This is a genomic window from Sphingosinicella sp. YJ22 (assembly GCF_011320075.1).
GTDB lineage: Bacteria > Pseudomonadota > Alphaproteobacteria > Sphingomonadales > Sphingomonadaceae > Allosphingosinicella.
In genome coordinates this window covers 1-55,391 of record NZ_JAANPA010000009.1, presented here as the reverse complement: position 1 = coordinate 55,391, position 55,391 = coordinate 1, and the positions used below count along the sequence as shown (strand labels likewise).

Sequence of the window (55,391 nt, the reverse complement as noted above, 5' to 3'; positions counted from 1 at the left end):
GATCGGACACGTCGGCGGTGGCGCTCGCGGCGGCGATGAAGGCCGACCGCTGCGACATCTATACCGACGTCGACGGAGTCTACACGACCGACCCGCGCATCGTGCCCAAGGCGCGCAAGCTCGACCTCGTCACCTATGAGGAGATGCTTGAGCTGGCCTCGGTCGGCGCCAAGGTGCTTCAGACCCGCTCGGTCGGCCTCGCCATGCGCTACGGAATGCCGCTCCAGGTCCTGTCCTCGTTCGAGGACCGGCCGGGAACCTTGATCGTGGGCGACGACGCCCTTGAGGACAGCCCCATGGAAAGAAACGTCATCACCGGCATCGCCCATGACAAGAACGAGGCGATGGTCACACTGACCGGGCTGGCGGATTCGCCGGGCACCGTGGCGGGAATCTTCGCGCCGCTCGCCGCCGCCAACATCAATGTCGACATGATCGTGCAGAGCGTTCCGCGCCGCGGTGAGAAGAGCGTTCTCACCTTCACGGTGCCGCGCGCCTCGCTCGCCCACACCACCGCCGAGCTCGAGAAGGTTCAGGCCGAGGTCGGCTTCGACGAGATCGTCACCAACACCGAGGTGGTCAAGGTAAGCGCGGTCGGAGTCGGCATGCGCTCCAACGCGGGCATCGCCGCGCAGATGTTCCAGACGCTCGCCGACCGCGGGATCAACATCCTCGCCATCACCACGTCGGAGATCAAAGTCTCGGTGCTGATCCCCGAGGAATATACCGAGCTCGCCGTGCGCGTGCTCCACACCGCCTACGGGCTCGACTCAGAGGATTCCGAATGAACTTCACGCCGGACAGCATCGGCCACGACCGGCTGAAGCGCCAGATGCAGCGCGGCGCCGACTTCCTTGGCTGCGAGGTCGCGATCCTAGGCGGCGCGATGAGCTGGATCTCCGAGCGCAACCTCGTCTCCGCTTTGTCCAATGCCGGCGCGTTCGGAGTCATCGCCTGCGGCGCGATGACTCCCGAGCTTCTCGACACCGAGATCGCCGAGACCAAGGCGCGCACGTCGAAGCCGTTCGGCGTCAACCTCATCACCATGCACCCGCAGCTCAATGAGCTGATCGAGGTCTGCGCCAAGCATGAGGTCGGCCATGTCGTCCTCGCCGGCGGCCTTCCGCCGCCCGGCGCGATCGAGCGGATCAAGGGCAGCGGCGCCAAGCTGATCTGCTTCGCCCCGGCGCTGAGCCTCGCCAAGAAGCTGATCCGCTCCAGAGTCGACGCCCTGGTCATTGAGGGCATGGAGGCGGGCGGCCATATCGGGCCGGTCTCGACCTCGGTACTCGCCCAGGAGATATTGCCGCCGCTGTCGGCCGAGGTGCCGATCTTCGTCGCCGGCGGCATCGGCCATGGCGGGCTCTTGGCGGGCTTCCTCGAGATGGGCGCGGCCGGCTGCCAACTCGGCACCCGCTTCGTGTGCAGCCACGAATGCATCGCCCACCCGAACTTCAAGAAGGCGTTCATCCGCGCCTCCGCCCGCGACGCGATCACCAGCGTGCAGATCGACCCGCGCCTCCCGGTCATCCCCGTCCGCGCACTCAAGAATCGCGAGATGGAGAGCTTCGCCGCCAAGCAGCGCGAGGTCGCCCAATTGCTCGACGAGGAGAAGGTCGAGATGGCCGAGGCCCAGCTCCAGATCGAGCATTACTGGGCCGGCGCGCTTCGCCGAGCGGTGATCGACGGCGACGTCGAGACCGGCTCGGTGATGGCCGGCCAGTCGGTCGGAATGGTCAAGTCCGAGCAGAGCATCCCCGAGATCCTGAAGCAGCTCGTCGACGAAGCCGCCCACGCCCTCGAGCGCCGTTCGGGCTGAAATATCCTCCCCGGCCGGAGCCGGGGAGGAAAGTCACTTAGTGATTGCCGTACACCCGGCCCGACTGGGCGAGGCGCTGGCGGGCGGTGTTGCCGGGCGTCGCGACATGGGTCGCCGGGTCATATTCCCGGCCGACCGCGGGGCTGCCCTGCTCCACCCAGATCTGCACCAAAGTGTGGCTGTAGCCCTGCGGGATGTAGCGGATGTAGTAACCGTCCGGGTGGAGGCTCCAGCGCCCCGACGGCACGCCCTGGCTGCCCGCGCCCATCGGCGCCATTCCGGCGAGCACCGCGACCCGCTCCATGTCAGCGAAGCTCGCCCCCGGCGTGGTCAGCATCTGCCTCAATTGCGCCTCGGCCTGGGCGATGGCGCGCAGCGGCGCCGGCACGCCGCCGATCGCGCGCTCGAGCAGCGGGCCGGTCAGAACGTCAAGCGCGCTCCGGTTGAGGCTGACGAGCTGGCGCGGAGTCAGCAGCCGCGCCGCGACCGCCTTGTGCTCGGCCGACAGGTCCTCGAACTTGGCGCGGGCAAGGATCGCCCAGATCAAGGTCTGGATGCTGCGCTGCTCGATCTCCGGGTGGTTCACCGAGCCGCGCAGGATCGTCATGATCGCATCCTCGGCCGGGCCCTTGACCGGCGCGTAGAGATAGCCGTCGCCGCCGCCCGGCCCATGCGTTCCGGCGTGGAGGCAGTAGCTCTGCGTGTGCATCTCGTAATAGCCGGGCTGCAGAACGAAGCCGCCATTGGGCGTGCGCTGAAGCTCCATCAGCGGGCGGACCCGCTCGCGCGGCGTGAAATTGTCGAGCTCGGGCTGGCCCCAGCGCGCGTCGGCGATGCTGGTGGTGACCGGCGCGTTGCCGCCGAGCGGGTTGCGGATGCCGATGCGGTTGGCCAGCCCCCCAAGGCCGCCCAGCTGCGCCTCGGCGGGCGCGTGGCCGAACAGGAGCGCCGCCGCCAGGGCGACGCTGAACAGGATTCTCATCTTCTGGTTCTTTCACTCGTGAGGAAACAAGCGGCCGGACCCCCTGCCGCAATGTCCGGCTAGCCGAGCGATTTGGACTGGCAGCCATCCCACGACGAAAACGCCATTTCGTTCGACCGGCGGACCGCTTCTGTCGCGCCTGCACTCAGTAAATCCGCGGTGGCCGCTGTCTTGTTCATCGCAGGGCAAGGCAGCTTCGTCCCGCCGCTCTTCACCTTTGCACGGCGTTATTGCATGGTGCTTCGATGGACATTGCGCTCTCGGCGACGCCGGACTTCTCCCCCGATCGCGACTGCCCCAAGGTGCTGCGCCAGCAACTGGCTCCGCCGGCGCCGGTCGAAACCGCGTCCGGGGCGGCGCTGCCGCTGCCGAGCGCCACCAACCAGGCCCGCTGGCCGGAGGCGATCGCTCTGACCGTGTCGCTGTGGCTGTTCGTGCTGCTGCTGTTCCTTCCGATCATCATCGCGCGCTACGAGGGCGCCAACTGGACCAGCGTCGCGCTCGACTGCTCGACCGTGCCGGTGTCGATCATGCTCGCTTTGTCGATGTTCGCGGTGTTCCGCCGAACCGTCGACCAGCCGCTGCGCCAGCGCGTGATCGTGATGGTGGTGACGGTGATCGTCACCGCGACGATCAACACCGCCTTCGACCTCACCTTCCAGACCATGATCGCGAGCCGCCTCGACCACCTGTTCGCGCAGCTGCCGTCGGACATGGCCCGCGCCTATCCGTCGCTTCTCAACTATATCCTCGTGTTCGGCGTGAACATGGCGCTGTTCCAGGTCGGCTTCGCCCGCCGCGCGGCCTTGAAGCAGGAACTGGCGCTCAGCCAGGCGCTGGCCAACGCCCAGCACGCCCAGCTCGCGGCGCTGCGCTACCAGCTGAACCCGCACTTCCTGTTCAATGCGCTGAACTCGATCTCCGCCCTGATCGTCACCCAGCGCAACGAGGATGCCGAGCGCATGACCGACAAATTGTCGAGCTTCCTCAGGTCCTCGCTCAACGCCGATCCCGGCGAGCTCATCCCGCTCGAGGAGGAGCTCGCGCTGACCGAGGAATATCTCGACATCGAGAGCGTCCGCTTCGGCGAGCGACTCGACGTCGAGGTCGATTGCAGCCCCGCCGCCTGCGAGGCGCTGATCCCGAGCTTCCTGGTCCAGCCGCTCGTCGAGAATGCGATCAAGCACGGCGTCGCCCGCACCCGCGGCCCGACCAAGATCACCATCACCGGCGACGTCGAGGATTGCGACCTCAAGATCACCGTCGCCAATTGCGTTTCGGCGGAACAGACCGGACCGGCCCACGCCTCCAGCGGCGTCGGCCTGATCAACGTCCGCCAGCGCCTCGCGGCCGTCTACGGCAGGGCGGGCAGGCTCGAGGCGGGCGCGAAGGACGACCGTTACGAGGCGACCATCACCCTTCCGGTCTGCCGCAACCCACAAGAGGCTTGACGCCCGGGCGGTTTGCTCGCCACTCACATCCATTGGGGAAGTGGGAGAGTGGCCGCATGCGCGTGTTGCTGGTCGATGACGAGTCTCTGGCGATCGATCGCCTGAAGACCTTCTTCGCCGACATCGAGGGAGTCGAGCTGGTCGGCCAGGCCGGCGACGGCGACGAGGCGCTGGAGAAGATCCAGCAGCTCACGCCCGATCTCGTCATCCTCGACGTGCAGATGCCGGGCAAGAACGGCCTTCGCGCCGCCGCCGACATCGACATCGAGCCTCGGCCCGAGATCGTCTTCGTCACCGCCCACGAACATTATGCGCCCGACGCGTTCGACGTCGACGCCGCCGACTATCTGCTGAAGCCGGTCCGCTTCGACCGCCTGCGCCAGGCCGTCGACCGCGCCCGCCGGCGCAGGGCGCTGCGCGCCGCCGAGACCCGTGCCGGCCAGCTCGAGGAGGAAGTCGCGGCGCTGAAGTCCGGCGCCGCGCCGCGCGCCCATGACGATGACGGCTTCTGGGTGCCCGAGCGCCACGGCCAGCGCCGCGTGCCGATCGATACGATCGACTGGATCGAGGCGGCGCGCGACTATGTGCTGCTCCACACCAGCATGCGCAGCCACCTGCTGCGCATCACCATGGCCGCGCTCGAGGAGCGGCTCGCCCATTCGCCGCTGCTTCGGGTCCACCGCTCCGCGTTCGTTCGGCCGGACAAGGTGACGGAAGTGAAGCGGTCGGGGCGCTCCTTGTGCCTGGTGCTCCAGGGCGGCGCCGAGGTGCAGGTCGGGCCGAGCTACGTGTCGGCGGTCAAGGGCGCGCTCAACTTCGACTAGAGCGGCCGCGGGCAGCAGCGCCGCTGCCGCTCGCCTGGCCCGCGATTATCTATGCTCCGCTCAGACCAGCGGAACGGTAGTGGCGGCCGACAGCAGCATCGTGCTGAGGAACAATGCAGCGGCAAAGGTCGACCAGGTCCGGAAGGATTCCGCAGACATTTCGCCTCTCCTCGTGGCAGCGACGGCGCGCCACGGCGCCGCCGATCCCCTGCTAGGACGGGCGGGCGGGAGAGGCAGGGCCGATGCGACGACGGCGCGCGCGGGATCGACGTGCGGGACCGCGCGTCGACAAAGAAGGAAGCCGCGCCGACGAATGCGGCGCGCGGAGGGTCAGTCGCCCTCGAGCGGCTGGACCGGCGGATCGCCCGCCGGCGGGCCGCTCGGGTCGTTCAGCAGGCGCGCGATATGCGCCAGCAATTCGCGCTCGATGAACGGTTTGCCGAGCGTCGGCACGTCCTCGTAGTCCGGATGGACCACCTGGCTTTCATGATAGCCGGTGAGGAACAGGAACGGCACGCCGCGGTCCTTGAGGACGGCCGCGACCGGCCACACCAGCCGGCCCTCGACATTGAGGTCCAGCACCGCGGCGTGGATTTCCTCGTTGCCGGCCGTGCTCAGCGCGGTTTCCATCTGGTCGACCGGGCCGACCACTTCCCAGCCGCGCGACTGGACCGCCGTCTCGATCGAATGGGCGGTCAGGATCTCGTCATCCACGATCAGGATGCGAGGCGTCACATGTTCCGGACCAGGCTCCAAGGATGTCTCCGAATGCCGATACCCGCAGAAGACGAACGGACCGGAACTTCGATCCGCCCGACCGGGGTCGGCGGCAGGATAGCGGAGCCGCCCTCGCCGGCCAAGCGTCGCGACCCTGCTCCACGTTAAGCACCGCGGATAGCCGCGCGATCCGGGCGACAGTTGGAAGCTGGCGCGGCATCTGTTAGCCGGACTTATGCCCGAGGCCTCAATCGCTTCCGCCCGCGAGATTTTGACGGGCCTTCACGAGGTGATGGCCTCGCGCATCGGACCGCAAGCAAAGCTCAACAAGGTCGTGAAGATCGTCGCCGAGGCGATGGTGAGCGAGGTCTGCTCGATCTATCTGCTGCGCGACGGGGTGCTCGAGCTCTACGCCACGGTCGGGCTCAACCAGAGCGCGGTCCACGTCACCAAGCTGGCCAATGGCGAGGGCCTGGTCGGCACCATCGCCAAGAATGTCGAGGTGCTCAATCTCGCCGAGGCGGCGAGCCATCCCGAATTCGCCTATCGTCCCGAAACCGGCGAGGAGACCTTCCACAGCTTCGCCGGCGTCCCGATCATCCGCCAGGAGCGCGCCGTCGGAGTCCTCGCCGTCCAGCATGCCGAGCCGCGCGCCTATGACGATCTCGAGATCGAGGCGCTGCAGACCGTCGCGATGGTACTGTCGGAGTTGATCGCCAATGCCGGCCTGATCGACCGCCGCGCCAAGGCCGGCGAAGCCGACCGCGAGGCGGGCATGGCGCGCATCAAGGGACTGAAGCTCGTCGTCGGCATGGCCCGCGGCACCGCCGTTTATCACCAGCCCCGAATCCTCATCGAGCACACCGTCGCCGAGGATATCGAAGCCGAGCGCCACCGCGTCTACTCCGCCTTCCGCAAGATGCGCGAGCAGATCGACACGATGACCACCCAGGCCGAATTCGGCACGGCCGGCGAGCATTACGAGGTCCTCGAGACCTACAAGATGTTCGCTTATGACGAGGGCTGGTCGCGCCGCATCAACGAGTCGATCGACCAGGGACTGACCGCCGAGGCGGCGATCGAGCGGGTTCGCCAGCGCATGAAGCGGCGCATGGCCGAGATCGACGATCCGCTGCTCGCCGAGCGAATGCACGACCTCGACGACCTGTCGAACCGGCTGCTGCGCATCGTGTCCGGCCAGCTTGGCACGGCGGCGCAGGCCGGCCTGCCGCACGACGCCATCCTCATCGCGCGCAATCTCGGCCCGGCCGAGCTGCTCGAATATGACCGGCGCAAGTTGAAGGGCGTGATCCTCCAGGAAGGGTCGCTCACCGCCCATGTCATCATCGTCGCGCGGGCGATGGGCGTGCCGGTGATCGGCCGCGTCGCCGACGCCCGCCAGGCGATCTCCGAAGGCGACACCGTGCTCATCGACGGCGACGAGGCGGTCGCGTTCGTGCGCCCGACGCCGGCGATCGAGGAGGCGTTCAACGCCAAGCTGGAGGCGGGCCAGAAGCGCCGCGCCGCCTTCGCCGCTTTGCGCGACGTGCCGCCGGTGACCAGCGACGGCACGCGCATCACCGTGATGGTCAATGCCGGCCTGCGCGACGACGCCGCCGCCCTGGGCGCGGTCGGCGCCGACGGCATCGGCCTGTTCCGCACCGAGTTCCAGTTCCTCGTATCGGCGACCTTGCCGCGCCGCGAGAGCCAGCAGCGCCTCTACCGCTCGGTGCTCGACGCCGCCGACGGAAAGCCGGTCGTGTTCCGAACCGTCGATGTCGGCGGCGACAAGCAGCTCCCCTATCTCCACGGGCTCGAGGAAGGCGAGGAGAACCCGGCGCTCGGCTGGCGCGCGCTTCGCCTCGCGCTCGACCGCTCGACCTTGATGCGCGCCCAGTCGCGCGCCTTGCTCGAGGCCGCTGCGGGCCGCGAGCTGCACGTCATGTTCCCGATGATCTCGGAGCCCTGGGAGTTCGACGAGGCCAAGCGCCTGGTCGAGGAGCAGCGCGCCTGGCTCGCCGCGCGCGGCAAGAAGCTGCCGACCGCGATCCGCTACGGCGCGATGATGGAGGTTCCGGCGCTCGCCGAGGCGCTCGACATCCTCCTGCCCAAGATCGATTTCCTGTCGATCGGAACCAACGATCTCACCCAGTTCCTGTTCGCTGCCGACCGCTCCAATCCCAAGCTCGCCGAGCGCTACGACTGGCTCAGCCCGGCGATCCTTCGCTTCCTCAGGCGCATCGTTCGCGCCTGCGACGAGGCCGAGGTCGCCGTCGGCGTGTGCGGCGAGATGGGCGGGCGCACCCTCGAATGCATGGCGCTGATCGGCATCGGCCTTCGCCGCTTTTCGATCACTCCTGTCGCGGTCGGCCCGATCAAGGCGATGATCCGCTCGCTGAACCTCGCCGCCGCCACCGAGTTGATGGAGCGGATGCTGGAGCGGCCGCCCGACAATATGCGCGCCACGCTGGCCGAATGGGCGGCGAAACAGAATGTCTCGTTGAGTTGATCAAGTCCGGCGCGCTGCTATGACGGCCAGACCGCGACACGACAAAATATAGGTGAGGAGCCGGGTGCCGGATGGCCGAAGCGGAATTTGAACAGGAAGAGGGCGGCAACAGCGTCGGCCAGCGGCTGCGCGAGGCGCGCGAGGCGCGCGGCCTGAGCCTTGAGGAAGTCGCCGCCCAGACGCGCATTCCGATACGCCATCTGCGCAGCATCGAGGACGGCAAGTATGAGGAATTGCCGGCGCTGACCTACACGGTCGGGTTCGGCCGCAATTACGCCAATGCGGTTGGACTCGACGGCGCCGAGATCGGCCGCGAGCTGCGCGACCAGTTGGGCGGCGCCCAGCGCGGCTCGACCATCTCGACCGAATATTATGCGCCGCCCGATCCCGCCCGCGTCCCGTCGCGCCCGCTCGCCTGGATCGCCGGCCTGCTCGCCTTGGTGCTGATCGCCGGCTATCTGATCTGGCGCTCGCAGCTCGGCAGCGAGGAGGAGGCGCAGCCCGCCCCCGTCGAGCAGCAGCCCGTCCAGCAGCAGCAGGCCCAGCCCGCCGCCCAGCCGCAGCCCCAGGCCGCGGCCGGCCAGCCGGTCACCCTGACCGCGACCGGCCAGGTCTGGCTGCGAGTCTACGAGGCCGGCGGAGCGACCATCGTCGAGCGCACGCTGCAGGCCGGCGAGACCTACCAGGTTCCCGCCACCGCGACCCGCCCGATGCTTCGCGTCGGCGCGCCCGAGGCGCTAAGAGTCACGGTCGGCCAGACCGCGATCCCGCAGCTCGGGCCGTCGGGCCAGCCGGTCGGCGACGTCAGCCTCCGTTCGGAGGATCTGGCCGCTCGTGCGCAGGGCCAGGCGCAGCCGGCGCCGTCGCGGCCCTAGAGCGATTGCGAGGCAGGTGGTATCACCTGCCGGCCCGGCAATCGCGACCGACCTCCCCCGCAAAAGTGCGGGCTTCCGCCTCCGCGCCGGCCATGCTTAAGGCTGGCGACAGGCTTTAACCTTCAATAACATGGCCGCGAGGCGGATCGTCAGCGGGGACGGGGTGAATGCGTAAGATTTTGATTGCCATGCTGCTGCTCGGCGCGGCCACGCCGGCACTGGCGCAGCCGACTGTCGAGCGGCGGGTCGACCGCCTCGAGCAGGAAATGCGCGCGATTCAGCGCCGGGTCTTCCCCGGCGGCGCCGGCGCCACCGTCGACCCGGAGCTTCGCCCGGCGACTCCGACCCGGCCGACCGTCGACACCGGCGACGCCCTCTCGACCCTCAACGCGCGAGTCGACGCGATCGAGGCGCAGCTCGCCCGCATCACCGGCCAGGCCGAGGAAAACGGCTACCGCATGCGCCAGCTCGAGGAGCAGCTCAACCAGCTGCGCACCGACACCCAGACCCGCCTCGGCCGAATCGAGCAGACCTCGGCGCCCGCCCCCGAGCCGACCACGACTCCAGCGACCACGATGCCGACCATGGAGCCGATCGTCGAGCGTCCCTCGACCCCGGCGACTCAGCCGGCCACCGCGACCGACCCGGCCGAGGCCGCCTACAATGCCGGCTTCCGCCTGTGGGAGGCGCGCAATTACGCGCAGGCGCAGACCGCCCTCACCGCGGTCGCCGAGCGCTATCCGCGCAGCCGCTGGGCGAGCTGGGCGCGCAACCTCGCCGGCCGCGCCTATCTCGACGACGGCAAGCCGGCGACCGCGGCGCGAGTCTTCCTCGGCAATTATCAGGACGACCCGCGCGGCGAGCGCGCCGCCGACAGCTTGTTCTTCCTCGGCGAGGCGCTGGTCCGCCTCGACCGGCGCAGCGAGGCGTGCCCGGTCTATGACGAGCTCGAGCAGAATTATCCGAACATGCGCGATTTCCTGCGCACCCGCCTGCCCGCGGCGCGCCGCGCGGCGCGCTGCAGCTGACCCCAGGGGCAGGGCCGGGCGATGGCGCCTGATCCTGCCCTCGTCGCAAGGTTCAAGGTCGACCTCCAGGGGCTGACGCAAGGGCGGCCGGAAAAGCTCGGGGTCGCCGTCTCCGGCGGCCCGGACAGCCTCGCTCTGCTCCTCCTCGCCGCCGCGGCCTATCCCGGCGCCGTTGTCGCCGCGACGGTGGATCACGGCCTGCGCGAGGAAAGCGCGGGAGAAGCGCGCTTCGTCGCCCGCATCTGCGACGATCTCGGCGTTCCCCACGCCGTCCTCGCCCCGGGCTGGTCGGAGGCGCCCGCGAGCAACGTCCCGGCCCTCGCTCGCCGAGCGCGCTACGAAGCGCTGAGGGCCTGGTCGGGCCGCGCCGGCTGCGAATGGATTGCGACCGCCCACCATGTCGACGACCAGGCCGAGACCTTGCTGATGCGCCTCGCGCGCGGCTCGGGCGTCGCCGGCCTCGCAGGAGTGCGAGCGGTCAACGCCTGGCCCGCCACGAAGTCCGACGTCGTCGTCCGGCCGCTTCTCGGCTGGAGGAAGGCCGAGCTGGTCGCGATCGTCGAGGCTGCGGGCCTGCAGGCCGTCGTCGACCCGACCAACGACGACGACCGCCTCGACCGCACCCATGCCCGCCGGCTCCTCGACTCGGCGCCCTGGCTGAACCCTGTCCGCATCGCTGCATCGGCGACGAACCTGCTCGACGCGGAGGAGGCCCTTGCCTGGACGACCGAGCGCGTCGTGGAGGCGAGGCTTCGGCGCGCCGAGGACCAGGCCTGCGTCACCATCGATGCGCGCGACCTCCCGCGTGAGCTCCAGCGCCGCCTGCTGCGTTGCGCGCTCGCCAATTTCACCGATGAGACCGCGGTCCCCGGTCCCAAGCTCATGACCCTGCTCGATACGTTGCTCGACGGCCGCCCCGCCACCCTTGCCGGAGTCAAGGCCGAGCCCGGCGACACCTGGCGCCTCACCCTCGCCCCGCCGCGCCGCACCTGAGCGGTTGTCGCCGCGCCGCCCCGTCATGCTAAGGGCCACGCATGCACGTCACCCTCCTCACCCCGGACTCGAGCTACAACCAGTTCCGCGATGTGTGGGAGGCGCGCATCGCGATGTACGCGCAATTGCTCGCGCCGCACGGCATCACGCTCGAGCCGGTCGCGTGGCCCAATGCGCGGCCCGTCCGCCCGGCCTGGGCGCAGCTCGCCTGGGGCTATCACCTCCAGCCGGCGCGCTGGGAAACCCTGCTCGCCGCCTGGCCCGATGACGTGCCGCTGCTCAACGCACCGGGCCTGCTGCGCTGGAACAGCGACAAGCGCTATCTCGACGATCTCCAGGCCGCCGGCGTCCCGGTCGTTCCGACCCGCTTCGTCGGCCTCGCCAACGACGCCGAGCTCGCCGCCGCCCGCGCCGCCTTCGGCGCCGACGAGCTGGTGGTGAAGCCGCGGATCTCGGCCTCGGCCTCCTACACCAGCCGGGTCGGCCCGGCCGATCCCGCCCCGAACCTCGCCGACGCGATGATCCAGCCGTTCATGCCGGCGGTGCTGGACCAGGGCGAGCTGTCGATCTTCTTCTTCGCCGGCGCCCCGGCCCATGCCGTGCGCAAGGTCGCCGCCCCCGGCGATTTCCGCGTCCAGCGCGAATATGGCGGCGCCTTCACCCTGGTCGAGCCGAGCGACGAGGAGATGCAGCTCGCCCGCGCCGCCATCGCCGCGTCGCCCGAGCCGCCCTTCTACGCCCGGGTCGACATGGTCCCCGATTCCGACGGCCGCCCCCGCGTGATGGAATTGGAGCTGATCGAGCCCGACCTCTATCTCGACCTCGCGCCCGACCGCGGCGCCGGCTTCGCCGCCCTGCTCGCCGAGCGGCTTCGGCAGGGATGACCGATTAGCGGATCAACGCAGCAGAAAAATGCGGGATCGCTCCCGCGGCGGCGTCTCTCCGGCACAGGCCAGGGAGGCGAGGTCGTGGAAGGTCGGCTGGTATTCGGAATGGTGGGCGTGGCGGTGGCGACCCTCGCTTTGCTCATCGCCCAGGTCCTCTAGCGCGGCGCGGCCGGATCGGCACCGCGGCGGCTTGTGCTCGGCCGCTTTCGCCCGCTACGCTCCGCGCGCTGGTTGGGGGTGAAGCGGAATGGCGAAGGAACATCATCACGAGTCGACATCGGTGGGCATCGGCTGCCTGCTGCTCGTGCCCGGCTTCTTCGTCGGCCTCGACGCTCTCACCGACATGACCGCCGCGGCGCCGCAGAGCTGGCGCCTGTTCGCCGAGATCCTCGGCTGGCTCGCCCTCTACGTCTATGCCGCCCGCACCCTTGGCATCTACCTCCTCCGCGGCGTCCGCCGAAGGCGCAACGACCAGATCGTCATCGGAATCGCCATCGCCGCCGCGATGACTCTTCTGCCGGTGGTCATCATGGCCCCGTGGCTGCCGCCCGTGCTGCGCATGGGGATCGGGATCATCCTCCAGCTGATCGGGGTCACCGTGCTCGTCGGCTTCGTCGTCGCGGGCGTCATGTACTTGAGGACCGCGATCGACCCGAAGCGCGACCGCCGCCGGCTCCGCCGCCGCCTCGAGAAGCTCGGCATTCTCAAGCACCGCTCGCGCCGGCACCACTGAGCGGTCGCGAGGCAGGTCACCGGCCGGCCCGGCAACCGCGACCGACAGGAAACCCGCGGAGCCGTCTCACCGGCCCGCGCGGGCGATCACCTCGACGTCCAGCGCGTCGAGCGCCGGGACGAGGTCGGCCAGCGCACACAGGTCGGCGACCGGACAGTTCGGATCCAGCTTCGCGGCGGCGCGGTCGTAGACGGCGACACAGTCGTCATTGGTGATCCTCGACGCATAGATGATGCCGTCGAGCGACGACTCGCGATACAGCCTCGCGCTGAAGCTGCGGCCCGGACGTTGCGACTTTCCGCGCACCACGTCGGTGGAGACGCCCAGCCGGTTGGTGCCGGAACCACGAAGATCGAGCAGTCGGAGCTTCGTGGTGCACACGAGGCTCGCGATCGCCCGCTGGTCGAGTTCCTCCTCCATCAGCTGGCGTTTCCTTCGCCGTTCGAATCGGTCGCGAACAATCGTCTCGGCGATCGCAGTCGCGAGGTCGCGCGCGGCATAGAGGAGCTTGAAGCTGTCGTCGGGGCTCGCGAAGCGCGTCTTGCCATCGCCCATGCCGGTCGGGGTTGCGCGGTAATCGTCCCAGATGATGCGCAGATAGCCGGTGGCGTCGAACGGAAGCGTCAGCGCGGAGAGCGTGTCCGCGTTGAGCTTCATTGGCCGTCGAACGCCTCCCGCGCCGCTTCGACGACCTCGTCGGCCCGGTCCTCCCTGAGGAGGTCGATCGGCGGGCGGTCGGCGAGATTTGGGTTTGGCGTGACCAGCCAAAGCCAGGCGACCCGCGGCGACCGCGCGATCGCCAGGATCGGGCCGATGCCCTTCAGCGGCCGGCCATCGATGAACTGCGCCGTCGGAAACACATGGTTGCGCGTGCCGCGAAGGAGTCCGACAACCTCGCCCCTGCGCTGCCATTCATGGAGCGTCGAACGCTGGATGCCCAAGTCGCGCTGAAGCTGCGTCGAGCCGGCAACCTCTCCGGCCCACTCCTCGATGGGCAGGGTTACGGCGCGGGCGGCAAGGCGCTTGCGGCCTTCCGCCCGAGCTATGAGCGGGCCGAAGCCGGTCCCGCTTCCCACCGTCGCGGACTTCGCCTCTCCCAGCAGGCGGGCCAGGTCATGGACAAAGTCGGCGCTGTCCCGCTGGCTCGCCAGATGTCGGCGCTCGGAAACCGGAAGCTCGACGAGGGCGGAGGTCACGAGGCCGACGATCCGGGCAAGCTCGCCGGCGACGAGACCCAATTCCCCCGCATAGCGGGCGACGATCCCCTCGACATCCTTCGCGACCTTCCTCGCGATCGGGCGCTCGAGCTCGGTGGCGGACATCGTGACTCCTATTGCGTCGGGTGGATATAGGTCATCCTGCTCTATTTGTCCAGTATGTACACTTTGTCCGAATTGTTCGCCTACTCGCCCGTAAGCCCCCATTCACTTCGCGCGGCTACATTGCGCCGGCCCGCCGAATGCCTATCTTGAGCGCGCACCCCCAACAGGGACGACCGATGAGCGACGACAACAACAAGGATCCGCAGGGCTCCGCCAATCCGTGGATGAAGAGCCTGCTGATCTGGGCCGGCATCCTCCTGGGGCTGGTCCTGTTCGTGCAGATGATCGACGGCGGCCGCGGCGCCGCGCGCGACTCGATGACCTATTCCGAATTCCTCAACAAGATCGAGGACGGCTCGGTGAAGAGCGTCATCATCGGCAAGGATTCGATCCGCGGCCGGCTCGGCGACGACCAGCAGTTCGCGACCAACTCGACGCTCGGCGCCGACCCGGAACTGGTCAAGCGGCTTCGCGACAACAACGTCACCTTCGCGATGGAAGCGGAGGCGCAGACCAGCATCTGGATGCTTCTGCTCTACCAATCGCTGCCCTTCCTTCTGATCCTCGGCGTCGCCTTCTTCGTGATGCGCCAGATGCAGAAGAATGCCGGCTCGGGCGCGATGGGCTTCGGCCGGTCCAAGGCCAAATTGCTCACCGAGAAGCATGGCAAGGTCACCTTCGACGACGTCGCCGGGATCGACGAGGCGCGCGAGGAATTGCAGGAGATCGTCGAGTTCTTGAAGGACCCGACCAAGTTCGCCCGCCTCGGCGGCAAGATCCCCAAGGGCGCCCTGCTCGTCGGCTCGCCCGGCACCGGCAAGACGCTTCTCGCCCGCGCCATCGCGGGTGAGGCCAACGTGCCCTTCTTCACCATCTCGGGCTCCGACTTCGTCGAGATGTTCGTCGGCGTCGGCGCGAGCCGCGTGCGCGACATGTTCGAGCAGGCGAAGAAGAACGCGCCGTGCATCGTCTTCATCGACGAGATCGACGCGGTCGGCCGCCATCGCGGCGCCGGCCTCGGCAACGGCAATGACGAGCGCGAGCAGACCCTCAACCAGCTGCTCGTCGAGATGGACGGCTTCGAGGCGAACGAAGGCATCATCATCATCGCCGCGACCAACCGTCCCGACGTTCTCGATCCGGCGCTCCTCCGCCCGGGCCGCTTCGACCGCCAGGTCGTGGTGCCGCGCCCGGACATCGAGGGCCGCGAGAAGATTTTGGCGGTTCACATGAAGAAGGTGCCGCTCGCCCCCGACGTCGATTCGCGCACCATCGCCCGCGGGACCCCCGGCTTCTCCGGCGCCGACCTCGCCAACCTGGTCAACGAGGCCGCCCTCCTCGCCGCGCGCAAGGGCAAGCGCCTCGTCGCGATGAAGGAGTTCGAGGAAGCCAAAGACAAAGTCATGATGGGCGCCGAACGCAAGTCCATGGTCATGACCGACGAGGAGAAGAAGGCGACCGCCTATCATGAGGCCGGCCACGCCCTCGTCTCGCTCCACGTCGACGGCTGCGACCCGCTCCACAAGGTCACGATCATACCGCGCGGCCGTGCGCTGGGCGTGACCTGGAACCTGCCGGAACGCGACCGCTACTCGATGAGCATGAAGCAGATGAAGGCGCGCCTCGCGCTCTGCTTCGGCGGCCGCATCGCCGAGCAGCTCATCTATGGCGAGGACAGCCTCAACACCGGCGCGTCCAACGACATCCAGCAGGCCACCGACATGGCCCAGGCGATGGTCATGGAATATGGCATGAGCGAGAAGCTCGGCTGGCTGCGCTATCGCGCCAACCAGGAAGAGGTGTTCCTTGGCCACAGCGTCGCGCGTAGCCAGAGCGTCTCGGAAGAGACGTCGCGCCTGATCGATCAGGAGGTTCGCCGCCTCGTTGAGGAAGGCGAGGCCGAGGCCCGCCGGGTGCTCACCGAGAATCTCGACGAGCTTCACCGCCTTGCCGGCGCCTTGCTCGAGTTCGAGACCCTGACCGGCGAGGAGTCGAAGCGCGCGATCAGGGGCGAGGATATCGGCCGCGAGGACCCGCTGTCCAAGCCGCCGCTGATCCCCGCCTCGGGCGCGTCGATCCCGAGCACCCGCCGCCCCCGCGGCGGCGGCGGCGGCGGGATCGGCGACCCGGCACCGCAGGGCGCCTGAACCGACCGGCCTTTGAACGAACCAGCGGCGGGCCTTCGGGTCCGCCGCTTTTCGTTTGCGGTCTTTCAAAATGGCGCCCGGCCTGCCACGCCTGCGGCATGCGCTTTTGGTCGCCCGGAGCCCCGGCTTGATCCTCACCGGCCTTCTCGGCGGCTCGTTCAATCCTGCCCATCGCGGCCACCGCCACATCAGCCTCGCGGCGATCGATGCGCTCGGGCTCGACGACATGTGGTGGCTGGTGTCGCCCGGCAATCCGCTGAAGCCCCGCGAAGGCATGGCGCCGCTGCCGGCCCGCTTCGCCTCGGCGGTGCGCGCCGCCGAGGGCACCGCGATCAAGGTCACCGCGATCGAGCAGGAGCTCGGCACGCGCTACACGCTCGAGACATTGCACGCGCTCATCGACCGCTTCCCGGACCGCCAGTTCCTGTGGCTGATGGGTGCGGACAATTTGTCACAGTTCCACCTCTGGAAGCAGTGGCAGGACATTGCGCAAACGGTGCCGATTGCCGTTGCCGGCCGCCCCGGTTATGATGGCGAGGCCCATCAGGCACCTGCCATGGGCTGGCTGCGGCGCTTCGTCCTATCCGCGGACCAGGTTCGGAACCGGACGATGGGGAGTTTGCCGGCGCTCGTGCTGCTTCAATTGCCGCCCGACCCGACGTCAGCCACCGCCATCCGCGCAGCCCGTCCCGATTGGCACGAATCCGACGACTATTCGTTCAACCCGAAGAGCTTGCGTGACCAGGTCACGCAGCGGCTCGTGACATAAGGAGGCCGTTTGCCCGTACCCGCTCCCGCTTCCACGGAAGCCCACGCCCAGGCCGAGGCGCTTCACAACCTCGTCCTCCGTTCCCTCGATGACGATCAGGCGGTCGAGGTGGTGTCGATCCCGCTTTCCGGGAAATCCAACATCGCCGACTATATGGTCGTGGCCAGCGGCCGCTCGAGCCGCCAGGTCTCGTCCATGGCTCAGAAGCTGTCCGAGCGGATCAAGCAGGAGCTCGGCCGCAACGTGCGAGTCGAGGGTCTGCCGGTCGCCGACTGGGTGCTGATCGACGCCGACGACGTCATCGTGCACCTGTTCCGGCCCGAGGTTCGCAGCTTCTACAATCTGGAACGCATGTGGGCTTTCGAGGAAGGCGCCCGCCCCGCCGCGGCGGGGGCGTGATCGGTTCCTCCCCGGCTTGCGCCGGGGACGGATAAGCGATGCTCCTCCACATCGTGGCCCGCGGCAAGATCGGGCGCTCGCCGGAGGCGGAGCTGGTCGAACGCTATCTCGGCCGCCTCTCCTGGGCGACCAAAGTCACTGAATTGCCCGAGAGCGGCGGCAAGGTGCCGCCGCGTCCCGCGTCAGGCGCGCTGATCCTGCTCGACGAGAAAGGCGACAATCTCTCCTCGATGGAGCTCGCCGGACGCCTCGAGCGATGGCGCGACGGCGGCGCGCGCGAGGCGCAGTTCCGGATCGGCGGCGCCGACGGCTTCGGCGACGCCGAGCGCGCCGAGGCCGACCTCATCATCTCCTTCGGCCGCGCGACCTGGCCGCACCTCATGGCCCGCGCCATGCTTGCCGAACAGCTCTGGCGCGCGGCCAGCATCCTTGCGAACCACCCCTATCATCGGGAAGGATGAGGCGGTGCGTGCCGGAATCGCGATCCTGGCCCTGAGCCTCACCGGCGGCAGCCTCGCCGTCGCCGCGCCGCGCGTCGACCCGGCGAGCTTCCGCGCCGCCATCAACGAGGCCCGCGAGGCGCAGCAGCGCGCCGACCAGCTGGAGCGCCAGGCGGCCGAGGCCACCGACGACGCCGCGCGCGCCCGTGCGGAGGCCGAGAGCCTCGTCGCCCGAATCGAGGCGGCCGAGGCCGAGATCACCGCCGCCGAGGGACGAAGCGCCTTCATCGCCGCGCAGCTGAGGATTCAGCGCGCCCGCCTCGCCGAACGCCAGGGTCCGCTCATCCGCCTCACCGCCGCGCTCCAGAATCTTTCGCGACGGCCGCCCGCGCTCGCGCTCGTCCAGCCCGGCAGCCTCGATGACGCGATGCGCGTGCGCGCCGTCCTCGCCGCGGCCTTGCCGCAGATCCGCGCCCGCACCGCCGGCCTGCGCGCCGAGATCGACCGCGCCAACGCCCTGCTCGCCCAGGAGGAGATGGCGCGCCAAGCGCTGGTCGCCAGCCGCAGCGAGCTCGGCGCCCGCCGCACCGCGCTGGCCGAACTGGAGGCCCGCCAGCGTGCCCGCTCCGAAGGCCTCGCCGACCTCGCGCTGCGCGAATCCGACCGCGCGCTTGCGCTCGGCGAGGAAGCCCGGGGCCTCGAGGAGGTGGTCCGCGACCGCGCTTTCCAGCGCCGGCTGGCGACTCGCCTGGCCGAGCTCGACGGCCCGGCGCCGCGTCCCGGCGGCAACGCGGCGGCGGCGGCGCGCGGCAATTTCCTGCTTCCGGTGCGGGGGCGAGTGCTCACCGGCACTGGCGAATTGTCGGAAGCCGGAGTTCATGCCCGCGGCCTCACCCTCGAGGTCGAGCCCCAGGCGGTGGTGCGCGCGCCGTCGAACGGCCGAGTCGCTTTCTCGGGGCCGTTCCGTTCCTACGGGTCGGTCGTCATCCTCGACCATGGCGGCGGCTGGACGTCTCTCGTCACCAACCTCGCGGGCATCGGCGTGTCGCCCGGCCAGCGCGTCCAGCGCGGCGCCGTCGTTGGCCGCGCCCGCGGCGGCGGCGAGCCGGTGACGATCGAGCTTCGCCACAACGGCCGCCCGGTTCCGGTCACCGCCGCCCTGGCCGGGTGATCCGTTCATCCAGCGTTGCTTTCTTAAGGCCTAGAAAGCCTGTAAAGGCCTCAGTCGACCCTCCATATGGGACTCATATGAACAGCAATCTCTTCCGCTCGCTGGCCTTGGTCGGAGCTGTCGCCCTCGTCCCCGCCACCACTGCCGCGCTCGCCCAGGTCGAGGTCGACACCTATCAGAATCTCGACGAGTTCGTCAGCGTTCTCAACCGTGTACGCTCCGAATATGTCGACCAGGTCGACGACGAGCGGCTGATCCGCGGCGCCATCGACGGCATGCTCGCCAGCCTCGACCCGCACTCCTCCTATCTCGACGCGAGTGACTTCGAGAATCTGATGAGCACCACCGACGGCAATTATGGTGGTCTCGGCCTCACCGTCACGATGGAGGACGGAGCCGTGAAGGTGATCGCGGCGACGCGCGGCACCCCGGCCGATCGCGCCGGCATCAAGGCGGGCGACTTCATCACCCATATCGACGGCCAGCTGTTCTTCGGCGGCACGCTGGACGAGGCGGTCGAGCGGATGCGCGGCGACCCCGGCACGTCGGTGCGCCTGCGGGTCGTCCGCGCCGGCCGCGATCAGCCGCTCGAGCTCACCGTCACCCGCGCGATCATCGACATCCCGGCAGTGCGCTCGGAAGTGCGCGACCGCGTCGGGATCATCACCGTCACCACCTTCAACCGCAACACCACCGACATGGCGCGCCGCGCCATCGCCGAGATGGAGCGCAACCCGAACACCGCGCCGCTCGGCTATGTGCTCGACCTGCGCTCCAACCCCGGCGGCCTGCTCGACCAGGCGATCGGCCTGTCCGACCTGTTCCTCGAGCGCGGCGAGGTGGTGTCGCAGCGCGGCCGCCGCCGCACCGACATCGAGCGTTTCTATGCCGAGCCCGGCGACGTCACCAACGGCAAGCCGATCGTGGTTCTGGTCGATGCCGGCAGCGCCTCGGCCGCCGAGATCGTCGCCGCCGCCCTGCAGGACCATCGCCGCGGCCTCGTGATGGGCGAGCGCACCTTCGGCAAGGGCTCGGTCCAGACCCTCGTCCCGCTCGGCAACAGCAATACCGCGCTCAGGCTCACCACCGCCCGCTACTACACGCCGTCGGGCCGTTCGGTGCAGGAAGGCGGCGTCAATCCGGACATCGCCGTGCCGCAACTGAGCGATCCCGATTACCGCTCGCGCAGCCGAATCCGCGAATCCGACCTTCGCCGTCATCTCATCAACGAGACCGCGGTTCAGGAGGACGTGATCCAGGACGACGGCCGGCCGGATCCGCGCTTCGCCGCCACGCCGGCGCAGCTCGAGCAGCGCGGGATCGAGGACTACCAGCTCCATTATGCGCTTCAGACGATCTCGCGGCTCGGCCGCGTCCAGCAGGCGGGAACCGGCGGTGACGCCCGGCCGACGTCCCGTCGCTGATCGGACCGGTTGACCATGACTGAAGTGAAAAGCGCCGGCTTCGACGCGCTGAGCGCCACCAAGGCGATCGCCTTCGGCGTGCCCGCGGCCCTGCTCGCCGGCGCCTATGGCTCGCAATATCTCGGCGGCCTCGCGCCGTGCGAGATGTGCTACTGGCAGCGTTACGCGCATTGGGCCGGCCTCGCCTTCGCGATCGGCGCCTATCTGCTCGCGCGCATGCCGGACCGCGGCCGCTCCTTCGTGTGGCTGGCGGCGTTCGCCATCCTCACCAGCGGCGCCATCGGCGGCTACCATGCCGGGGTCGAGGCGGGCCTGTTCGAAGGCGCGACCCAATGCACGTCGATGGTCACCGGCGCCTCGACCGAGGACCTGCTGCGTTCGGTGATGAACGCGCCGATGGTCCGCTGCGACGAGATTCAGTTCGAGTTCCTCGGCATCTCGATGGCCGGGTGGAACGCGATCCTTTCGATCGCTGCCGCGTTGGTGATTCTATGGCTGAGCTTCAAACGGCCCAAGGACCTGGCGCTGGCATGACCGCCGCGGCGCGCCCGACCTGGCGTCCCGGGGACCAGCGCCCCGACACCGACTCCATGCTGCGCGTCGACCAGGCCGGCGAATATGGCGCGACCCGGATCTATGCCGGCCAGCTTGCAGTGTTTGGCACCCGCCATCCCACGGCGCGGATCGTCGCCCACATGGCCAACCAGGAAGAGCGCCACCTCTCCCATTTCGACCGGATGATGGTCGAGCGCGGTGTTCGGCCGACCGTCCTCCAGCCCTTCTGGCACGCCGCCGGTCATGCGCTCGGCGCTGCCACCGCGTTGATGAGCCCGAGCGCGGCGATGGCCTGCACCGCCGCGGTCGAGGACGAGATCGACGCCCATTATGGCGAGCAGCTGCGCGCGCTCGGCGACGGCGATCCCGCCTTGTCGTCCGCCATCGAGGAATTCCAGGCCGAGGAGGTCGAGCACCGCGACACCGCCCTCGCCCACGGCGCCGAGAGCGCCTTCGCCTATCCCCTGCTCTATTCCGCCATCCGCGCCGGCTGCCGCGCAGCCATATTCCTGTCCAAGAGGATTTGACTCATGCGTGCCCTGCTCTTCCTTCTCGCCGCCTGCTCAGCCACCGCCGCCGCGGCGCAGAGCGGGCAGCCCGGCGTTCCCAACCCGGAGGCGGCGCGCGCGCTCGGCACCACGCCGGTGCCGGCCGAGCCGACCGTCGAGGACGTCGCCAACATGCAGGTCAACCAGATCTACATCTTCGGTGACGACGCCTGCCCGCCGAGCACCGATCCCGACACGATCAACGTCTGCGCGCGCCTGCCCAACAGCGACCGCTTCCGGATCCCGGAGAATCTGCGGGGCAACCCCGACGCGCCCGAGAACCAGGCCTGGACCAACCGCGCGATCGAGCTTTCCTATGTCGGCCGCGGCGGCATCGGCAGCTGCACCCCGGTCGGCCCGGGCGGCTGGACCGGCTGCAACCAGCAGCTGATCAACCAGGCGGTGGCCGAGCGCCGCGGCCGGCCCGAGGTCAATTGGGCGCGCCTGATCGAGGAAGCGCGCCAGCAGCGCCTCGCCGGAATCAACCAGGCGTCGTCCGAGGCCGAGCTCAGCGCCGGCGGCAACCGCCGAGTCCAGGCCCTTCAGATCGAGCCGGGCCAGCTGTGCCCGCCGAGCACCGAGATGGTGATCATCACCTGCACCTATCCGGACGGCACGCCCGCGCCGACCCAGCCGGCCGGCGAGCCGGTCATCCCGATCGGCGGCCGGGTCGTGCCCGCCAATTCGCCCCAGGCCCAGCAGCAGCAGCAGCAGCCGGACGAATAAATCCTCTTGGCGGGGATCAACAGCGGCGCGGCGGAAGGCGCGGCGGAGGCCGGGGACGGCCTGCGCCGCGACATCGGCTTCACCGGCTCCGCCTTTCTGTCGTTCAACGGGGTGATCGGGGCGAGCATCTTCGCTCTGCCGGCCAGTCTTTATGCGGATTTCGGCGCGTTCAGCCCCTGGCTGTTTCCGCTGTTCGGCCTGCTCGTGCTGGTGGTGGCCATCCCGTTCGCCAAGGTCGCCGGCCACTTTTCCGAGTCCGGCGGGCCGGTCGCCTATGGCGCGGTGTTCGGCCCGCTCGCCTCCTTCCAGCTCGGCTGGATCTACTATGTCGCGCGCACCACCGCGCTCGCCGCCAACGCCAACGTCTTCGTCACCTATGTCGCCGCCTTCGCGCCGTGGCTGAAGGACGGGCTTCCGCGGGCGCTCGCGATCGTGGCGCTGGTCGCGCTGCTCACTTTCGCCAACATCGTCGGGGTGAAGCGCGCCATCCGGCTGCTCGACGCCCTCACCATCCTCAAGGCCACTCCGCTGCTGCTGATGGCCCTGTGGGGACTGACCACGGCGGGGGCGTTCGAAATGCCCACCGCGCTGCCGGCGCTCGGCGAGGTCGAGGTCGCGGCGCTTCTCGTCCTCTATGCCTTCGTCGGGTTCGAGAACAGCGTCGTCCCCGCCGGCGAGACCGCCGACCCGAAGCGCACCATTCCCCGCGCCCTGCTCGCAACCATCGTCGCGACCGCGGGCCTCTATTTCATCGTCCAGCTGGCCTACGTGTCGGTGATGGCGCCGGGCGAAGGCGGCGACGCGCCGCTGGTCGAATTCGGTCGCACTGTCGCGGGGCCGCTAGGCGCCGCGATCCTGACCGCCGCAGCCCTCTTCTCGCTCGGCGGCAACCTCAGCGGCAACATGACGGCCACGCCGCGCGCGACCTATGCGCTCGCCCGCGACGGCCTCCTGCCCGGCTGGTTCGGCCGGATCAGCCCGCGCTTCAGCACGCCGGCGAACTCGATCCTGTTCCTTGGTGTGCTGGCGGCAGTGCTTGCGATCAGCTCCAGCTTCGTCTGGTTGGCGGTGGCGAGCACGCTTGCCCGCCTCGTCGTCTATTCGTCGAGCATCGCCGCCCTCCCGCGCCTGCGCCGCCGCGCCGGCGAGCCGATGCGGGCTGGCGTCTGGGCGCTGGTGGCTGCCGCTATCGCGGTCTGCCTATGGGCGGCGCTCCAGTCGCAATGGGCGTCCTGGCTGACCCTGCTCGCCCTTGTCGCGGGCGGGTCAGTCCTGTTCGCGCTGGCCCGCCGTCAAGCGGCCTCGAGCTCCGCGGCCACGGTTTCCTCGATCCAGCCGCCGCCGAGCAAGCGGTCGCCGTCATAGATCACCGCCGCCTGGCCGGGCGCCACTCCATATTCGGGCGTTTCGAACGTCACCGTCGCGCCTGACTCGGCCACTTCGATCCGCGCTGGAGCGGGCCGCGCCAGCGACCGCACCTTGGCGGTGAGACCGTGGCTCTGGTCCTCGCCGAGCCAGTTGAGGCCGCTGAGCTGTGCAGCCCTCACCGCCAGCGCGCGCTTCGGCCCGGCGACGACGCGCTGGGTCTCCGGCTCGAGGCGAACGACGTAGAGCGGCTCGGGCTGGCCGCCGATCTCGAGACCGCGGCGCTGGCCGACGGTGAAATGGATGAGACCGCCATGGCGGCCGAGCACGCGCCCTTGGAGGTCGACGATCTCGCCCGGCACCGCCGCCTCCGGCCGCACCTTCTTCACCACCGAGGCATAGTCGCCATTGGGGACGAAGCAGATGTCCTGGCTGTCGGGCTTGTCGGCGACCAGCAGGTCCAGCTCGCGCGCCAGCTCGCGCACCGCCGGCTTGGGCAAGCCGCCCAACGGGAACCTGAGGTCGGCGAGCTGGTCGCGGGTCGTCGCGAACAGGAAATAGCTCTGGTCGCGCGCCGGATCTGCGGCGCGGTGGAGCTGCGGCCCGTCCGGAGTCTCCACGCGGCGCACATAATGGCCGGTGGCGAGGCAGTCGGCGCCGAGGTCGCGGGCGATTCCAAGCAGGTCGCGGAACTTCACACCCTGGTTGCACTGGACGCAAGGGATCGGCGTGCGCCCGCGGGCATAGTCGTCGGCGAACTTCTCGATCACGCCCTCGCGGAACTGCGAGGCGAAATCGAACACATAATGGGCGATGCCGAGCTTATCGGCGACCGTGCGCGCGTCATAGATGTCGCGCCCGGCGCAGCAGCTCTTGGCGCGGCCGACCGCCTCGCCATGGTCGTAGAGCTGCAGGGTCACGCCGATCACCTCGGCGCCGCTCTTGGCGGCGAGCGCGGCCACGACCGAGCTGTCGACGCCGCCCGACATGGCGACGACGATTCGCGAGTCCGCGAGCGGCTTGGCGAGCTGGAAGTCGGCGATCATCGCCGCCCACATAGGGTGGCGGGCGCGATCCGCCCACCCTTCGGCGCTCTTTACCTCACCTTCAAGACTCGCCGGCTATGTGGCGGGCCATGGACCAGGCCTTTCTCCTGCGCGCCCAGCGCCTGCTCGAACAAGGTCCGTCCGCTCATCCTCATTATGCGGAATTCGCGGCGCTCGCCGTCGCCCGGCAGGATTCGACCCCGACGGCGCGGGCGCATGGCCGCTGCACGTCCGGTCTGAAAAGCCAGTCGAGTTCCGGAACGCTGGCCGCCCTGCTCCTCGGCGAGGAGGGCTGGAACGAGGCCGCGGCGGGACAGTCCTGTTTCAGCCGTGCCATGGCGATACGCCGGATAAACCCCGGCTAAACCGCCATGACCGGTATTTTTACCACCCGGCTTTAGCCTTCCTTCAACCACCTCTGATTACATCGGCTGCGGGGGACGAGACGTAAGATCGATGCGTATCGCTGTTTTGAGGTAGTAATGATCGAAAACCAAAAATTCCGTCCCGCGCAGGTGATCGGTCCTCTCGGGGAGCCGCTCACCATCGAAAGCCTGCCGCCGCCGGGCACGACTCGTTGGGTCGTGCGCCGCAAGGCGGAGGTTGTCGCCGCGGTGAATGGCGGGCTCCTCACGGTGGACGAAGCGTGCGATCGCTACGGTCTCAGCCTCGAGGAATTCGCGAGCTGGCAGCGCGCGGTGGACCGGTCGGGCATGCCCGGCCTGCGCGTCACCCGCATCCAGCATTACAAGTCGCTGTACGAGCGCCAGCAGCGCTACTGACGGCACCAACACCGAAAAGTCGCGGCGGCCGCCCTCCCCGGGCGCGCCGCCGCGATTCGTTTGCGTTAACCACTTCTCACCCCGCCCGACAGGAACAACCGTCGCCCTAGAGCGTCTTTGGATCGGACCGCGTTCGAAACCAAATTCAACGCACCGGTTTCAAGGAGGCAAGGCTCATGATCGGTATCATCGTCTGGCTTATCGTTGGCGGCGTCGTGGGCTGGCTCGCCAGCATCGTGATGCGCACCAACGCGCAGCAGGGCATTCTTCTCAACATCGTCGTCGGCATCGTCGGCGCCTTCCTCGCCGGCCTGGTGGTTGGCGGCGGCAGCATCAATCAGGGCATCACCCTGACCTCGTTCCTGGTGTCGCTGGTCGGCGCGATCGTGCTGCTCGCGATCGTCAACCTGTTCCGCCGCGGCGCGGTGCGCTAAGCACCCAGCCCGAACGGACAATGAAAATGCCGCGCCGGGACCTCCCCGGCGCGGCATTTCTTTTGCCTCGCGAAGACGCGGTCAGCGGCTCGGCGGCGGATCGAGCTCGAAGGTGACGTTGACCGTGGTGCCGACCACCTGCTCGCCGGGAACGATCTGGGTCGACGCGTCGCCTGCCTGGGCCGCCATCCTCGCTTCGCCCATGATGACCCCCGGCTGGCCCGTCTCGCTGATCGCGATGATCCGGCGCACCCGCGTCCCGAGCGTGCGGGCGTAGAGGTCGGCGCGGGCGCGCGCCACGGCGATCGCCCGAGTGCGCGCCTCGTCGACCGCGCTGTCGCGATTTGCGAGGCCGAACATCGGCCCCTGCACGTTGTTGACGCCTTCGGCGACGAGCGCGTCGATGATTCGGCCGGCATTGGCGACGTCGCGGAAGCGGATGTTGAGCTGATTGCTCGCGACATAGCCGCTCGGTCGGCCGCCCTCCGGCGTCCGCTCGTAATCCTGGTGCAGCGAGATGGTGCCGGTCTGGATGTCGCGGTCGGCGATGCCCAGCCTGCGCAGGGCGGCGCGAACCCGCTCCATCTGCGTGGCATTGTCGCGGAGCGCGGCCTGGGCCTGCGGCGCGCGGCTGGTGACCCCGGCGCTGATGGTGACCTGGTCGGGCACCCGCGTGACCTCGCCGGTGACGACGACGTCGAGGCGGACGCCGCTGATCGGCGTGGTGAGCGGCGGCGGCACCGTCGGCTGCGCCAGGGCGGGCGTGGCGGCGCAGGCCGCCAGCGATGCGAGGATGAGACGCTTCATACCGTTACTCCCTTACTGTCCGTGCCAATCGGATAGCGCGGAGCCACCGGCTCGAAGATGAACGAGCCGGTACCGTAACGGGTGGAACGGGGTTCGGTTCAAAGACGCGGGCGGCGCACCCCCATGATCATGCGATAGACCACGAGAATGATGAGGGCGCCGACGATGGCGGCGATGAACCCGGCCCCGGCGTCGTCCGCGTCGTACCAGCCGAGCTGCCGGCCGAGGAAGCCCGCGAGCAGGGCGCCGGCGACTCCGAGCAGGATGGTGACGACGCACCCGCCCGGGTCCTTGCCCGGCATGATCAGCTTGGCGATCGCGCCTGCCAGGCCGCCGATGATGATCCATCCGACGATGCCATAGTCGGCCATCAACTGTTCCATATCTGCTCTCCTCCCGCCGATATTTGCGCCTCTACTGGCGCGCGCCGCCATATTCATGCGTGGCCAAGCTGTAACAAGACTAGTAAAAAGCGGTTCCGGCCACCAGTTAATCAACGAATGGCGTCAGGTGGTGAATCACCTTGCCGGGGGTGATCTAGTCAGCTAATACAGCAATGGGACGTCGGGCTAGGGCCCGGGCGGGCACGTGTGGGCAGGGGACAATGAAGGTTATGAACGTCGAGACGACCAGCTGGCGCCGCGATGGCATCGAGGAATCTCCGGTCGACGAGACCGTCGTCGTCGTGAGGCGGCGCCGGCGGCGCAACATCATCATCGCCGTCGTGGCGGTGGTCGTGCTTCTGCTCGCGGCCATGTTCATGTTCGGCGGCTCGGCCGAGGAGCCCGCCAAGGCCCCGCCCAAGGGCGCGCAGGGCGGCCAGGCGCCGGTGGTCAGCGTGATCGTCCCCGGCCGCCAGCAGGTCGGCCGCACCATCACCGCGACCGGCTCGCTCGCCGCGATCCGCGACCTTCCGGTCGGGGTCCCCGGCGAAGGCGGCCAGGTCGCGCGCGTGCTGGTCGATGCCGGCCAGTGGGTCCGCGCCGGCCAGGTGCTCGCCGTCATCGACCGCTCGGTCCAGGCCCAGGAAGCCGCCCAGCTCTCCGCCCAGGTCGGGGTCGCCCAGGCGGACCTGCGCCTCGCCCAGTCCAATCTCGACCGCGCCCAGCGGCTGCTGCCGCGCGGCTTCGTGTCGCGCGCCGACATCGATCGCCTGACCGCGACCCGCGACGCCGCCGCCGCGCGGGTCCGAGTCGCCCAGGCGCAGGTCGCCGGCACCCGCGCACGAATCCAGCGGCTCGACGTCCGCGCTCCGGCGGCGGGCCTCGTGCTCGACCGCAATGTCGAGGCCGGCCAGGTGGTCGGCGGCGGCTCCGGCGCTCTGTTCCGGATCGCGCAGGGCGGCCAGATGGAGCTCGTCGCCCGGCTTCCGCAGGACGAGCTCGCGCGGCTCCAGGTCGGCATGCCGGCGGTCGTCACCCCGGTCGGCTCCGAGCAGACCTATCAGGGCCAGATCCGCCTGGTATCGCCGATCGTCGATCCGCAGACCCGTCAGGGCGAGGCGCGCATCGCCGTCCCCTATAACCGCGAGCTGCGCCCGGGTGGCTTCGCCCAGGCGACGCTCGACACTGGCAGCGTCACCGCGCCGCTGCTCCCCGAATCCGCCGTTCAGAGCGATGCCCAAGGCAGCTTCGTTCTGATCGTCGGCAACGACAACAAGGTCGTTCGCCGCAACGTGCGGATCGGCGAGGTGAGCGACCGCGGCATGTCGATCGTCGAGGGCCTCAACGGCAACGAGCGTATCGTGCTTTCCGCCGGCGCCTTCCTCACCCCGGGCCAGACGGTCCGGCCCGAGCGGGCGCGCAACTAACCAAGTCTGGATCGGACTCGCCATGGGCCTTCGCAACATCTCCGCCTGGTCGATCCGGAACCCGGTTCCGTCGATCGTCCTGTTCGTCGCCTTGACGGTTGCCGGCATCGTCAGCTTCATGACGATGCAGGTCCAGAACGAGCCCGACATCGACTTCCCCATCGTGATCGTCTCGATCTCGCAGCCGGGTGCCGCTCCGGCCGAGCTCGAGAACCAGATCACCACCCGCGTCGAGGCGGCGGTCCGCTCGATCACCGGCATCGAGGAGATCACCTCGACGGTCAGCGAGGGCAATTCGCAGACGGTCGTCCAGCTCGCCATCGGCACCCAGGTCGATCGTGCGCTCGATGACGTCCGCAACGCGATCCAGCAGATCCGCAGCGATCTGCCCGATGGCATCATCGAGCCCCAGGTCTTCCGGGTCGACACCAGCGATCAGGGACTGGCGAGCTTCACCGCGCTTACCACCAACATGTCGCTCGAGCGGCTGAGCTGGTATGTCGACAACACGGTCAGCCAGGAGCTTTTGTCGGTTCCCGGCCTTGCCGGAGTCGAGCGCACCGGCGGAGTCAACCGCGAGATCCGGGTCATGCTCGATCCCGCGCGGATGCAGGCCTACGGGATCACTGCCAGCCAGGTGAACGCACAGCTTCGCCAGACCAACATGAACGCGGCCGGCGGGCGTGCCGAGATCGCCGGCTCCGAGCAGTCGCTGCGGGTCCTCGGCAACGCCACCGACGCCTACCGCCTCGGCCAGACCCAGATCGCGATCGGCGGCGGCCGCACGGTCAAGCTCGCCGACATCGCCACCGTACGCGACCTCTATGCCGAGCAGCGCGCCTTCGCGACTCGCGACGGCCAGCAGGTCCTGTCGTTCGAGATCAAGCGCGCCCGCGGCGAATCCGACCTCAGCGTCTATGACGGCGCCGTCGCCAAGCTGCGCGAGCTCGAGCAGCGCAATCCCGAGGTCCGCTTCGTCGAGCTGACCAGCGACATCGAATATACCCGCGCGCAATATCACTCCGCGATGGAATCGCTGATCGAGGGCGCCGCGCTGGCGGTGCTCGTCGTGTTCCTGTTCCTTCGCGACTGGCGCGCGACGGCGATCTCTGCCGTCGCCATCCCGCTCTCGGCGATCCCGACCTTCTGGTTCATCTCGTTGATGGGCTTCTCGCTCAACACGATGACTCTGATGGCGCTCGGCCTGGTCGCCGGCGTGCTGGTCGACGACGCGATCGTGGAGATCGAGAACATCGTCCGCCATATGCGCATGGGCAAGAGCGCCTATCAGGCATCGATCGAGGCCGCCGACGAGATCGGCCTCGCCGTCGTCGCGACCACTTTCTCGATCGTCGCGGTGTTCATGCCCGTGGGCTTCATGCCCGGCGTCGCCGGCCAGTATTTCAAGAATTTCGGCTTCACCGTGGTCGTGGCGGTGCTGATCAGCCTCGCTGTGGCACGACTCATAACGCCCATGATGGCCGCCTATCTGCTCAAGCCTCACGGCAAGCAGTCGCACGGCGAAGGCTGGCTGATGGACCGCTACATGGGCCTCCTGCGCTGGACTCTGAAGCACCGCTGGACGACCGTCGTCGGCGGCGTCCTCTCGCTCGCCGCGACCGTGGCCGGCTTCATGATGATCCCGCAGACCTTCCAGCCGACGGTCAACCTCGACCGCAGCGCCGCCTCGATCGAGATGGCTCCGGGCAGCACGCTCGAGCAGACCGCCGCCGTCGTCCGCCGCACCGAGGAGATCCTCAAGGCGCGGCCCGAGGTCGAGGCCGTCTTCTCCCGCACCCGCGTCGGCAGCGGATCGGTGGTCGCCCAGCTCCGCGAGGAGCGCGAGATGACCAGCACCGAGTTCGAGCGTTCGGTCGCTCCGCAGCTCGCGGCGATCCCCGACGCCCGCGTCTCGTTCCGCTCGCAATTCGGCGGCATGCGCGATCTCACCATCACGCTCGGATCGAGCGATCCGGTGCTTCTGAACCGGATTTCGAACCAGCTGGTCCAGGAAATGGCGACGATCCCCGAGCTGGTCGCTCCGCGAGTCGCCGGCGACCTTCAGCGCCCGGAAATCACCATCCGTCCGCGCGCCGACCTCGCTGCCGAGCTCGGCGTGACCACCGCCGCGCTCAGCAACGCGATCCGGATCGCGACCCTCGGCGACATCGACCAGAACAGCGCCCGCTTCTCGCTGTCCGACCGCCAAATCCCGATCCGGGTGGCGTTCGAGGAAGATGCCCGCGCCAAGCTGGCGAACATCCAGAACCTGCCGGTCCAGACCTCCAATGGCGGCTCGGTGCCGCTTCGTCTGGTCGCCGACATCGGCTTCGGCGCCGGCCCGACGCGCATCGACCGGATCAACCAGATCCGCCGAGTGAACATCGGCGCCGACCTCGCCCCCGGCCAGGTCAGCGGCCCGGTCTATGAGAAGATCCGCGCCCTGCCGGTGATGCAGAACCTGCCGATCGGCGTCCGCGAGGTCGTGACGGGCATGAACCGCTGGCAGGCGGAGATGATCTCGAACTTCTTCCTTGCGGTGATCGCGGGCATATTCCTCGTGCTGGCGGTGCTGGTGCTGCTCTACAAGCGCGTGCTGCCGCCGCTGGTGAACCTGGGCTCGCTGTTCCTCGCGCCGCTCGGCGGTCTCATCGCGCTGATCATCACCGGCCACGCCATCTCGCTGCCGGTCTATATCGGCCTGCTGATGCTGCTCGGCATCGTCGCGAAGAACTCGATTCTTCTGATCGACTTCGCGCTCGAGGAGATGGACAAGGGCGTCGACAAGTTCACCGCGATCATGGACGCCGGCCACAAGCGCGCCCAGCCGATCGTGATGACCACCGTCGCGATGTCGGCCGGCATGCTGCCGACCGCGCTGGCGCTCAGCGGCGACGCCGCCTGGCGCGCGCCGATGGGCATCGTCGTGATGGGCGGCCTCATCCTGTCGACGGTGCTGACCCTGGTGCTGGTGCCCGGCACGTTCAGCCTGGCGCTCGGCATCGAGGAGCGGCTCGGGCCGAAGCTCAAGCGCTGGCTCACCAATGGCGGCAAGGATGCGCCGGCCCCGGAGCGCGAGCACGGTCAGCAGCCCGCCGAATGAGGGTCCGGCCGGGGCGCCCGATCTGCGCCCCGGTTGAACCCAAATCGCCGCCGTCTATTGATGGGCCATGATCCCGCTGCCCGTCCGCTACCCTCCGCCTGACAGCGGCCGCCGAATGCGGGTCGTCGCGACGGCGATGCTGGCGGCGATGGCGGCCGTGTTCATCGCCGTTTCGGGCCTCGAGCGCGCGCATCCCGCCTGGGGCTTCGTCAAGGCGTTCGCGGAAGCGGCGATGGTCGGCGGAATCGCCGACTGGTTCGCGGTGACCGCCCTGTTCCGCCACCCGCTCGGCCTGCCGATCCCGCACACCGCGATCATCCCGCGCAACAAGGACCGCATCGGCGACACGCTCGCCTTGTTCCTGCGCGACAATTTCCTCACGCCGTCGGTCGTCGCCCGCCGAATGCAACGGGTCGACGTCGCCGGCGCCGCGGGCCGCTTCCTCGCCGAGCCGCCGCAGCAGGGCCGGCTGTGGCGTGGCGCCGCTCGAATGCTCGAGAATATGCTGGAAGCGCTCGATCCCGAACGCTTCGGCACCATGGTGAAGGGAGTCCTCGCCGACCGGCTGCGCAGCTTCGACGCCGCGCCGCTGATCGGCGAGGCGCTCGACGCCGCGATCGCCGAGGACCGCCACGTCCCCCTGCTCGACGAGCTGGTCATCGCCATCGCGCGCCTCGTCAACAACAACGAGGACCTGATCCGCCAGATGGTCCACGACCGCTCCGGCTCGATCCTGCGCTGGACCGGTCTCGACTCCACCGTCGCCGACAAGATCATCGACGGCATCGACCGGCTGCTGACCGAGCTCGCCGCCGATCCCGCCCATCCGCTGCGCAAGAAGATCGAGGAGCAACTGCGCGATCTCGCCGAGAAGCTGCGCAGCGATCCGGAAATGCGCCAGCGCGTCATGGACCTCAAGTCGGGCCTGCTCGACAATCCCGCGGTCGAGCAATGGTGGCTGGGCGTGTGGGAGCGGATGCGCACCGGCCTCATCCGTCGGGTCCGCGATCCCGAAGGCGCGCTCGCCGGCGAGGTCGGAACCATGCTGCGCGAGCTCGGCGAGGCGCTGGAGCATAACAACCGCTTCCGCCAGGGCATCAACCGCTTCGCCCGGCGGGCGATCGTCGGAGTCGCCGCCGATTATGGCGACGGCATCGTCCGGCTCGTCTCCGACACGGTCAAGCGCTGGGACGCCGGCACGATCACCGCCCGCCTCGAATCCGCGGTCGGCAAGGACCTCCAATATATCCGGATCAACGGCACCGTCGTCGGAGGCCTGGTGGGCCTCCTCATCCACACGATCGAGGTCGCCTTTTGACCGGGCCGAGCATCCGCGAGGCGGAGACGCGCGACATTCCGACCCTGGTGACCCTGATCCGCGCCCTCGGCTACGAGGTCGACGAGGACGGGCTCGGCGCACGGCTCCACGATCTTACCGAGCAGGGCCGCCCGACCCTGATCGCCGAGACCGACCGGATCGTCGGCTGCATCACCCTGGGTATAACGCCCGTGCTTCACCGTCCGCGCCCGGTCGGCCGGATCACGATGCTGGTCGTCGCGGAGGAGGCGCGCGGCCAAGGGTTGGGACGGCTGCTCGTGGAGGCCGCGGAGCGCCACCTGCGCGCGGCGGGCTGCGGCCTGATCGAGGTCACCAGCAACCTTCGCCGAGCCGACGCCCACGCCTTCTACGAGCGCCTCGGCTACGAACGAAGCAGCTACCGCTTCTACCGAGCGCTGACCGGCTGAAATGGTCAATCATCGTTCGGGCCGGCGTCGACCGCCGGCAAAGCTCGCTCCATAGCGGACGAGAACCGGTCCGTTTCGGATCGGACCCTCATTTCCTCAATGAATAGGCGGTTCTAGCCTTCCTTGCCGAATCGTTAAGGCCAAGGGGAAAGGCCATGGGGGGCTCCAAAGCCGAGCAGGTCAATCGATACCGGTCGATGCAGGTCCTGCTGTTCGTCTTCTCGCTGATCTTCTTCGCGATCATCGCCTACGGATACTTCAATCTGTTCCTGCGCTCCAGGATTTTCCTGGCGATGGTGGGGGCCGCGGTGGTCGCGATCTTCGCTTGGTATCTCGCCCAAGTCGTCGGTAACAATGGCGGGATTAGGAAGCACCCGGTCCTGTTCTCCGCCCTCCTCGTGGTCAGCGCCGCCGGCGTCTACAACAGCCTGATGCTCTATCTGGAGGGCGGTCGTATCCTGACTGACGCCGCCGGCGAGGCGCAGGGGCGGTTCGCGCGATTGAGGGGCGTCGCCGAACAGGAACTGGAGAGCAGCGGCGCCACTGAGCGCGGCAACCAGGTCCGGACGGCCAGCGAGGCCTTTTTCAGCGAGATCCGCAACCCGCTCAACTGCGGCCAGGGCCAGGAAGCGCGCCGCCGAATCGCCGAGCTGCAGCGCCTCCTCCCCGGCTTCACTCCGCTCAGCAACACCGGACGGAATTGCGAACGCAACGAGGAGGTCATCGCCGACTACCGGGAGCGCATCGACACGCTGCTCAGCCGGGCCGCCTGGAACAATCCGGATCTTGGGAACGCCATTGCGGAGGCCAATGGCGCGGAGGAGACGCTCGGCAATCTGCGGTCCGAGTTGTCGGCCGGGTACAGCCCGCTCATGCTGCCGCGGGTGCTCCCGCAATTCGAAGCGCAGGATTCGCGCTATCGCGCCCTTCGCCAGCGTCTGTCGCGCCACGCGGAGGTGCGGGATGTGCCCGACGGGTTGCACATCTCCGAGGTGCAGAGTCTCGGCAACGCCTTCAAATTGCCCGCGCTCTTCCTCGAGCGGATCGATCAACCGGTGACCTGGGTCTACCTGCTGATCGCCTTTAGCTTCGACTATTTCATGGTCCACTGCTTCATGCTGGTCGCCGCGCATGGCGGCCGCCGTAGGGCGACCGAGAGCAAGCTGGCGGGAGCGTGGTGATGGCGGACGAAGCGCCGAAACCCTATGACGCCGAAGCGCAACCCGCGCTCGTCCCGCCTCCACTGTCCTCCAGGGCGAGGCGTCGGATGAGCGCGGCGAACGAAGAGGAGGCCGAGGCACCGCCGCGATTTCCTTCCTATAGCGGCGCGGAGGAAGCGGGCGCCTCCTCTCTCGTCCCTTCTAGCCCATCCGCTCCTCCGGATGACGCTCGTGACGGAGGGCGGCGCCTCGGTCTTCAGCTTGCCCGCGCCCTCGAGAGCGGCGGCTATCATCCGGTGGTGCTGTTCGGCACGGCCTTCAGCGGCAAGACGTCGCTACTTCTGTCGCTCTTCGCCACTCTGGTGTCGGAGCCGCGGCTCGAAACCGGCATCCTGTTGTGCGACCCGATCCTCGGTTCCGTCGACGGGGTCGGCCGCAAGCTGCACGAAGATGCGCGGCGGCTGTTCGACGTCGGCACGCAGGCGTTCATTGCCGGTGAGCCGACACCCAAGACCAATGTCAGCTTGCCTTTCTTCATTCCGGTCGAGGTGCGCCCGACGGGTCGTCCGCCGCAGCGTTTCGCGTTTCTGGAGAGCAATGGCGAATGGTACCGCCCGCTCAAGAAGCGGGATCAGCGCTATTCCGATCTGGAGCGCACCGCCCCCGAGCTCCAAGCCGCTGTCGAAAGCTTCATCGCCAGCTACCAAGGCGGGATCAGCTTCCTCTACCTCACGCCTTACACCCAGCGCTTCGTCTATGGGAACGAGGACGCGAACGAGGACAGCCACGAGATCGAAGGCGCCTCGCTGGCGATCTCGAACGTGCTGGACGCCTATGATCGCAGCCGCGCCACCCACCGCATGAGCGACCGGCACCTGATGTTGGTCACCAAGTGGGACGCTCACTCGGCGCGCGAGAGCGATCGCGCCGAAAGCGTCGAGGAGGACCGGCCCGCTTTGCTCGACTTCTGCTACGGCAATTACGCGCAGGCACTGGCCGCCTTCCAGAGACTCGACGTCGATCCTGACCAACGGCAGTTGAACGCCTATGTCTCGGGCATCATCAACAAGGATGGGCGGTTACAGCTGAAAAACGACTCTGATCTTCAGGGAGTCGTGAAGAGCTATCCGCCGCGCCTGTGGACCTACCTCTATCGCAACGCCTTGCAGGCCGCAGGCGAGGTGCCGCTGTCACTCTTTCCCGAACCGCCCCGGAAGCCCGCGCTGGTCCGGGCCTTCCACAAGCTCCTCGACTTCGTCTCCGGGCGATGACTCGGCTGAAGGAGGCCGACAAGCCCGCGGCAGAGCAACGCGCGCAGGACGACTTCGTCCTGGAGAGTCACTCTTATTCTGGCGGGCTCCGGGTGCAGGTACTCGGCGGGACCGCCGCCCGGCCCGACTGGGTGCCCCCGAGCGATTATGTCGGGTTCCGCAACGAGCTGAGCCTTCTGCCCGGCGATTATGTCGTGGAATTCGCGCGGTTCAACTATCGTTCGCGCAGTGTCACCTGGATCGCGGTCTTCGGACATGCGGTCGACGAAGTTTACGGGGACCGGCAAAACCATGCGGGGGTCGGCGTGTGGTTGCTGAACCATGACCTTCTCTATGCCGAGCCGCTGCTGAAATCCCTACGCACGTTCGCCGATGTCGCCCGTAAAGGCGATGACCTCGACCCGCGCGCCGACGAATTTAGGGCGCGCTTTCTTCCCGGCTTCCTGCAGCCGTCGCCGAACCTTCCTTCCGTGCTGGGCGGGTGGACTTTCGTGGCGACACCGGCCGCGGACACGGCGATTTTCCTGGCGACGAGCAAGGACGAGACTGACGGTTGGAAGCTGGCGGCGGACCAGCTCCTGCGTGCTACGCTGCTTCCCCCGCCGACGCCCAACCATGCACGAATCCTCGTTCTTGTGCCTCATGCCGGTCAGGCCGACGGCGTGCCTGAAGCCGCAAGTCCCATTGTCCCGCTTTCCGCACCCGAGATCGTCAAGGTCCTGCCGCGGGCCTTCGCAGCGACGATCGATGAGAACCGCTCGACTAAAACCCAGACAGTCGAGCTGTCGGAACGCTGCCGCGCGCTAGAGGGCGAGCTCGCCTCCGAGCGTAGCCGGACCGCAGAATGGGCCGATCAGGCTGCCGGCCTGCGGGCGAAAGTCGAGGAGCAGCAGGCCGAGTTGGACGGAAGCGACCAGTACCGCCAGTGGGCCGCGATCAAAGGGCAGATGCGCGACGTCGCCGACCAAGTCACCCGCAACGGCAAACTCATCGAGCTGGCGCATCGTGAGATTCTGCAGCGCGTCTCGGCGCTTCCCACGGCTGCGGCAAACATCCATGTTGACCATTCCGGACAGAAGCCGGTGGCGCAGAAGGACCAGCCGGTCACCACCGATGCCGACGAATCCTGGAGCCTTGGCGAGCGCATCCTTTTTGGGATCCTCATCGCTTTGGCCACTGCGCTGTTCCTTACGATGGGTTACGTTCTCTATTCGCAGGCCAGCGGTCCGGCGGTGTAGGATGAGCCTGGGCCGCGTTCGAGGTGGCACTTCCTCCCTGACCGGACCGCTTGCGAAATAGGATTTCGCCTGATCTAGTAGCCCGCGATCATGCCGCCCGACGCGTTCGGCGCGGCATGGCTCGACGTCCATGGGCATTGCGAACATTCGGGAACATTCGCCGGGCCTCAACAGGGGATTGAGATGAGAATCGCGCTATTTCTGGCCGCTGCGGCGGCGCCGATGGCCGTTGCCGCCGGCCTTGCATCCCCCGCTTTCGCCCAACCGGCGCAGGCGCCGGCGCCGCAAAGCGAGCCGGTCACCGCGATCCATGCCGGCACGCTGCTCGCAGTCCCCGGCCAGGCGCCGCGCCGCAACGTCACCATCGTCACCCGCGGCCGTCGCATCGCCGAGATCCGCGACGGCTTCGTCGAGGTCCCCGGCGCCCGCGTCGTGAACCTGCGCGACCACTATGTCCTGCCCGGCCTCATGGACATGCACGTCCACATGCGCGGCCTCGACGACCGCTTCCAGGCGCGGCTCCAGGAGGCGACCCGCGACTATGAGGACGAGGCCTATACCGCCGCCGTCCACGCCCGCAGCACCCTCCAGGCCGGCTTCACCACGGTGCGCGACCTTGGCAACGATCCGCACCTCATCTTCTCGCTCCGCGACGCCATCAACGCCGGCGATTTCGAGGGGCCGACCATCGTCGCGGCGGGCCGCGGGATTTCGGTGTCGGGCGGCCATGGCGACGTCAACGGCCTCAACCGCGACCTCACCCGCATCCGCGAGGCCGACGCGATCAATACCTGCAACGGCGCCGACGACTGCCGCCGCGCGGTACGCGAGCAGATCTCGCGCGGTGCCGAGGTGATCAAATTCTCCGCGACCGGAGGCGTGCTCAGCAACGTCGCCGGCGGCCTCAACCAGCAGATGATGCCCGACGAGATGCGCTCGATCGTCGAGACGGCGCGCATGTTCGGTCGCCGCGTCGCCGCCCACGCCCACGGCGTCGACGGAGTCAACGCGGCGCTCGAGGCCGGAGTCAATTCGATCGAGCACGGCACCTTCACCAACGACCGCACTTTCCAGCTCTACCGCCAGACCGGGGCCTATTACGTCCCCACCCTTCTCGCACCCGCCGCGGCGCTCGCCGACGGCCAGCGCGGGGCGCTCACCGCGGCGCAATATCAAAAGGCGCAGGAGGCCGCCGGCAACGCCGAGCGAAGCTTCGCCCGGGCGCTTCGCGAAGGCGTCAACATCGCCTTCGGCACCGACAGCGGAGTCAGCCCGCACGGCCGCAACGCCGAGGAGTTCGCTTTGATGGTTCGCGCCGGCATGTCGCCGATGGACGCGATCCGCTCGGCGACGGTCAGCGCCGCGACCCTGCTCGGCCGCCAGGACACAGTCGGCACGATCGAGCCCGGCAAGGACGCCGACATCATCGCGGTCGCCGGCGACCCGACCCAGAACGTCCGCCTGCTCGAGAATGTCCAGTTCGTGATGCGCCACGGCCGGGTCCACCGGATGGGCGGCCAGCGCGTTCTGCCCGATGCGGATTGAACCGCACGGCGTTAGCCGTATTGCGGCCTTGCTTGAGCCGGGGCGGCCACCACGACCCCTTTGAGGCCGGGGAAGACCGGGCCTCTCCGCCAACGAGTGAATTTGGCCGCTATTCTTCTGAAGTAGCCAGGAGTGCCGTTTGAACCATCATCGCCCGGCCAAAGCGCCCCCCGGTTCGCGTCAATCAGGCCCCACAGTTCCTGATCCTTTTCATTTCTGAATGCGACGGCACCGGCTGCCACGAGCAGTTTTCGTAGTTCGTTATCCTCGAAGCCAGGCAGGTGGTGCTGAATCGCGCTGAAGGTTCTCATTCGCCAGCGCGTCTGCCTCAGAATCTTATGGATCGTGCGATGGGCAGCTATTTCTAGGCGTCGTTCCGCAATTAGCCTCTCACGAGCGGTGACGAAGCTTACAATTGCGCTGACGATCACGCCGCCCAACGCGATTAATGCAGCTACTGCTTGTGGCGACAGCATGGAGCTTCTCCCTCCGTCTGGAGGAGAGAATAATACCACTGGTCGGGACCACGACCTATTCGTAGCCAGCGATTAGCCGTCGCCGACTCGCTCGATGTCGGCGCCGATGCCCTGGAGCTTCTCCTCGAGCCGCTCATAGCCGCGGTCGAGATGGTAGATCCGGCTGACCTGGGTCTCGCCCTCGGCGGCGAGGCCGGCGATGATCAGGCTCATCGAGGCCCTGAGATCGGTCGCCATCACCGGCGCGCCGACCAGCTTGTCGACTCCGCGCACCACCGCCGAGCGGCCGCGAACCTCGATGTCCGCGCCCATGCGGTTCAATTCCGGAACGTGCATGTAGCGGTTCTCGAAGATCGTCTCGGTCAAGAGGCTGGTGCCCCTGGCCATGGTCAGCATGGCCATGAACTGCGCCTGCATGTCGGTGGCGAAGGCCGGGAACGGCGCGGTCGACAGCGACAGCGGCTTGATCTCCTCATTGGTGAAGACGCGCAGGCCGTCGGCGGTGTCCTCGACATGGATCCCGGCGTCGTGAAGCGCGGCGAGGGTCGCCGCCATGCTGTCCCGCCGCGCGCCGACGAGTTCGATGTCGCCGCCGGTGATCGCCGCCGCGCAGGCATAGCTGCCCGCCTCGATCCGGTCCGCCATGACCGAGTAGCGGGCGCCGTGAAGCCGTTCGACGCCCTCGATGGTGAGCGTGTCGCTGCGGATTCCGTCGATCTTCGCGCCCATCGCAACCAGGCATTCGGCGAGATCGGTGATCTCGGGCTCGCGCGCCGCATTCTCGATCACCGTCGTGCCCTTAGCGAGCACCGCGGCCATCAGCGCATTCTCGGTGGCGCCGACCGACACCACCGGGAAGCTGATCGTTCCGCCGGTGAGGCCGCCCTTGGGCGCCACCGCCTTCACATAGCCGGCGGCGAGCTCGATCTCGGCGCCGAGCGCCTGAAGCGCCTTGAGGTGAAGGTCGATCGGCCGCGTGCCGATCGAGCAGCCGCCCGGCAGCGACACCGTCGCCTCGCCGGTGCGCGCGAGCAGCGGGCCGAGCACCAGGATCGACGCGCGCATCTTGCGGACGATGTCGTAGGGCGCGACGGTCGAGGTGATCTTCGACGCCTTGAAGGTCATCGATCGGCCGAACTCGGCGGGGCTCGTCCCCTTCACCATCGTCGACACGCCGAGCTGGTTCAGAAGGTGCATGAAGCTGTCGACGTCGGCGAGCCGCGGCAGGTTGCGGAGCTCGAGGATCTCGTCGGTGAGCAGAGCGCACGGCATCAGCGTCAAAGCCGCGTTCTTCGCGCCGGAGATGGCAATTCGGCCGTTGAGGCGGCGGCCGCCGCGGATGAGGATTCTGTCCATTTGGCGCTGGGCTATGAAAGCTTTGCTCCCCCCATGCAAGCGGCCCGACGGCGAGCGAAAATCCGCCGCAACCGACGAAACCCTTGATTTCGTTTAAGGGCAGGCGCCTAATCTGGGTCTAGACCGGTGTCTTAGTTCGCAGCGTATGAGTACCGGGGGATCAGGGTCGTTGGGGGGTAGCTGTCTAGCTGAGCGTCTCAGCCATTATATTGCGTTGACCAAGGCCGAGCAGGACATGCTGGACCGGCTCGAGGCCCAGCAGCGTCACTGCCGCCGCGACGCCGTGGTGATCAGCGAGGGCGAACCCGCGCGCGAGCTCTACATCGTCCAGAAGGGCTGGCTGCAGAGCAGCGTGCTGCTCGGCAATGGCGGCCGCCAGATCATGCGCATCAACCTGCCGGGCGACATCGTCGGTCTGTCCGCGCTCGCCTTCGACGATTCTCCGGAGACGGTGACGACGCTGACCGACGCGACGATCTGTCCGTTCGACCGGGAGCGGCTGGCGCTCCTGTTCAGCGAGCATCCCCGGCTGATGGCCCTGGTCTTCGCATTGAACGTCGCCGAGCGCTCGCAGCTCGCCGACCGCCTCGCCTCGATCGGCCGAACCTCGGCGCGGGCGCGGGTCGCGTCCCTGATGTGCGAGATCTTCTCGCGGCTTCGGCTGGTCAACGGCCCGACGTCGGACGTCGCCCATATCCCGCTCACCCAGGAAGAGATCGGCGACGCCACCGGGCTCACCGCGGTCCACGTCAACCGCATGATCCGCAACCTGGTCGAGGACGGCATCATCGACCGCAGCGGCAACAGCTTCCGACTGCTCGACCGAAAGCGGCTCGAGGGCGAGGCGAACTTCACCGACCGCTCGAAGATCGGCACGAGCTGGCTGCCGCCCGCGAGGAATTAGGCGCGCGGGTTTCCGCCGCGCGCGGTCAGCGGGCCTACGCTTTTTCCAGCGTGCACTGGAGCGGGTGCTGGTTCTCGCGGGCGAAGTCGATGACCTGAGCGACCTTGGTCTCGGCCACCTCGTAGGTGAAGATGCCGCACACGCCGACGCCGCGCTGGTGGACGTGGAGCATCACCCGGGTGGCATCGTCGACACCCATCTTGAAGAAGCGCTGCAGGACGTGGACGACGAACTCCATCGGCGTGTAGTCGTCGTTGAGCATCAGCACCTTGTAGGGCGCCGGAGTCTTGGAGCGGGTGCGCGTCCGAGTCGCGACCCCGAGGCCGGTGCCGCCTTCGTCGTCGCCGCCGGTCTGGTCGGACATCGCTTTGATCACAGAGTCGTCGGTACGCATGGTTTGACCAATAATATGCGATTGGTCGGGAAACGGGCAAGGCCCGGACATGGTTTCCGACGTCCGAACCGCCCCAAAAAGGAGAAGGGCGGCCACTCCGTATGCCGGAGGACCGCCCTTCGAACTCGCCTGGCGCCGACTGGGCGCCAGGCATTGTCCGGCGCCAGTTAGGCGGCGAGCGTCTTGATGCGCTCGGCCGCGACCGAATAGCGGCTGGTGATCGGCTCGACGACGTCGCCGGTCATCTTCACGACCGTCTCCGACACGCGGGCGCTCTCGGCGACCAGCTGGTCGAACGCGCTGCGGGCGAACTCGCTCTGCAGGCGGAACAGGTCGGTCGGCGACTTCACCTCGGCGAAGCTCTTCAGGGCGGCCGAAGCGTCCTCGAAGCTGCGGCGGCCGAAGTCGGCGGCGCCCTGGCTCAGCGTCTCGGCATATTTGGCGGCGGTCTTCTGCGAAGCGACCAGCGCCTCGATGTTGCCGCGGGTGAGGTCGGCGAGCTCTTCCGCGACGCGGGCGCTCTTCTCCATGGCGGCCTTCGACTGCTCGTTGGCGCTGCCGATGGCGGTGCGGATCTGCTCGGCGGCCTGTTCGGCGGCTTCGCGGGTCTTGTTGATGGTCTCGGTCATGCTCTTGGCTCCTGTCTCGATCTTCTTGGTCGCGGCCGGAGCGGGCATGGCGGGCTTCGCCTTGGGCTGCTCGGCCTTCTTCTCGGTCTTCGGTACTTCGATCTTCGGCTCTTCCACCTTGGCGGCCGGCTGGACCGGCTGGGCCTTGGCCACCGGAGCCGCCTTCGGCTCCGGCTTCACGACGTCGGCCGGCTTGGCGTCCGGCTTCTGGTTCACGATCGCCGGCTCGACCGGCGCGGCGGTTGCGGCCGCCTTCACGGGAGCCGCCGCAGCGGCGGCAGACTTCGCGCTCGTCTTCGCGGCGGTGCGCTTGGCGGGCGTGGCTTTCTGATCAGCCATGATGCACGACTCCCTTTGTTGCAGTGCAGCATTTAGGGAAGCCGACAGGGGGTTTCAAGGATTATTTTGTGCGGTGCAACATGAAGGCTAACGTGCCCTGACGTAGCTCCCCGGCGCGTCCTCGATCGCCTTGAGCTTCCCCTTACCGGGGACCCGGGCGCCCTTGGCCGCCACCTCGGTGTCGGAGAGACCGCGAATCCACTGGACCCAGTCGGGCCACCAGCTGCCCTTCACTTCCTTCGCACCTGCGATGAAGTCGTCGAGGGCGTCGACCTTATCCTCGTTGATCCAATACTGATATTTCTGGGCCTCGGGCGGGTTCACGACACCGGCGATATGGCCGGAGCCCGCGAGGACGAAGCGCAGCGGTCCCTTGAAGTGGTGGGTGATCTTCCACACGCTCCTGGGCGGCGCGATATGGTCCTCGCGCCCGGCCTGGACATAGGTCGGCACCGTCACCTTGGTGAGGTTGATCGGCACCCCGTCGACCTCGATCCCGCCGGGCTGGACCAGCCTGTTCTCGCGGTAGAGCTGCTGGAGATAGGCGACGTGCCACTTGGCCGGCAGGTTGGTCGTGTCCGAATTCCAGTGGAGCAGGTCGAACGGCGTATAGTCCTGGCCGAGCAGGTAATTGTTGACCACGTAGCTCCAGATGAGGTCGCGGCCGCGCAGCAGGTTGAAGGTCGCCGCCATGTAGCGGCCGTCGAGATAGCCCTTCTCCGCCGAGATCTGGCGGATCATCTCCATCTGCTCGTCGTCGATGAACACCTGGAGGTCGCCGGCCTCGGAGAAGTCGACCTGGGCGGTGAAGAAGGTCGCGCTGGCGACCTTGTCCTGCTCGCCGCGTGCCGCCAGCAGGGCCAGAGTCGCGGCGAGATAGGTGCCGGCGACGCAATAGCCGATGAGGTGCGCGCTCTCGACCCCGAGCAGGTCGCGCACCGCGTCGAGCGCCTCGACCTGCGCCTTGACGTAATCGTCGAGCCCGACCTCGGCGAGGCTCTCGTCGGCCGATTTCCACGACACGACGAACACGGTCAGGCCCTGCTCGACCGCCCAGCGGATGAAGCTCTTCTTCGGATTGAGATCGAGGATGTAGTAGCGGTTGATCCAGGGCGGGAAGATCAGCAGCGGGACTTTGAGCACCTTCTCGGTCGTCGGCTCATATTGGATGAGCTGGTAGAGCGGCGTCTGCTTGACCACCTTGCCGGGCGTCATCGCGATGTTGCGGCCGACCTCGAACGCCTCGGGGTCGGTCTGGGTGAGCTGCCCGTGGCGCATGTCGCGAAGCATGTGCTCGAGGCCCTTGAGCAGATTTTCGCCCTTGGTCTCCAGCGTCTTCTGGATGACCAGCGGATTGGTCGCCGCGAAATTGGACGGCGCCATCGCATCGACGAACTGCCGGGTCTGGAATTTGAGCTTGGCCTTTTGCTTGTCGTCGATCCCCTGAAGCGCGTCGACCGAGCCGAGCAGCCGTTCCGACACCAGCAGGTAGGACTGGCGGATCATGTCGAACATCGGGTGCTCCGCCCATTCGGGCGCGGCGAACCGCTTGTCCTTCTCGGCCTGCTCCTGGAGCTCAGTCTTCCCGCCCGCGCCCTGGCCGAGCACGCGCTGCCAGATGCCCAGCCCCTCGGTCCACAATTGGGTCTGCATCTGCGCCAGCTGCGCGGGGTCCGGGAACATCTCCATGCCCGGCCAGCGCAGTGCCGCCTTGGACGGATCGAACGCCGCCGCGGCGCCTTCCTTCATCTGCTCGGCGACATGCTCCAGCATGAGCTGCTGCGCGCGGCCCATGACGAAGGTCCAGTGCTGCATCTCTTCCAGGCTCGGCAGCGGCGGCATGCCGGGCATGTCGGCCTTGGACTCGGCTTGCTTGCTGTCCTGATCGGCCATGGCGCGCGCCTCCTCTCCCTCGCCTTGCGCTTAGCCAACGCCGCACGCGCGGGGAAGTGTCGCGCGATTCCCTGCTGCGCCGCAGCACAGGCGGCGCTACAGCGACGTCATGACGTCAGATTTCTACCGCATCCGCCGCCTGCCGCCCTATGTCTTCGCGGAGGTCAACGCGATGAAGGCGGCGGCGCGGGCGCGGGGCGAGGACATCATCGATCTCGGCATGGGCAATCCCGACGGCGCGCCGCCGGCCCACGTCATCGAGAAGCTGGCCGAGGTCGCGCGCAATCCCCGCGCCCACCGTTACTCCGCGTCCAAGGGAATCGCCGGCCTGCGCAAGGCCCAGGCCGGCTATTACCAGCGCCGCTTCGGGGTCGAGCTCGATCCGGACAGCGAGGTGATCGTCACGCTCGGGTCGAAGGAAGGCCTCGCCAACCTCGCCCAGGCGATCACCGCGCCCGGCGACGTGGTGCTGGCGCCCAACCCGTCCTACCCGATCCACCAGTTCGGCTTCATCATCGCCGGCGCATCGATCCGCTCGATCCCGGCCGCGCCCGGCCCGGACTTCTTCGACATGCTCGAGCGGGCGGTGCGCTACACCGTGCCGACGCCGAAGGTGCTGGTCATCGGCTATCCGTCCAACCCGACCGCCTATGTCGCCGACCTCCCCTTCTACGAGCAGGTCGTAGCCTTCGCCCGCGAGCACGGCCTGTGGGTGATCAGCGACCTCGCCTACGCCGAAATCTATTTCGGCGATGAGCCGACGCCGTCGATCCTGCAGGTGCCCGGCGCCAGGGGCGTCGCGGTCGAGTTCACGTCGATGTCCAAGACCTATTCGATGGCCGGCTGGCGGATGGGCTTCGCGGTCGGCAACCGCGAGCTGATCGGCGCTCTCACGCGGGTGAAATCCTATCTCGATTACGGCGCCTTCACGCCGATCCAGGCGGCTGCGGTCGCGGCGCTCAACGGGCCGCAGGACATCGTCGAGCACAACCGCAGGCTCTACAAGGCGCGCCGCGACGTGCTCGTCGACTGTTTCGGCCGCGCCGGCTGGGAGATCACGCCGCCCCAGGCGAGCATGTTCGCCTGGACCCCGATCCCCGAGCCGTTCCGCGCAGCCGGATCGATGCACTTCGCCAAGCGCCTCCTCACGGAAGCGGGGGTCGCCGTCGCCCCGGGCGTCGGCTTCGGCGAGGAAGGCGAGGGCTATGTCCGAATTGCGCTCGTCGAGAACGAGCAGCGCCTGCGCCAGGCCGCGCGCGGCGTGAAGAAGTTCCTCAGCAACGCCTAGTTGCAGCGCGGCCGGTCGGGGCGGGACAGTTGCGACGATCGAGGTGATTGAAGGGAGCGCTCCCCGTCGCCACCGGCGACGGGGAGGAATGACTCACTCGGCGACGGCGACGTCGACCTTCTCGACCCAGTCGGGGACGAACATCGGCTCGCGGCTCGACCAGCCCGGCGCGGTCGCCGCGGCTTCGCTGATCGACTGGAGCAAGGTGCGGCGGCGGGTCGGGTGAAGATGCGGGAGCGCCGCCGCGGAGCAGAAGGCGGCCGGCAGCCACGGGCGCACCGACGCGCCGATCAGCCGCTCGTAGAGAAAGCGATAGGAAGCGAAGCAGCTCAGCCGGTCCTGGCCGAGGTCGAACGCGGTCATCGTGACCAGCGGCGCCATCATCGGCTCCATCGTGTCGAGGCCGCAATCGTCCGGGACGTAGGAGCGGATATGCTCGAGGCGCTGATAGACGCGCTCCTGGGCACGGATGCTGGCAGCTTCCGCGATGTCGCGCGACCAGCGCTTGACCGCGTCGCGGCGGCCGAGGCCGACGTCGAGCGAGCGGCGGATGTAGCGCTGCGTGCCCTTCGGGAAGGTTGCAAATTCACGCATCTCCGACAGGGCCAAGGCCCCGTTGGGCTGACGCGGCTGACGCGTATTCGTACTCATGATCCCGCTCCTTATCCCCGCGGAGCATCATGCAACATCTAGGCTTTCCAGCCCGTTAACCCTGGCACCCCGCGTGCCCCGAGGGAGAGAGAATCACGCAATGGAGTCGGCGGCAATGCGAAATCCGCGCCGCCGCCACGGGCCTGTGGAACTGTCACCGGCCTGCAACATATGAGAGCGGGCGCCGGCCGCGGTCGCTCTAGCATCGTTACGCCGCCGGCCGCTTTTACCCCCGCTGACCCGGCGCTCGTGCGATGCTAGCAGGAGGCGGGGGTGGGATGAGCGAATCGGGCGGAGAATCGGCGCGGCGGGGCCGCACATTGGCGAGCGAGGCGGACTCGTCGGGCTATCGGCGGCCGATTCCCGACCGCAGTTCGCCCGCATTTTCGACCAACGCCAGCCCCGCTTCTGCGAACGCCGGGCCGGTGGGCGGCGCTGGCAATCCGCTTCAGTTAGACGGAGGCATGGACCGCGCCCTACCGCGATCGCATGGGCGCTGGCTGCCGGACTGGCCGCTCGCGCTCAAGACGATCCTTGCTTTCTGGCTCTTCTACCTCGTGCAGGCGACTCTGCGCGGGGCGATCGTCGCTTATGAGGGCCAGCTCGAGATGCTCGAGCGGCGCACCTTCGTCATCGTCGCGGGAATGCTGCTCACCGGCATCATGTACGTTCTGCTGCGCCCGTTCAGCGCCGCCGGCATCCGCACCAAGATCATCGCCGCGGCGATCCTCTGCCTTCCCGCCGCCGCCGCCTTCTCGGCGTTCAACCATTATATGTTTTACGTCTACTCGCCGATGGACGCGGTGTGGATCGTCCGCGACAACGCGATGCTGACCGACCGCGAGAAGAGCACGGTCGCGATGCTCGCCGACGGCGCCTTCTCCTGGTACTTCTTCTTCGCCGCCTGGTCGGCGATCTACGTGGCGCTGAGCTACGCCCGCCAGCTTCGCGCCGCCGACCAGCGCGCGGCGGTGCTCGCCCGCGAGGCGCAGGACGCCCAGCTCCGCGCGCTGCGCTATCAGATCAATCCGCACTTCCTGTTCAACACGCTCAATTCGCTGAGCTCGCTCGTCCTCGCCGAGCGCACCGAGACCGCCGAGAAGATGCTGATGAACCTGTCGGCCTTCTTCCGCGCCACCCTCGCCGCCGATCCCGCCGCCGACGTCTCGCTGGCGGAGGAGATCGACCTCCAGAAGCTCTATCTCGAGATCGAGCAGATCCGTTTCCCCGACCGCTTGAAGGTCGAGATCGACGTGCCCGGCCATCTGCTCGACCGCCGCGTGCCGGTGCTGATCCTCCAGCCAGTGGTCGAGAATGCGGTGAAATATGGCGTCGCCCGCTCCCGCCATCCGGTCACCATCAACGTCTCGGCCTATGAGGAAGCCGGGCGGCTTCACATCAAGGTCAAGGACGATGGCGGCGACGCGGCCGAGATCGCGCCGGGCGGCGGCACCGGAGTCGGCCTCGCCAATGTCTGCGACCGTCTGACCGCCCGCTTCGGCGCCGGCGCCGGCTGCCTTCACGGTCCCGATCCGGGCGGCGGCTACACCGTCCACATCTTCATGCCGGTGGTGACCGATGACTGACCTGAAAGTCCTGGCCGTCGACGACGAACCGCTCGCTGTCGAGCGGCTTCAGATCCTGCTGTCGAAGCAGCCGGACGTGGCGCTCGCGGGCACCGCCAATGACGGCGAATCCGCGCTTCAGATGGTCGACGAATTGAAGCCCGATCTCGTCCTGCTCGACATCGCCATGCCCGGCATGGACGGCATCGACGTCGCGCGCGCGCTGAGCGGGCGGCCGCACGTCCCGCTCGTCATCTTCGTCACCGCCTTCGACAATTTCGCGGTCGCGGCGTTCGACGTCGAGGCGGTCGACTATCTGATGAAGCCGGTCCTTCCGGACCGTCTCGCCCGTGCCCTCGAACGCGCCCGCGAGCATCCCCGCCGCGCCCCCGGCCCCGCCGCGCCGGCGCCCCGCTATGTCGAGGAATTCTGGGTGCCGGAGCTTCACGGCCTCGTCCGAATCGGCGCCGACCAGATCGAGCGAATCACCGCCGAGCGCGATTACATGCGCCTCCATGTCGGCAACCGCAGCTGGCTGATCCACCGCACCATTGCCAAGCTCGAGGAGGAGCTGGACCCTGCCCTGTTCGTCCGGGTCCACCGCTCGGTGATCCTTCGCCGCGACACCATCGTCGGCCTCCACCGCGACGAAGCCGGCCACTGGAACGCCCGCCTCCCCGACGGCGCCGAGCAGCGCATTGGCCGGAGCTATGCCGACAATGTCAGGAAGATGACCGGGCGCGGCTAGTCCAGGTCGATCGTCACCGTTCCGCGATCGGTCTCGATGTCCACCTCGCTGACCTCGTCGCAGTAGAAGAAAGTCTTCGTGTAGGTCCGGCCGGGCCCGAGCTGGGCGTTAGGCGTGTCGACGCACTCCGAGCGGCCGGGGCGGTCGTTGGCGACGATCTTGTGGATGGTGAGCGGCTCGTCCTCGGCATTGGTGAGCATCACCACGCGGTTGGCGATGGTCTCGGCCTCGATGTTCGGGCCGCAGGCCGCGCCGGCGGCGCAGCAGGGCAGAATGAGCAAGACCCGCCTGGACATGGCTCCCGTATCGGAGGCCGTGTCAGGCGGGTCTAGGAAAAAATGGCCGGGAAAAAAATGGGAGGCGGCGGGCGTGTCGCCGCCTCCCTGGCCGCCGGAGCGGGAGCTGCGAGGGTGGGCAGACCGTGGCAGCTGGCCGGCGGGCGTCTTGTTATCGGCGGGTGATCGTCTCCCTGACGACCGGCTGGCGCGCGTCGAGCGCGGCGAAATCCAGGTCGCTGTAGGACGGCGCAACCGCCACTTGCCGAGCATCGCTCGAAAGATCCGGACCCGCGGCCGCACTCATCATCGTGCCGGCGGCGGCGACGGCGAGGATCATGGCACCAAGGCGCATATCGTCTCTCCTTCATCACTGCGGCCGGGGAAGTCGGCCTGGTTGACGGGTTGCGGGCCGGGAAGGTGACAGGGGCGTGCTGGCTTCCCGAACCCGCATCGACCTTCTGGCCCAAGCCGCCGCGGGACGCCTCTCCGCTTCGACCGCGGGGGCAGAAGCTTCGGCGAAGCTGCATCGGTACGACGAAAGCGACGGAAGCGACGACCGGCGCACAATTGCGGGCGAGTAACCGGCTCCTGCCAGCCTGTTCCCCGATGGGACGGAGCGGAATCAGCGCGGGCGGACAGGGCCGGCCTGTCGTAGATCACAAGGCGAGCGGACGCGGAGCGACGGCGCGATCATGATTCCAGCGAGGCGCAGGAGTAGGAGGCGGAGACTGCCCGTGCCTCGGCGCGGCCTCGCCGTGACGCTCGCCGTAGCCGCGCTGACCGGCTCCTGCGCGCCGATGGCGATGGACAGCGCCGGGCTCGCCCGGCCGGGCACCCTCATCCCGGTCACCGACACGGCAGCGCTCGATCCGTCGCTGCCACCGATGCTGACCGGCCCGCAAGCGATCGACGCCAACGCCGCCCTGCCCTTCGCAGGCGCCTTCAATCCCGCCGCGGCGTCGCTCGCGTTCAGCAACATGGACGCGCTCGCCGGCATGCGTGCGCTCGATTGCCTCGCCCAGGCCGTCTATTACGAGGCGCGCTCGGAGCCCGAGGACGGCCAGCGCGCGGTCGCCCAGGTGGTGCTCAACCGGGTCCGCCATCCGGCCTGGCCGAACAGCGTGTGCGGAGTCGTCTACCAGGGGCCGGCACGGGCCGGGGGCGGCTGCCAGTTCACCTTCACCTGCGATGGATCGCTGCGCTTTGGCGCCTATGGAGAAGACTGGGGCCGCGCCCGCCGCCTCGCCGCCGAGGCGCTCGCCGGCCGGGTCCATGCGCCGGTCGGGCTGTCGACCTTCTACCATGCCAATTATGTCCTTCCGGCCTGGGCGCCGCGGCTGCTCAAGACCGCGGTGATCGGCAACCACCTCTTCTACCGGCTGCCCGGCGCCGCCGGCACGCCCGCCGCCTTCACCGCCGCTTATGCCGGCGCCGAGCCGATCGCCCGCCCCAACCCCATCACCGTGCGTTACGCGCGGCGCGGCGCGACGGGCGACCTTCCCGCCTGGCTGGCCTCGGCCACGACTCGCGCGCAGACGCCATCTCCCGCTCCGGCCCGCTACGCGACCCAGCCCGCCGAGGACCTGCATGTGCGCCCCGAATTTCGCCAGTCCGGCCAGTGGCGCGACGACGCGCCGGGAGCGTTGACCGGCCGCTAGGCGATCCGGGTCAGCCGCGCCGCGAGCCCGGCCAGCCCCGGCGCAACGCCCATCGCGCCCATGGCCAGGCGCCGCGGCAGCCGAGTCTCCGCCGCCCAGCGTAGCCCCTCCGCCACCCTCAGAGGCCGCGCCGCCCGCGCCGACCAGCCGCGCTGGAAGCGGTCGCCCGTTTCCCCGCGCCGATAGGCGTCGGCCGCCGCCATGCCGCTGGTCAGCGCCATCGCGATGCCGTCACCGGCGAGCGACGCGATCACTGCCGCCTGGTCGCCCACCCGATACAGCTTCGGCACGCATCCCGATGCGCGCCAGCCATAGGGCACGTTGCCGACGCTGATCCACGCCGCGTCGTAAGCCGCCTCAAGCCGTTCGGCGAGAAGCGCGGTCTCCCGCGCCAGGGCCTCCAGCAACTCGCGGACTCCCCCGCTCCGCCGGAGCTTCTCGCTCGACACCGACATGCACAGATTGGCCTGCCCATCCTCCTGCAGCAGCAGGCCGGCATAGCCCCCATCGAACGGATGCAGCTCGATGACCCCGTCGAGCGCGGCGGCGACCTTCGGACCCGGCGCAAAGGCGGCCCTCAGGCCCACGGCGCCCCGCCGCCGCTGGTCGAGCGGCCGCGCCAGGCCGCGCAGCTCATGCTTGCCGGTGGCGAGGAACAGCGCGCCGGCCTGAATCTCGCTGCCATCCTCCATGCGCACGATGAGGCTGGCCGGGTCGCCCCCGCGCGCCGCCAGGCCCCGTCGCACCACCGCGCCGGACTCCTCGGCCGCGTTACGCAGCGCCTCGTCGAGGCGACGACGCGACAACCCAGCCGCCGGCTTCGGCAACCGCGTTTCGACCAGGCGCCGCGCGCTCGCCAGCCGCAGCCGGGCGATCGGCCGCGCGCCCAGGCCGTCGGCGTCCACTCCCAGCCGCCGCAACGCGGCCAGCGCATCCCAGCCGAGGAAGCCGCCGCACACCACGTCATGCGGCCCCGCCTGGCGCTCGATCAGCTCGACCTGGGCCCCGCCGCGCGCCAATGTCATCGCGGTCGCCGAGCCCGCCGGTCCGCCGCCGACCACGAGCGCCTCGACGATCCGGCGCCCGTCGCTCAACTCGCCCGCTCGAAGCGGAACCCTTCCGCCGCCAACCCCGGCCCGAAGGCGATCGCCACGCCGCGCTTCTTTTCCGGGCGGCCGAGCAGGTCGGCGAGCACGAACATCAGGGTCGACGACGACATGTTGCCGAAATCGGCGAGGATTCGCCGCGAGCTGTCGAGCGCGTCCGGCGCGAGCTCCAGCCCGCGCTCGACCGCGTCGAGGATCGAGCGGCCGCCGGCATGGACCGCCCAGGCGTCGACGTCAGACGGCGCCCAGCCGTCGAGCAGCCGCTCACGCACGCGCGGCTCGGTCAGCGCGGCGCCGATCCGTCCCGGCACTTCGCCGGACAAAGTCATCTCGAACCCGGTATCGCCGATCGTCCAGCGGATGAGCGCGTCCGACTCAGGAAGGGTCGCGTTGAACTGCGCGGTCATCTCGAAGCCCTTGGGCTCGGCGGTCACCAGCGCCGCCGCGGCGCCGTCGCCGAACTGCAGGCCGGCGAGAAGCGGCTCCGGCTCGGTCATAAGCCGCAAATGAAGCGAGGACAGCTCGACCGTCACCACCAGCACCCGCGCCGCGGGCTCGGAACGCACGATATGGAAGGCGGTCCGCAGCGCCGCGACCGCGGCGTAGCAGCCCATGAAGCCGACCAGGGTCCGCTCGACGTCGCCGAGCCCGAGCTGCGCCGCGATGACCTGGTCGACGCCGGGTGCGACGAAGCCGGTGCAGCTCGCCACCACGAGATGCGTAATTCCGTCCAGTGCGACCTGCTCACGCAGGCGCCCGATCGCCGCCAGCGCCAGCTCCGGCGCGGCATCGGCATAGAGCTGCATCCGCTCCGCCGTTCCCGGCATTCGGTCGGCGTAGAAGCCGCCGGGATCGACCGGCGATCCGCCGCCCGGCGCCTGCGGCAGGATCGACCAGCGATGCGCGATACCCGACCGTTCCGCCATCCGCTCGAACAGCAGTCTCAGGCGCCGGTCGCCGATCTGCGCCCGTCCCCAATCGATATAGGCCTGGTGGATGTCGTGATCGGGGACCGCTCCGGCGACGGCATTAAGGTACGCGCCTCTACTGCTCATCCGTCATCCTCGGCCGGCACGTTGCCCCGTCATGCGATTGCCGTTTTAACGTCCCAGCCACGGTTTCGGGCGCGCCACGGGGATCGCGCGCCCTTCATGGCATGTCGGCGTTCTGGCGCCCTGCGAAATGGGTGAAGGCGAGCACCGTGATGCCGATGATCAGCGGCACGATCGCCGCGCGAAGCATCTCGCGGCGGTCGGACGCATCGCTGTCGGTGATCGCCAGCAGGGCGATGCCGATCGTGAAGGCGATGAAGATCCAGCCGAGCATCGCGTCGGCCCAGGGCTGGCGCGCCTCCAGCCTCTGGACGAGCATCGGCACGCTGGTCGGATCGCTGCGCATCGCCTCGCGGATCGTGCGGTGGTGCATCGACGTCGCGATCAGCCGGGTGATGAAGCTGATGATGACGGCGAAGGTGATGATGGCCGCGATCGGAATGAAGATCTCAAGCGTGCCCATGGCTTGCCCTCCCTGTCCTCGCGGCTCTGGTGGCCGCGCCCGGAGCATGCGCTTTAAGCGGAAGCGCGTCCAGACCGGGGCCGGAAGCCGGTCGATCCGCCCTTTACGGACGCCCCCCGGCAAGGGCACAGCGCCAGCGATCATGAGCAGAAACTGCCGCAAAGCCGCGCCGCCATGCCAGTCGACGGAGATGCCGTGATGGAGCCGCTCGCCGCATTCCGCGCCTATTTCGCCCAATGCCCGCTGGTCGCGATCATCCGCGGCGTGACTCCGGACGAGGTCGAGGAGATCGGCGAGGCGCTCTACCAGGCGGGCATCCGCATCATCGAGGTTCCGCTGAACTCGCCGGATCCGCTCGCCAGCATCGCCCGCCTGGCGCGCCGGCTCGGCGACCGGGCGCTGATCGGCGCCGGCACCGTGCTCGGCGTCGATCAGGTCGCCGCGGTGAATCAGGCGGGCGGGCGGCTCGTCGTCTCGCCTTGCGCCGACCCGGCGGTCATCGCGGCGACGGCGGCGGCGGGAATGGTGTCCTGCCCGGGCTATTTCACGCCGACCGAGGCGTTCGCGGCGCTCGGCGCCGGCGCCCATGCGCTCAAGCTGTTCCCAGCCGAGGCGGCCTCGCCCGCCATGGTCAAGTCGCAGCGCGCGGTGATCCCGCGCTCGGCCCCGCTGCTCGTCGTCGGCAGCGTCACGCCCGACAAGATGGCGGCCTATCTGGCGGCGGGCGCCGACGGCTTCGGGCTGGGCGGCGCGCTCTACCGGCCGGGGCAGACCGGCGCTCAGGTCGTCGAGCAGGGCCGCGCCTTCATCGACGCGCTGCGCGCGCCAGGCGGCCAGGGCATCGGCTCGTGATGAGGGGGAAAGGGGTCGGAGCGCACGCGCCCCGACCCCTTGGGAAAACCGCCGGCCGCCGTCGGCAGGTGGGAGTGTGCCGTCTTGGGGGAGAGGGAGGCTGGCGGCTTTCCGTTGCCGTTCAACTGCATCATCCCCATGTCCGACGGCGTAGCGCGAAGCATGGAAAAAACGTGGAAAGCGCCCGACGGCCCTGCTAGGCAGCCGCCCACAGGGGCTTGTAACTGACAGAAATTGAATGAACCCCTGGAAATTGAAGCTTCTCGGCGACTGCCTGTTGTCGTCGCCGTCCGGACACCCGACTCGCCTCTCGACCCGCAAGTCTCTCGCGCTGATGGCCTATCTGGCCGTGCAGCCGGACCGGCGTGCGCGCCGCCAGCGCCTCTCCGATCTGCTGTGGGAGGATGCCGACGCCGACCAGGGCCGCCTCCACGTGCGCAAGGCCCTGTGGCTGCTCCGTTCGGAAAGCGCCAAGGCTGACTCCGACGCGCCGGCGCCGGTCGCCGGCGACGGCGAGTGGCTCGCGATTCCCGATGGACTGGTCGCCACCGACGTGGACGACTTCCTCCTCGCGGCCGACGCCGCCGGTGACGATCCGGAGCGGCTCGAAGCCGCCGCGGCCCTTTATGCCGGCGATTTCCTCGGCGGCTTCGCCATCCGCAACGCGCCCGCGTTCGAGGATTGGGTGGAGGTCGAGCGCCAGCGCCTGCGCGAAGCCGCGCTGTCGGTGTTGCGACGCCTGCTCGCCGCTTATGGCGAGCGTCCCGATGCGAGCGAGCCGGCGATGCGCGCGGCGCTGCGCCTGCTCATTCTCGACCCGCTCGAGGAACATGCCCATCGCACGGTGATGCGCGCGCACGCCCGCCAGGGTCGCGCCGCCGCCGCCCTCACCCATTATCACGGCTTGCGCGAGACGCTGACGCGCGAGCTCGGCGTCGACCCCGAGCCGCAGACCCAGGCGCTGTTCCGCGAGATCAGCGCCGGCCGCTGAGGAAGATGCCCCCGCCTGTGCCGGTGAGGCCGGCGAGCAGGCCGAGCGCCGCCCCCGCCGGGAGGGTGACCGCGAGCGACGGCCGCCTGGTCGCGCGCGCTGCGAGCCGCTCCGGTTGCCAG

56 protein-coding genes (1 of these 56 running past the window's edge) are annotated in these 55,391 nt (G+C 68.6%); 38 read left to right on the top strand and 18 right to left on the bottom strand.

Annotated elements, in window-relative coordinates:
• Positions 1 to 788 carry the 3' portion of an aspartate kinase gene (locus tag G7B71_RS05160; protein ID WP_166038557.1) on the top strand. Its footprint begins 451 nt before the window's first position, so only the last 788 of its 1,239 coding nucleotides appear in the window; its start codon lies beyond the left edge, outside the window; the stop codon is at positions 786 to 788.
• Positions 785 to 1,819: a nitronate monooxygenase gene (locus tag G7B71_RS05155; protein ID WP_243406109.1), complete on the top strand. Its 1,035-nt coding sequence runs from the start codon at positions 785 to 787 to the stop codon at positions 1,817 to 1,819. Before G7B71_RS05160 ends, G7B71_RS05155 begins: the two co-directional genes overlap by 4 nt.
• 37 nt (positions 1,820 to 1,856) lie before the next feature.
• Here the strand turns inward: G7B71_RS05155 and G7B71_RS05150 are convergent, their stop codons facing one another.
• On the bottom strand, positions 1,857 to 2,801 hold the full coding sequence (locus G7B71_RS05150) for a hypothetical protein (protein WP_166038555.1): 945 nt from the start codon (positions 2,799 to 2,801) through the stop codon (positions 1,857 to 1,859).
• 245 nt (positions 2,802 to 3,046) lie between these two features.
• On the opposite strand from G7B71_RS05150, the gene G7B71_RS05145 reads away from it, so the two are divergent.
• Together G7B71_RS05145 and G7B71_RS05140 are read left to right on the top strand one after the other, a co-directional pair.
• A complete protein-coding gene (locus G7B71_RS05145; protein WP_166038553.1) occupies positions 3,047 to 4,252 on the top strand; it encodes a histidine kinase in 1,206 nt (401 codons plus the stop codon).
• A 56-nt stretch (positions 4,253 to 4,308) separates the two neighbouring features.
• The gene (locus G7B71_RS05140; protein WP_166038551.1) at positions 4,309 to 5,076 is read left to right on the top strand and encodes a LytTR family DNA-binding domain-containing protein; all 768 of its coding nucleotides are present in this window, start codon (positions 4,309 to 4,311) and stop codon (positions 5,074 to 5,076) included.
• A gap of 330 nt (positions 5,077 to 5,406) precedes the next feature.
• On the opposite strand, the gene G7B71_RS05135 is transcribed toward G7B71_RS05140, so the two are convergent.
• Complete coding sequence (locus G7B71_RS05135) at positions 5,407 to 5,832, bottom strand: response regulator (protein WP_166038549.1); 426 nt, start codon at positions 5,830 to 5,832, stop codon at positions 5,407 to 5,409.
• Positions 5,833 to 6,028: 196 nt separating this feature from the next.
• Between G7B71_RS05135 and ptsP the strand changes: the two genes are divergently transcribed.
• The 6 genes from ptsP (at position 6,029) to G7B71_RS05105 (ending at position 12,818) form a co-directional block, all read left to right on the top strand.
• On the top strand, positions 6,029 to 8,302 hold the full coding sequence (ptsP, locus tag G7B71_RS05130) for a phosphoenolpyruvate--protein phosphotransferase (RefSeq protein ID WP_166038547.1): 2,274 nt from the start codon (positions 6,029 to 6,031) through the stop codon (positions 8,300 to 8,302).
• A 71-nt stretch (positions 8,303 to 8,373) separates the two neighbouring features.
• Positions 8,374 to 9,177 (top strand): helix-turn-helix domain-containing protein, encoded by an 804-nt coding sequence (locus G7B71_RS05125; RefSeq protein WP_166038545.1) that lies wholly within the window; start codon positions 8,374 to 8,376, stop codon positions 9,175 to 9,177.
• Between the two features lie 167 nt (positions 9,178 to 9,344).
• Positions 9,345 to 10,205, top strand: a complete 861-nt coding sequence (locus tag G7B71_RS05120; protein WP_166038543.1) for a tetratricopeptide repeat protein — start codon at positions 9,345 to 9,347, stop codon at positions 10,203 to 10,205.
• Positions 10,206 to 10,226: 21 nt separating this feature from the next.
• Positions 10,227 to 11,198, top strand: a complete 972-nt coding sequence (gene tilS / locus G7B71_RS05115; protein WP_166038540.1) for a tRNA lysidine(34) synthetase TilS — start codon at positions 10,227 to 10,229, stop codon at positions 11,196 to 11,198.
• 41 nt (positions 11,199 to 11,239) lie between these two features.
• A complete protein-coding gene (locus G7B71_RS05110) occupies positions 11,240 to 12,082 on the top strand; it encodes a hypothetical protein (protein WP_166038538.1) in 843 nt (280 codons plus the stop codon).
• A gap of 250 nt (positions 12,083 to 12,332) precedes the next feature.
• Positions 12,333 to 12,818, top strand: a complete 486-nt coding sequence (locus G7B71_RS05105; protein ID WP_166038536.1) for a hypothetical protein — start codon at positions 12,333 to 12,335, stop codon at positions 12,816 to 12,818.
• Positions 12,819 to 12,884: 66 nt separating this feature from the next.
• Here the strand turns inward: G7B71_RS05105 and G7B71_RS05100 are convergent, their stop codons facing one another.
• Positions 12,885 to 13,475: an RES family NAD+ phosphorylase gene (locus G7B71_RS05100; RefSeq protein WP_166038534.1), complete on the bottom strand. Its 591-nt coding sequence runs from the start codon at positions 13,473 to 13,475 to the stop codon at positions 12,885 to 12,887.
• The gene (locus tag G7B71_RS05095) at positions 13,472 to 14,140 is read right to left on the bottom strand and encodes an antitoxin Xre/MbcA/ParS toxin-binding domain-containing protein (protein ID WP_166038531.1); all 669 of its coding nucleotides are present in this window, start codon (positions 14,138 to 14,140) and stop codon (positions 13,472 to 13,474) included. Before G7B71_RS05095 ends, G7B71_RS05100 begins: the two co-directional genes overlap by 4 nt.
• A gap of 176 nt (positions 14,141 to 14,316) precedes the next feature.
• On the opposite strand from G7B71_RS05095, the gene ftsH reads away from it, so the two are divergent.
• From ftsH to G7B71_RS05045, 10 genes are all read left to right on the top strand, one after another.
• Positions 14,317 to 16,287: an ATP-dependent zinc metalloprotease FtsH gene (ftsH, locus tag G7B71_RS05090; protein ID WP_166038528.1), complete on the top strand. Its 1,971-nt coding sequence runs from the start codon at positions 14,317 to 14,319 to the stop codon at positions 16,285 to 16,287.
• A 70-nt stretch (positions 16,288 to 16,357) separates the two neighbouring features.
• Positions 16,358 to 17,056 carry a nicotinate-nucleotide adenylyltransferase gene (locus G7B71_RS05085; protein ID WP_207774717.1) on the top strand — a complete coding sequence of 233 codons (699 nt, stop codon included), beginning with the start codon at positions 16,358 to 16,360 and terminating at the stop codon, positions 17,054 to 17,056.
• Positions 17,057 to 17,065: 9 nt separating this feature from the next.
• On the top strand, positions 17,066 to 17,455 hold the full coding sequence (gene rsfS, locus G7B71_RS05080; RefSeq protein ID WP_166038527.1) for a ribosome silencing factor: 390 nt from the start codon (positions 17,066 to 17,068) through the stop codon (positions 17,453 to 17,455).
• 38 nt (positions 17,456 to 17,493) lie between these two features.
• Positions 17,494 to 17,916, top strand: coding sequence for a 23S rRNA (pseudouridine(1915)-N(3))-methyltransferase RlmH (locus tag G7B71_RS05075; protein ID WP_166038524.1), 423 nt, complete (start codon positions 17,494 to 17,496; stop codon positions 17,914 to 17,916).
• Positions 17,917 to 17,920: 4 nt separating this feature from the next.
• Complete coding sequence (locus tag G7B71_RS05070; protein ID WP_166038522.1) at positions 17,921 to 19,066, top strand: peptidoglycan DD-metalloendopeptidase family protein; 1,146 nt, start codon at positions 17,921 to 17,923, stop codon at positions 19,064 to 19,066.
• Positions 19,067 to 19,143: 77 nt separating this feature from the next.
• The gene (locus tag G7B71_RS05065; RefSeq protein WP_166038520.1) at positions 19,144 to 20,490 is read left to right on the top strand and encodes a S41 family peptidase; all 1,347 of its coding nucleotides are present in this window, start codon (positions 19,144 to 19,146) and stop codon (positions 20,488 to 20,490) included.
• A 15-nt stretch (positions 20,491 to 20,505) separates the two neighbouring features.
• Positions 20,506 to 21,024, top strand: coding sequence for a disulfide bond formation protein B (locus tag G7B71_RS05060; protein WP_166038518.1), 519 nt, complete (start codon positions 20,506 to 20,508; stop codon positions 21,022 to 21,024).
• Positions 21,021 to 21,572, top strand: a complete 552-nt coding sequence (locus tag G7B71_RS05055) for a demethoxyubiquinone hydroxylase family protein (RefSeq protein ID WP_166038516.1) — start codon at positions 21,021 to 21,023, stop codon at positions 21,570 to 21,572. Before G7B71_RS05060 ends, G7B71_RS05055 begins: the two co-directional genes overlap by 4 nt.
• Before the next feature lie 3 nt (positions 21,573 to 21,575).
• Positions 21,576 to 22,319: a hypothetical protein gene (locus tag G7B71_RS05050; protein ID WP_166038514.1), complete on the top strand. Its 744-nt coding sequence runs from the start codon at positions 21,576 to 21,578 to the stop codon at positions 22,317 to 22,319.
• A 6-nt stretch (positions 22,320 to 22,325) separates the two neighbouring features.
• The gene (locus G7B71_RS05045; RefSeq protein ID WP_166038512.1) at positions 22,326 to 23,684 is read left to right on the top strand and encodes an APC family permease; all 1,359 of its coding nucleotides are present in this window, start codon (positions 22,326 to 22,328) and stop codon (positions 23,682 to 23,684) included.
• Here the strand turns inward: G7B71_RS05045 and mnmA are convergent.
• Positions 23,612 to 24,730, bottom strand: a complete 1,119-nt coding sequence (mnmA, locus tag G7B71_RS05040) for a tRNA 2-thiouridine(34) synthase MnmA (RefSeq protein WP_166038510.1) — start codon at positions 24,728 to 24,730, stop codon at positions 23,612 to 23,614. The genes G7B71_RS05045 and mnmA overlap by 73 nt on opposite strands.
• Positions 24,731 to 24,819: 89 nt before the next feature.
• Between mnmA and G7B71_RS05035 the strand changes: the two genes are divergently transcribed.
• From G7B71_RS05035 to G7B71_RS05025, 3 genes are all read left to right on the top strand, one after another.
• Positions 24,820 to 25,095 (top strand): hypothetical protein, encoded by a 276-nt coding sequence (locus tag G7B71_RS05035; protein WP_166038507.1) that lies wholly within the window; start codon positions 24,820 to 24,822, stop codon positions 25,093 to 25,095.
• A gap of 117 nt (positions 25,096 to 25,212) precedes the next feature.
• Complete coding sequence (locus G7B71_RS05030) at positions 25,213 to 25,512, top strand: DUF1153 domain-containing protein (RefSeq protein WP_166038505.1); 300 nt, start codon at positions 25,213 to 25,215, stop codon at positions 25,510 to 25,512.
• Positions 25,513 to 25,691: 179 nt separating this feature from the next.
• The gene (locus G7B71_RS05025) at positions 25,692 to 25,946 is read left to right on the top strand and encodes a GlsB/YeaQ/YmgE family stress response membrane protein (protein ID WP_166038611.1); all 255 of its coding nucleotides are present in this window, start codon (positions 25,692 to 25,694) and stop codon (positions 25,944 to 25,946) included.
• Positions 25,947 to 26,027: 81 nt separating this feature from the next.
• On the opposite strand, the gene G7B71_RS05020 is transcribed toward G7B71_RS05025, so the two are convergent.
• Entirely contained in the window at positions 26,028 to 26,753 is a 726-nt protein-coding gene (locus G7B71_RS05020) for an SIMPL domain-containing protein (RefSeq protein WP_166038503.1), read from the bottom strand.
• A 98-nt stretch (positions 26,754 to 26,851) separates the two neighbouring features.
• Entirely contained in the window at positions 26,852 to 27,136 is a 285-nt protein-coding gene (locus tag G7B71_RS05015) for a GlsB/YeaQ/YmgE family stress response membrane protein (protein ID WP_166038501.1), read from the bottom strand.
• Between the two features lie 221 nt (positions 27,137 to 27,357).
• On the opposite strand from G7B71_RS05015, the gene G7B71_RS05010 reads away from it, so the two are divergent.
• The 8 genes from G7B71_RS05010 (at position 27,358) to G7B71_RS04975 (ending at position 38,626) form a co-directional block, all read left to right on the top strand.
• Positions 27,358 to 28,563, top strand: a complete 1,206-nt coding sequence (locus G7B71_RS05010) for an efflux RND transporter periplasmic adaptor subunit (RefSeq protein ID WP_243406108.1) — start codon at positions 27,358 to 27,360, stop codon at positions 28,561 to 28,563.
• A 22-nt stretch (positions 28,564 to 28,585) separates the two neighbouring features.
• Positions 28,586 to 31,666, top strand: a complete 3,081-nt coding sequence (locus tag G7B71_RS05005) for an efflux RND transporter permease subunit (protein WP_166038499.1) — start codon at positions 28,586 to 28,588, stop codon at positions 31,664 to 31,666.
• A 67-nt stretch (positions 31,667 to 31,733) separates the two neighbouring features.
• Positions 31,734 to 32,984 carry a DUF445 domain-containing protein gene (locus tag G7B71_RS05000; protein WP_243406107.1) on the top strand — a complete coding sequence of 417 codons (1,251 nt, stop codon included), beginning with the start codon at positions 31,734 to 31,736 and terminating at the stop codon, positions 32,982 to 32,984.
• Positions 32,981 to 33,412 (top strand): GNAT family N-acetyltransferase, encoded by a 432-nt coding sequence (locus G7B71_RS04995; RefSeq protein ID WP_166038497.1) that lies wholly within the window; start codon positions 32,981 to 32,983, stop codon positions 33,410 to 33,412. The genes G7B71_RS05000 and G7B71_RS04995 overlap by 4 nt, the downstream gene beginning before the upstream one ends.
• Before the next feature lie 155 nt (positions 33,413 to 33,567).
• The gene (locus G7B71_RS04990) at positions 33,568 to 34,593 is read left to right on the top strand and encodes a hypothetical protein (protein WP_166038495.1); all 1,026 of its coding nucleotides are present in this window, start codon (positions 33,568 to 33,570) and stop codon (positions 34,591 to 34,593) included.
• Complete coding sequence (locus G7B71_RS04985; RefSeq protein ID WP_166038493.1) at positions 34,593 to 35,843, top strand: hypothetical protein; 1,251 nt, start codon at positions 34,593 to 34,595, stop codon at positions 35,841 to 35,843. The genes G7B71_RS04990 and G7B71_RS04985 overlap by 1 nt, the downstream gene beginning before the upstream one ends.
• A complete protein-coding gene (locus G7B71_RS04980) occupies positions 35,840 to 37,081 on the top strand; it encodes a hypothetical protein (protein WP_166038491.1) in 1,242 nt (413 codons plus the stop codon). The genes G7B71_RS04985 and G7B71_RS04980 overlap by 4 nt, the downstream gene beginning before the upstream one ends.
• A 183-nt stretch (positions 37,082 to 37,264) precedes the next feature.
• A complete protein-coding gene (locus G7B71_RS04975) occupies positions 37,265 to 38,626 on the top strand; it encodes an amidohydrolase family protein (RefSeq protein WP_243406106.1) in 1,362 nt (453 codons plus the stop codon).
• 11 nt (positions 38,627 to 38,637) lie between these two features.
• On the opposite strand, the gene G7B71_RS04970 is transcribed toward G7B71_RS04975, so the two are convergent.
• A complete protein-coding gene (locus tag G7B71_RS04970; protein ID WP_166038490.1) occupies positions 38,638 to 39,102 on the bottom strand; it encodes a hypothetical protein in 465 nt (154 codons plus the stop codon).
• 72 nt (positions 39,103 to 39,174) lie between these two features.
• Positions 39,175 to 40,458, bottom strand: a complete 1,284-nt coding sequence (murA, locus tag G7B71_RS04965) for a UDP-N-acetylglucosamine 1-carboxyvinyltransferase (RefSeq protein ID WP_166038488.1) — start codon at positions 40,456 to 40,458, stop codon at positions 39,175 to 39,177.
• A 214-nt stretch (positions 40,459 to 40,672) separates the two neighbouring features.
• On the opposite strand from murA, the gene G7B71_RS04960 reads away from it, so the two are divergent.
• On the top strand, positions 40,673 to 41,362 hold the full coding sequence (locus G7B71_RS04960) for a Crp/Fnr family transcriptional regulator (protein ID WP_166038487.1): 690 nt from the start codon (positions 40,673 to 40,675) through the stop codon (positions 41,360 to 41,362).
• A gap of 34 nt (positions 41,363 to 41,396) precedes the next feature.
• Here G7B71_RS04960 and clpS read toward each other — a convergent pair whose 3' ends face one another.
• The 3 genes from clpS to phaC all read right to left on the bottom strand — a co-directional run bounded on the left by clpS (position 41,397) and on the right by phaC (position 44,575).
• On the bottom strand, positions 41,397 to 41,726 hold the full coding sequence (clpS, locus tag G7B71_RS04955; protein WP_243406112.1) for an ATP-dependent Clp protease adapter ClpS: 330 nt from the start codon (positions 41,724 to 41,726) through the stop codon (positions 41,397 to 41,399).
• Between the two features lie 197 nt (positions 41,727 to 41,923).
• Positions 41,924 to 42,724 (bottom strand): phasin family protein, encoded by an 801-nt coding sequence (gene phaP / locus G7B71_RS04950; RefSeq protein WP_166038483.1) that lies wholly within the window; start codon positions 42,722 to 42,724, stop codon positions 41,924 to 41,926.
• An 87-nt stretch (positions 42,725 to 42,811) separates the two neighbouring features.
• On the bottom strand, positions 42,812 to 44,575 hold the full coding sequence (gene phaC, locus G7B71_RS04945; protein WP_243406111.1) for a class I poly(R)-hydroxyalkanoic acid synthase: 1,764 nt from the start codon (positions 44,573 to 44,575) through the stop codon (positions 42,812 to 42,814).
• 151 nt (positions 44,576 to 44,726) lie between these two features.
• Between phaC and G7B71_RS04940 the strand changes: the two genes are divergently transcribed.
• Positions 44,727 to 45,905 carry an LL-diaminopimelate aminotransferase gene (locus G7B71_RS04940; RefSeq protein ID WP_166038479.1) on the top strand — a complete coding sequence of 393 codons (1,179 nt, stop codon included), beginning with the start codon at positions 44,727 to 44,729 and terminating at the stop codon, positions 45,903 to 45,905.
• Positions 45,906 to 45,998: 93 nt separating this feature from the next.
• Here the strand turns inward: G7B71_RS04940 and G7B71_RS04935 are convergent, their stop codons facing one another.
• Positions 45,999 to 46,556 carry a hypothetical protein gene (locus tag G7B71_RS04935; protein ID WP_166038477.1) on the bottom strand — a complete coding sequence of 186 codons (558 nt, stop codon included), beginning with the start codon at positions 46,554 to 46,556 and terminating at the stop codon, positions 45,999 to 46,001.
• A gap of 464 nt (positions 46,557 to 47,020) precedes the next feature.
• On the opposite strand from G7B71_RS04935, the gene G7B71_RS04930 reads away from it, so the two are divergent.
• Both G7B71_RS04930 and G7B71_RS04925 read left to right on the top strand, forming a co-directional pair.
• A complete protein-coding gene (locus G7B71_RS04930; RefSeq protein ID WP_166038475.1) occupies positions 47,021 to 48,142 on the top strand; it encodes a sensor histidine kinase in 1,122 nt (373 codons plus the stop codon).
• Positions 48,135 to 48,869 (top strand): response regulator transcription factor, encoded by a 735-nt coding sequence (locus G7B71_RS04925; RefSeq protein ID WP_166038473.1) that lies wholly within the window; start codon positions 48,135 to 48,137, stop codon positions 48,867 to 48,869. The genes G7B71_RS04930 and G7B71_RS04925 overlap by 8 nt, the downstream gene beginning before the upstream one ends.
• On the opposite strand, the gene G7B71_RS04920 is transcribed toward G7B71_RS04925, so the two are convergent.
• Both G7B71_RS04920 and G7B71_RS04915 read right to left on the bottom strand, forming a co-directional pair.
• Positions 48,866 to 49,165 (bottom strand): hypothetical protein, encoded by a 300-nt coding sequence (locus tag G7B71_RS04920; RefSeq protein ID WP_166038471.1) that lies wholly within the window; start codon positions 49,163 to 49,165, stop codon positions 48,866 to 48,868. The two genes, G7B71_RS04925 and G7B71_RS04920, sit on opposite strands and share 4 nt — an antisense overlap.
• A 151-nt stretch (positions 49,166 to 49,316) precedes the next feature.
• Entirely contained in the window at positions 49,317 to 49,499 is a 183-nt protein-coding gene (locus G7B71_RS04915) for a hypothetical protein (RefSeq protein ID WP_166038469.1), read from the bottom strand.
• Positions 49,500 to 49,881: 382 nt separating this feature from the next.
• Between G7B71_RS04915 and G7B71_RS04910 the strand changes: the two genes are divergently transcribed.
• A complete protein-coding gene (locus G7B71_RS04910; protein ID WP_243406105.1) occupies positions 49,882 to 50,805 on the top strand; it encodes a cell wall hydrolase in 924 nt (307 codons plus the stop codon).
• Here the strand turns inward: G7B71_RS04910 and G7B71_RS04905 are convergent.
• The 3 genes from G7B71_RS04905 to G7B71_RS04895 form a co-directional block, all read right to left on the bottom strand.
• Positions 50,802 to 51,899, bottom strand: a complete 1,098-nt coding sequence (locus G7B71_RS04905) for an FAD-dependent monooxygenase (RefSeq protein ID WP_207774716.1) — start codon at positions 51,897 to 51,899, stop codon at positions 50,802 to 50,804. The two genes, G7B71_RS04910 and G7B71_RS04905, sit on opposite strands and share 4 nt — an antisense overlap.
• The gene (locus G7B71_RS04900) at positions 51,896 to 52,966 is read right to left on the bottom strand and encodes a type III polyketide synthase (RefSeq protein WP_166038465.1); all 1,071 of its coding nucleotides are present in this window, start codon (positions 52,964 to 52,966) and stop codon (positions 51,896 to 51,898) included. The genes G7B71_RS04905 and G7B71_RS04900 overlap by 4 nt, the downstream gene beginning before the upstream one ends.
• Positions 52,967 to 53,060: 94 nt before the next feature.
• Positions 53,061 to 53,426 (bottom strand): hypothetical protein, encoded by a 366-nt coding sequence (locus G7B71_RS04895; RefSeq protein ID WP_166038463.1) that lies wholly within the window; start codon positions 53,424 to 53,426, stop codon positions 53,061 to 53,063.
• 198 nt (positions 53,427 to 53,624) lie between these two features.
• On the opposite strand from G7B71_RS04895, the gene G7B71_RS04890 reads away from it, so the two are divergent.
• A complete protein-coding gene (locus G7B71_RS04890) occupies positions 53,625 to 54,278 on the top strand; it encodes a 2-dehydro-3-deoxy-6-phosphogalactonate aldolase (RefSeq protein ID WP_166038601.1) in 654 nt (217 codons plus the stop codon).
• A gap of 238 nt (positions 54,279 to 54,516) precedes the next feature.
• A complete protein-coding gene (locus tag G7B71_RS04885; protein ID WP_166038461.1) occupies positions 54,517 to 55,269 on the top strand; it encodes a BTAD domain-containing putative transcriptional regulator in 753 nt (250 codons plus the stop codon).
• The last annotated feature ends 122 nt before the right edge of the window (positions 55,270 to 55,391 follow it).

Coding starts and splice junctions, on each gene's coding strand:
- G7B71_RS05155 (WP_243406109.1), top strand. CDS start 785: ATGAACTTCACGCCGGACAGCATCGGCCACGACCGGCTGAAGCGCCAG.
- G7B71_RS05150 (WP_166038555.1), bottom strand. CDS start 2,801: ATGAGAATCCTGTTCAGCGTCGCCCTGGCGGCGGCGCTCCTGTTCGGC.
- G7B71_RS05145 (WP_166038553.1), top strand. CDS start 3,047: ATGGACATTGCGCTCTCGGCGACGCCGGACTTCTCCCCCGATCGCGAC.
- G7B71_RS05140 (WP_166038551.1), top strand. CDS start 4,309: ATGCGCGTGTTGCTGGTCGATGACGAGTCTCTGGCGATCGATCGCCTG.
- ptsP (WP_166038547.1), top strand. CDS start 6,029: ATGCCCGAGGCCTCAATCGCTTCCGCCCGCGAGATTTTGACGGGCCTT.
- G7B71_RS05125 (WP_166038545.1), top strand. CDS start 8,374: ATGGCCGAAGCGGAATTTGAACAGGAAGAGGGCGGCAACAGCGTCGGC.
- G7B71_RS05120 (WP_166038543.1), top strand. CDS start 9,345: ATGCGTAAGATTTTGATTGCCATGCTGCTGCTCGGCGCGGCCACGCCG.
- tilS (WP_166038540.1), top strand. CDS start 10,227: ATGGCGCCTGATCCTGCCCTCGTCGCAAGGTTCAAGGTCGACCTCCAG.
- G7B71_RS05110 (WP_166038538.1), top strand. CDS start 11,240: ATGCACGTCACCCTCCTCACCCCGGACTCGAGCTACAACCAGTTCCGC.
- G7B71_RS05105 (WP_166038536.1), top strand. CDS start 12,333: ATGGCGAAGGAACATCATCACGAGTCGACATCGGTGGGCATCGGCTGC.
- G7B71_RS05100 (WP_166038534.1), bottom strand. CDS start 13,475: ATGAAGCTCAACGCGGACACGCTCTCCGCGCTGACGCTTCCGTTCGAC.
- G7B71_RS05095 (WP_166038531.1), bottom strand. CDS start 14,140: ATGTCCGCCACCGAGCTCGAGCGCCCGATCGCGAGGAAGGTCGCGAAG.
- ftsH (WP_166038528.1), top strand. CDS start 14,317: ATGAGCGACGACAACAACAAGGATCCGCAGGGCTCCGCCAATCCGTGG.
- G7B71_RS05085 (WP_207774717.1), top strand. CDS start 16,358: ATGGCGCCCGGCCTGCCACGCCTGCGGCATGCGCTTTTGGTCGCCCGG.
- G7B71_RS05075 (WP_166038524.1), top strand. CDS start 17,494: ATGCTCCTCCACATCGTGGCCCGCGGCAAGATCGGGCGCTCGCCGGAG.
- G7B71_RS05065 (WP_166038520.1), top strand. CDS start 19,144: ATGAACAGCAATCTCTTCCGCTCGCTGGCCTTGGTCGGAGCTGTCGCC.
- G7B71_RS05060 (WP_166038518.1), top strand. CDS start 20,506: ATGACTGAAGTGAAAAGCGCCGGCTTCGACGCGCTGAGCGCCACCAAG.
- G7B71_RS05055 (WP_166038516.1), top strand. CDS start 21,021: ATGACCGCCGCGGCGCGCCCGACCTGGCGTCCCGGGGACCAGCGCCCC.
- G7B71_RS05050 (WP_166038514.1), top strand. CDS start 21,576: ATGCGTGCCCTGCTCTTCCTTCTCGCCGCCTGCTCAGCCACCGCCGCC.
- mnmA (WP_166038510.1), bottom strand. CDS start 24,730: ATGATCGCCGACTTCCAGCTCGCCAAGCCGCTCGCGGACTCGCGAATC.
- G7B71_RS05035 (WP_166038507.1), top strand. CDS start 24,820: ATGGACCAGGCCTTTCTCCTGCGCGCCCAGCGCCTGCTCGAACAAGGT.
- G7B71_RS05030 (WP_166038505.1), top strand. CDS start 25,213: ATGATCGAAAACCAAAAATTCCGTCCCGCGCAGGTGATCGGTCCTCTC.
- G7B71_RS05020 (WP_166038503.1), bottom strand. CDS start 26,753: ATGAAGCGTCTCATCCTCGCATCGCTGGCGGCCTGCGCCGCCACGCCC.
- G7B71_RS05015 (WP_166038501.1), bottom strand. CDS start 27,136: ATGGAACAGTTGATGGCCGACTATGGCATCGTCGGATGGATCATCATC.
- G7B71_RS05010 (WP_243406108.1), top strand. CDS start 27,358: ATGAAGGTTATGAACGTCGAGACGACCAGCTGGCGCCGCGATGGCATC.
- G7B71_RS05005 (WP_166038499.1), top strand. CDS start 28,586: ATGGGCCTTCGCAACATCTCCGCCTGGTCGATCCGGAACCCGGTTCCG.
- G7B71_RS05000 (WP_243406107.1), top strand. CDS start 31,734: ATGATCCCGCTGCCCGTCCGCTACCCTCCGCCTGACAGCGGCCGCCGA.
- G7B71_RS04990 (WP_166038495.1), top strand. CDS start 33,568: ATGGGGGGCTCCAAAGCCGAGCAGGTCAATCGATACCGGTCGATGCAG.
- G7B71_RS04985 (WP_166038493.1), top strand. CDS start 34,593: ATGGCGGACGAAGCGCCGAAACCCTATGACGCCGAAGCGCAACCCGCG.
- G7B71_RS04980 (WP_166038491.1), top strand. CDS start 35,840: ATGACTCGGCTGAAGGAGGCCGACAAGCCCGCGGCAGAGCAACGCGCG.
- G7B71_RS04975 (WP_243406106.1), top strand. CDS start 37,265: ATGAGAATCGCGCTATTTCTGGCCGCTGCGGCGGCGCCGATGGCCGTT.
- G7B71_RS04970 (WP_166038490.1), bottom strand. CDS start 39,102: ATGCTGTCGCCACAAGCAGTAGCTGCATTAATCGCGTTGGGCGGCGTG.
- murA (WP_166038488.1), bottom strand. CDS start 40,458: ATGGACAGAATCCTCATCCGCGGCGGCCGCCGCCTCAACGGCCGAATT.
- clpS (WP_243406112.1), bottom strand. CDS start 41,726: ATGTCCGACCAGACCGGCGGCGACGACGAAGGCGGCACCGGCCTCGGG.
- phaP (WP_166038483.1), bottom strand. CDS start 42,724: ATGGCTGATCAGAAAGCCACGCCCGCCAAGCGCACCGCCGCGAAGACG.
- phaC (WP_243406111.1), bottom strand. CDS start 44,575: ATGCCCGGCATGCCGCCGCTGCCGAGCCTGGAAGAGATGCAGCACTGG.
- G7B71_RS04940 (WP_166038479.1), top strand. CDS start 44,727: ATGACGTCAGATTTCTACCGCATCCGCCGCCTGCCGCCCTATGTCTTC.
- G7B71_RS04935 (WP_166038477.1), bottom strand. CDS start 46,556: ATGAGTACGAATACGCGTCAGCCGCGTCAGCCCAACGGGGCCTTGGCC.
- G7B71_RS04930 (WP_166038475.1), top strand. CDS start 47,021: ATGGACCGCGCCCTACCGCGATCGCATGGGCGCTGGCTGCCGGACTGG.
- G7B71_RS04925 (WP_166038473.1), top strand. CDS start 48,135: ATGACTGACCTGAAAGTCCTGGCCGTCGACGACGAACCGCTCGCTGTC.
- G7B71_RS04920 (WP_166038471.1), bottom strand. CDS start 49,165: ATGTCCAGGCGGGTCTTGCTCATTCTGCCCTGCTGCGCCGCCGGCGCG.
- G7B71_RS04915 (WP_166038469.1), bottom strand. CDS start 49,499: ATGCGCCTTGGTGCCATGATCCTCGCCGTCGCCGCCGCCGGCACGATG.
- G7B71_RS04900 (WP_166038465.1), bottom strand. CDS start 52,966: ATGAGCAGTAGAGGCGCGTACCTTAATGCCGTCGCCGGAGCGGTCCCC.
- G7B71_RS04895 (WP_166038463.1), bottom strand. CDS start 53,426: ATGGGCACGCTTGAGATCTTCATTCCGATCGCGGCCATCATCACCTTC.
- G7B71_RS04890 (WP_166038601.1), top strand. CDS start 53,625: ATGGAGCCGCTCGCCGCATTCCGCGCCTATTTCGCCCAATGCCCGCTG.
- G7B71_RS04885 (WP_166038461.1), top strand. CDS start 54,517: ATGAACCCCTGGAAATTGAAGCTTCTCGGCGACTGCCTGTTGTCGTCG.